Annotated in this window: 42 protein-coding genes (1 of these 42 running past the window's edge); 25 read left to right on the top strand and 17 right to left on the bottom strand. The window is 67.1% G+C overall.

Annotated elements, in window-relative coordinates; all coding sequences use genetic code 11:
* Positions 1 to 73: 73 nt before the first annotated feature.
* Genes VF167_16540 through VF167_16550 form a run of 3 tightly spaced genes read right to left on the bottom strand, consistent with a single transcriptional unit; the run spans position 74 to position 5,787 of the window.
* Positions 74 to 3,289, bottom strand: a complete 3,216-nt coding sequence (locus tag VF167_16540; protein HEX6927033.1) for an efflux RND transporter permease subunit — start codon at positions 3,287 to 3,289, stop codon at positions 74 to 76.
* Positions 3,286 to 4,425, bottom strand: coding sequence for an efflux RND transporter periplasmic adaptor subunit (locus VF167_16545; protein ID HEX6927034.1), 1,140 nt, complete (start codon positions 4,423 to 4,425; stop codon positions 3,286 to 3,288). The genes VF167_16540 and VF167_16545 overlap by 4 nt, the downstream gene beginning before the upstream one ends.
* A 24-nt stretch (positions 4,426 to 4,449) precedes the next feature.
* Entirely contained in the window at positions 4,450 to 5,787 is a 1,338-nt protein-coding gene (locus VF167_16550; GenBank protein ID HEX6927035.1) for a TolC family protein, read from the bottom strand.
* A 304-nt stretch (positions 5,788 to 6,091) separates the two neighbouring features.
* Between VF167_16550 and VF167_16555 the strand changes: the two genes are divergently transcribed.
* Positions 6,092 to 8,140: an NAD(+) synthase gene (locus tag VF167_16555; GenBank protein HEX6927036.1), complete on the top strand. Its 2,049-nt coding sequence runs from the start codon at positions 6,092 to 6,094 to the stop codon at positions 8,138 to 8,140.
* An 18-nt stretch (positions 8,141 to 8,158) separates the two neighbouring features.
* Here VF167_16555 and VF167_16560 read toward each other — a convergent pair whose 3' ends face one another.
* Positions 8,159 to 8,686 (bottom strand): hypothetical protein, encoded by a 528-nt coding sequence (locus tag VF167_16560; protein ID HEX6927037.1) that lies wholly within the window; start codon positions 8,684 to 8,686, stop codon positions 8,159 to 8,161.
* Positions 8,687 to 8,868: 182 nt separating this feature from the next.
* On the opposite strand from VF167_16560, the gene VF167_16565 reads away from it, so the two are divergent.
* The 5 genes from VF167_16565 to VF167_16585 all read left to right on the top strand — a co-directional run bounded on the left by VF167_16565 (position 8,869) and on the right by VF167_16585 (position 15,471).
* Positions 8,869 to 9,324, top strand: a complete 456-nt coding sequence (locus tag VF167_16565) for a DUF411 domain-containing protein (protein ID HEX6927038.1) — start codon at positions 8,869 to 8,871, stop codon at positions 9,322 to 9,324.
* A 287-nt stretch (positions 9,325 to 9,611) separates the two neighbouring features.
* A complete protein-coding gene (gene ppc, locus VF167_16570; protein ID HEX6927039.1) occupies positions 9,612 to 12,392 on the top strand; it encodes a phosphoenolpyruvate carboxylase in 2,781 nt (926 codons plus the stop codon).
* 269 nt (positions 12,393 to 12,661) lie between these two features.
* Entirely contained in the window at positions 12,662 to 13,807 is a 1,146-nt protein-coding gene (metK, locus tag VF167_16575; protein HEX6927040.1) for a methionine adenosyltransferase, read from the top strand.
* Positions 13,808 to 13,887: 80 nt separating this feature from the next.
* A complete protein-coding gene (locus VF167_16580; protein ID HEX6927041.1) occupies positions 13,888 to 14,247 on the top strand; it encodes a hypothetical protein in 360 nt (119 codons plus the stop codon).
* A 195-nt stretch (positions 14,248 to 14,442) separates the two neighbouring features.
* The gene (locus VF167_16585; GenBank protein HEX6927042.1) at positions 14,443 to 15,471 is read left to right on the top strand and encodes a universal stress protein; all 1,029 of its coding nucleotides are present in this window, start codon (positions 14,443 to 14,445) and stop codon (positions 15,469 to 15,471) included.
* Between the two features lie 22 nt (positions 15,472 to 15,493).
* Here the strand turns inward: VF167_16585 and VF167_16590 are convergent, their stop codons facing one another.
* Together VF167_16590 and VF167_16595 are read right to left on the bottom strand one after the other, a co-directional pair.
* Positions 15,494 to 16,426: a cation diffusion facilitator family transporter gene (locus VF167_16590; protein ID HEX6927043.1), complete on the bottom strand. Its 933-nt coding sequence runs from the start codon at positions 16,424 to 16,426 to the stop codon at positions 15,494 to 15,496.
* A gap of 235 nt (positions 16,427 to 16,661) precedes the next feature.
* Positions 16,662 to 18,710 (bottom strand): TonB-dependent receptor, encoded by a 2,049-nt coding sequence (locus tag VF167_16595; GenBank protein ID HEX6927044.1) that lies wholly within the window; start codon positions 18,708 to 18,710, stop codon positions 16,662 to 16,664.
* Positions 18,711 to 18,990: 280 nt separating this feature from the next.
* Here VF167_16595 and VF167_16600 point away from each other — a divergent pair, with 280 nt between their 5' ends.
* Positions 18,991 to 21,768 (top strand): cytochrome c, encoded by a 2,778-nt coding sequence (locus VF167_16600; protein ID HEX6927045.1) that lies wholly within the window; start codon positions 18,991 to 18,993, stop codon positions 21,766 to 21,768.
* 218 nt (positions 21,769 to 21,986) lie between these two features.
* Here the strand turns inward: VF167_16600 and VF167_16605 are convergent, their stop codons facing one another.
* From VF167_16605 to VF167_16615, 3 genes are read right to left on the bottom strand one after another with little or no spacing between them, the layout of a single operon-like run.
* Complete coding sequence (locus VF167_16605) at positions 21,987 to 22,718, bottom strand: PH domain-containing protein (GenBank protein HEX6927046.1); 732 nt, start codon at positions 22,716 to 22,718, stop codon at positions 21,987 to 21,989.
* Positions 22,711 to 23,319, bottom strand: a complete 609-nt coding sequence (locus tag VF167_16610) for a PH domain-containing protein (protein HEX6927047.1) — start codon at positions 23,317 to 23,319, stop codon at positions 22,711 to 22,713. Before VF167_16610 ends, VF167_16605 begins: the two co-directional genes overlap by 8 nt.
* A gap of 31 nt (positions 23,320 to 23,350) precedes the next feature.
* Positions 23,351 to 26,578: an amidohydrolase family protein gene (locus VF167_16615; protein HEX6927048.1), complete on the bottom strand. Its 3,228-nt coding sequence runs from the start codon at positions 26,576 to 26,578 to the stop codon at positions 23,351 to 23,353.
* 185 nt (positions 26,579 to 26,763) lie between these two features.
* Between VF167_16615 and VF167_16620 the strand changes: the two genes are divergently transcribed.
* Positions 26,764 to 27,558, top strand: a complete 795-nt coding sequence (locus VF167_16620; protein HEX6927049.1) for a DUF5020 family protein — start codon at positions 26,764 to 26,766, stop codon at positions 27,556 to 27,558.
* 10 nt (positions 27,559 to 27,568) lie between these two features.
* Here VF167_16620 and VF167_16625 read toward each other — a convergent pair whose 3' ends face one another.
* The gene (locus VF167_16625; protein ID HEX6927050.1) at positions 27,569 to 29,047 is read right to left on the bottom strand and encodes a DASS family sodium-coupled anion symporter; all 1,479 of its coding nucleotides are present in this window, start codon (positions 29,045 to 29,047) and stop codon (positions 27,569 to 27,571) included.
* Between the two features lie 135 nt (positions 29,048 to 29,182).
* Complete coding sequence (locus VF167_16630; GenBank protein HEX6927051.1) at positions 29,183 to 30,262, bottom strand: serine hydrolase; 1,080 nt, start codon at positions 30,260 to 30,262, stop codon at positions 29,183 to 29,185.
* Between the two features lie 519 nt (positions 30,263 to 30,781).
* Between VF167_16630 and VF167_16635 the strand changes: the two genes are divergently transcribed.
* The 4 genes from VF167_16635 to VF167_16650 all read left to right on the top strand — a co-directional run bounded on the left by VF167_16635 (position 30,782) and on the right by VF167_16650 (position 35,883).
* On the top strand, positions 30,782 to 33,625 hold the full coding sequence (locus VF167_16635) for an insulinase family protein (GenBank protein ID HEX6927052.1): 2,844 nt from the start codon (positions 30,782 to 30,784) through the stop codon (positions 33,623 to 33,625).
* 114 nt (positions 33,626 to 33,739) lie between these two features.
* Complete coding sequence (locus VF167_16640) at positions 33,740 to 34,063, top strand: hypothetical protein (GenBank protein HEX6927053.1); 324 nt, start codon at positions 33,740 to 33,742, stop codon at positions 34,061 to 34,063.
* A 185-nt stretch (positions 34,064 to 34,248) separates the two neighbouring features.
* Complete coding sequence (locus tag VF167_16645) at positions 34,249 to 35,325, top strand: M20/M25/M40 family metallo-hydrolase (protein HEX6927054.1); 1,077 nt, start codon at positions 34,249 to 34,251, stop codon at positions 35,323 to 35,325.
* Positions 35,326 to 35,364: 39 nt separating this feature from the next.
* Entirely contained in the window at positions 35,365 to 35,883 is a 519-nt protein-coding gene (locus VF167_16650; GenBank protein HEX6927055.1) for a TlpA disulfide reductase family protein, read from the top strand.
* Between the two features lie 140 nt (positions 35,884 to 36,023).
* On the opposite strand, the gene VF167_16655 is transcribed toward VF167_16650, so the two are convergent.
* Entirely contained in the window at positions 36,024 to 36,302 is a 279-nt protein-coding gene (locus tag VF167_16655; protein HEX6927056.1) for a hypothetical protein, read from the bottom strand.
* A 161-nt stretch (positions 36,303 to 36,463) separates the two neighbouring features.
* Between VF167_16655 and VF167_16660 the strand changes: the two genes are divergently transcribed.
* On the top strand, positions 36,464 to 37,048 hold the full coding sequence (locus tag VF167_16660; GenBank protein ID HEX6927057.1) for a hypothetical protein: 585 nt from the start codon (positions 36,464 to 36,466) through the stop codon (positions 37,046 to 37,048).
* A 190-nt stretch (positions 37,049 to 37,238) separates the two neighbouring features.
* Here VF167_16660 and VF167_16665 read toward each other — a convergent pair whose 3' ends face one another.
* Entirely contained in the window at positions 37,239 to 37,970 is a 732-nt protein-coding gene (locus VF167_16665) for a DUF5715 family protein (GenBank protein HEX6927058.1), read from the bottom strand.
* Positions 37,971 to 38,166: 196 nt separating this feature from the next.
* Between VF167_16665 and VF167_16670 the strand changes: the two genes are divergently transcribed.
* The 3 genes from VF167_16670 to VF167_16680 all read left to right on the top strand — a co-directional run bounded on the left by VF167_16670 (position 38,167) and on the right by VF167_16680 (position 41,940).
* Entirely contained in the window at positions 38,167 to 39,105 is a 939-nt protein-coding gene (locus VF167_16670) for a metalloregulator ArsR/SmtB family transcription factor (protein HEX6927059.1), read from the top strand.
* A 162-nt stretch (positions 39,106 to 39,267) separates the two neighbouring features.
* Positions 39,268 to 40,761 carry an adenosylhomocysteinase gene (gene ahcY / locus VF167_16675; protein HEX6927060.1) on the top strand — a complete coding sequence of 498 codons (1,494 nt, stop codon included), beginning with the start codon at positions 39,268 to 39,270 and terminating at the stop codon, positions 40,759 to 40,761.
* 369 nt (positions 40,762 to 41,130) lie between these two features.
* Positions 41,131 to 41,940, top strand: coding sequence for a methyltransferase domain-containing protein (locus VF167_16680; GenBank protein ID HEX6927061.1), 810 nt, complete (start codon positions 41,131 to 41,133; stop codon positions 41,938 to 41,940).
* A gap of 74 nt (positions 41,941 to 42,014) precedes the next feature.
* Here VF167_16680 and VF167_16685 read toward each other — a convergent pair whose 3' ends face one another.
* Positions 42,015 to 42,386, bottom strand: a complete 372-nt coding sequence (locus VF167_16685; GenBank protein HEX6927062.1) for a DUF1330 domain-containing protein — start codon at positions 42,384 to 42,386, stop codon at positions 42,015 to 42,017.
* A gap of 289 nt (positions 42,387 to 42,675) precedes the next feature.
* On the opposite strand from VF167_16685, the gene VF167_16690 reads away from it, so the two are divergent.
* Positions 42,676 to 43,530 carry a helix-turn-helix domain-containing protein gene (locus tag VF167_16690; GenBank protein HEX6927063.1) on the top strand — a complete coding sequence of 285 codons (855 nt, stop codon included), beginning with the start codon at positions 42,676 to 42,678 and terminating at the stop codon, positions 43,528 to 43,530.
* Positions 43,531 to 43,803: 273 nt separating this feature from the next.
* Here VF167_16690 and VF167_16695 read toward each other — a convergent pair whose 3' ends face one another.
* Positions 43,804 to 44,589: a class I SAM-dependent methyltransferase gene (locus tag VF167_16695; GenBank protein ID HEX6927064.1), complete on the bottom strand. Its 786-nt coding sequence runs from the start codon at positions 44,587 to 44,589 to the stop codon at positions 43,804 to 43,806.
* 566 nt (positions 44,590 to 45,155) lie between these two features.
* Between VF167_16695 and mbhE the strand changes: the two genes are divergently transcribed.
* The 8 genes from mbhE (at position 45,156) to VF167_16735 (ending at position 51,898) form a co-directional block, all read left to right on the top strand.
* Positions 45,156 to 47,444, top strand: coding sequence for a hydrogen gas-evolving membrane-bound hydrogenase subunit E (gene mbhE / locus VF167_16700; protein ID HEX6927065.1), 2,289 nt, complete (start codon positions 45,156 to 45,158; stop codon positions 47,442 to 47,444).
* Entirely contained in the window at positions 47,441 to 47,878 is a 438-nt protein-coding gene (locus VF167_16705; GenBank protein ID HEX6927066.1) for a Na+/H+ antiporter subunit B, read from the top strand. Before mbhE ends, VF167_16705 begins: the two co-directional genes overlap by 4 nt.
* Positions 47,879 to 47,880: 2 nt before the next feature.
* Positions 47,881 to 48,228 carry a Na+/H+ antiporter subunit C gene (locus VF167_16710; GenBank protein HEX6927067.1) on the top strand — a complete coding sequence of 116 codons (348 nt, stop codon included), beginning with the start codon at positions 47,881 to 47,883 and terminating at the stop codon, positions 48,226 to 48,228.
* Positions 48,228 to 49,700 (top strand): proton-conducting transporter membrane subunit, encoded by a 1,473-nt coding sequence (locus VF167_16715; protein HEX6927068.1) that lies wholly within the window; start codon positions 48,228 to 48,230, stop codon positions 49,698 to 49,700. Before VF167_16710 ends, VF167_16715 begins: the two co-directional genes overlap by 1 nt.
* Positions 49,701 to 49,703: 3 nt before the next feature.
* Positions 49,704 to 50,177: a Na+/H+ antiporter subunit E gene (locus VF167_16720; GenBank protein HEX6927069.1), complete on the top strand. Its 474-nt coding sequence runs from the start codon at positions 49,704 to 49,706 to the stop codon at positions 50,175 to 50,177.
* A 21-nt stretch (positions 50,178 to 50,198) separates the two neighbouring features.
* Entirely contained in the window at positions 50,199 to 50,465 is a 267-nt protein-coding gene (locus VF167_16725) for a cation:proton antiporter (protein ID HEX6927070.1), read from the top strand.
* Positions 50,462 to 50,863 carry a monovalent cation/H(+) antiporter subunit G gene (gene mnhG, locus VF167_16730; protein HEX6927071.1) on the top strand — a complete coding sequence of 134 codons (402 nt, stop codon included), beginning with the start codon at positions 50,462 to 50,464 and terminating at the stop codon, positions 50,861 to 50,863. The genes VF167_16725 and mnhG overlap by 4 nt, the downstream gene beginning before the upstream one ends.
* Before the next feature lie 153 nt (positions 50,864 to 51,016).
* Positions 51,017 to 51,898: a DUF4097 family beta strand repeat-containing protein gene (locus VF167_16735; protein HEX6927072.1), complete on the top strand. Its 882-nt coding sequence runs from the start codon at positions 51,017 to 51,019 to the stop codon at positions 51,896 to 51,898.
* A gap of 62 nt (positions 51,899 to 51,960) precedes the next feature.
* Here VF167_16735 and VF167_16740 read toward each other — a convergent pair whose 3' ends face one another.
* Positions 51,961 to 56,829: a sulfatase-like hydrolase/transferase gene (locus VF167_16740; GenBank protein HEX6927073.1), complete on the bottom strand. Its 4,869-nt coding sequence runs from the start codon at positions 56,827 to 56,829 to the stop codon at positions 51,961 to 51,963.
* Positions 56,830 to 56,968: 139 nt separating this feature from the next.
* Positions 56,969 to 57,671, bottom strand: the final stretch of a protein-coding gene (locus VF167_16745; protein ID HEX6927074.1) for a sulfatase. 758 nt of this gene lie beyond the right edge of the window; the window shows 703 of its 1,461 coding nt (coding positions 759–1,461); its start codon lies beyond the right edge, outside the window; the stop codon is at positions 56,969 to 56,971.

Here is a 57,671-nt window from a genome sequence, read left to right on the forward strand (position 1 = left end):
GTTCTCATGCCCTTGTAAAGAAGTCATGAAGAAGGGCGCCTTGCAGCGCCCTTCCCATTTCTCGGACACCTGCTCAGTCACCGCCAGCCGGTACTTCCACCTGCCGCGGGTGCGATGCGGCGGTGGCGGGTACCGGTGCGCGACCGGTGATCCATGCCTTCCAGCGGTCGCCCGCGCGCTGGAGGATCACGTAGGTGCAGGGCACCACGAAAAGCGTCAACAACATGGAAACGGAGAGCCCGCCCACGACGGCGATCGCCAGAGGCTGCATCATCTCCGAGCCCTGTCCCATTCCCAGCGCAAGAGGAAACATGCCGAAGACCGTGGTCAACGTCGTCATCAGGATCGGGCGCAGACGCACCACGCCCGCCTCGACCACCGCCTCCTCCATGCTCGCGCCAGCCTCCCGGCGGAACTGCTCGATGTACTCGACCAGCAGAATCGCGTTGTTCACGACGATACCGGCCAGCAGGATGACCCCGAGTAGCACCGGCGCGCTGAGAGGGGTCTGGGTGATCCACAGGGCACCGCCCACACCGATCAGCGAGAGGGGGATGGCGGTGATGATCACCAGCGGGTTGAGCAGGCTCTCGTACTGGACCGCCATCACCACGAAGACCAGGAAGATCGCCAGGGCGATGACGATGGTGAGCTGGCGGTTGTTCTCGCGGATCGACTCCTCCTCGCCGCCGAACAGGATCGCGTAGCCTTCCGGCAGCTCGAGATCCGCGATGCGCGCGCGAATTGCCTGGTTCACCTCTCCGACGGTGGCGATCTCGGTGATCACGTCACCCGACAACCGCATCACCCGGTTCTGGTTTTCACGCAGGATGTTGGTCGGTCCCAGCGTCGAGTAGACGTTCGCCACGTCCCGCAGATAGATGGGGGCGCCGCCCGCCTGACCCGGGTAGAGCGCCACCGAGCGAAGGTCCTCGGGGCTGGTGAAATGTTCCCGGGGGAACATCACCCGGATGTCGTACTCCTTGTTTCCCTCCGTGTACTGGCTGGCGATGGTGCCGTCGAGCGCCGTGCGCAGCGTCTGGCCCACCGTGGCTACGTTGAGGCCCAGATAGGAGGCGCGCTCACGGTCGAGCTCCACCGCCAGCTCGGGGCTCGCCTCTTCGGCAGAGGGTTCCAGGTTTTCGAGACCCGGTACGTCTCGCACCCGCAGCATGATGTCATCGGCGATACGCTGCAGCGTGAGCAGGTCGTCCCCCTGGATGGTCACCTCGATGGGCGATCCCGATGCGGAAGTACGCAAACCTCGAATACGCGGCGGCCGCACGAAGACGCGGGCGCCGGGAAAGCCGCGCTCGTTGATCTTGGTCTGCAGCGCCTGCACCCACTCGTCGGCCGTCATCTCCCGCTGGTCGGAGGGAGCGAGGATGATGTCAATCGACCCCCGTCCGGCCCGCTCGGCGGTGCTCGAGCCGAAGAGGAATCCTCCCGCCACCGCGAAGACGTGCTCGACGTGCGGCATCGTCCGGATGATCTCCTCCACTTCGAGCGCCACCTGATTCGTCTGCTCGGCCGATGCACCCGGGGGCAGGGTGATGTAGACGCCGACGTTTCCATCGTCGACCTGGGGCAGGAACTCGTTTCCCAGGTTGCGCGTCAGGCTCACCATCACCACGAGAAGCGCCACGGCGGAACCGAGGACGAGCCAACGGAACCGTAGCACGCCCGGACCGACGCGCCGGTAGAAGCGGCGGAGCCTGTCCATCATCCCGTCGACCCCTCGCATCAGCCGTGATCGGGCCAGACCGCTGCTGAAGCGGACCTTGCCGAGCTGCGCCGCCAGCATGGGAACGATGGTCAGCGCAACGGCAAGGGAGCCGAAGATCGCAAAGGTGATCGTGAGGATCAGCTCCTTGAAGATCAGCGCCGCCAGGCCGCTGATCAGCAGGAAGGGAACGACCGCGGCGACGTTGGTCAGAGTGGCCGCGACGAGGGCGCTCTGCACCTCCCCCGCCCCTTCGTGAGCGGCTTCCTCGGGGTCCTCGTGCTTTTCCTCCGCGAGCCGGAAGATGTTCTCCAGCATCACGATGGAGCTGTCGATGAGCATTCCCACGCCCAGCGCGAGCCCACCCAGCGACATGATGTTCAGCGTCAGCTTGCCGAGCCCCATCATCACGAAGGTGCCGAGGATCGCGATGGGGATGGCGGTTCCGATGATGAAAGTCTTCCGCAGCGAGCCCAGGAAGAGGAAGACCACCATCATCGCCAACAACGCTCCGCTGACCGCCGCGTCGCGCACCGAGTTCACCGAGTTGCGAATGAAGTCCGCCTGGTTCTGCGTGACCTCGTAGTGAATGTTAGACGGCATGAAGCCGGTCGCGGCGAGCTGCTCCAGCCGTTCCTGTACCTCGTCGGCAACCTTTACGGTGTTGGCGTCCGGCTGCTTGCGAATGCTCAACTTCACGGCGGGCACGCCGTCGAGACGCACCCACATCCGCTGCTCCTGGTTGGTGTCGCGGACCTCCGCGATCTCGGCGAGCGGGATTCGCCCGCCGCCGGGCACCTGCAGAAGCAGCGACCGGATTTCGGCCACGCTCTGGAATTTGCCGGCCGTCTTGCCGACCACCTCTCGCGTCGGCGAGGAAACCCGCCCCGCAGCCACATCCTGGTTCGCGTTGCGGATCGCATCGATCACCTGCGACACCGAGAGGCCGTAGGAACGCAGGCGCTCCTGGTCGAGGATCACCTGCACCTCGCGGATGAGCCCGCCCGAGACGTCGACCGACGCCACGCCCTCGATGGTGAGGAGCTGCGGCCGCAGGCGGTACTCGACCCAGTCACGGAGAGAGATCAGATCCCGGGTTGGCGACGAGAACGCGGCCTCGAAGATGGGGATCTGCGACGGGTCGGACTTGTAGATCGTGGGGGGGTCGGCCTCTTCAGGAAGCTGGCCCCGGGCCCGCTCCAGGTTCTTCGCCGCGTCCTGCAGGGCGAAGTCGATGTCGGTGCCGTAGTTGAAGTGCAGGTTGATGCCGACACGGCCTTCCTGCACCTCGGTCTCGATACGCGCCAGATTCTCGGTCGTCGCCAGCGCAGCCTCGAGGGGCTTCGCCACCGTCTCCTCGAGCACTTCCGGCTCGACTCCCCGGTTGTTGACGTTGACGCGGATCTGGGGATAGACGATGGTGGGCAGCAGGTCGAGCGGAAGTCTTGCCAGGAAGAAGAAGCCCAGGACCAGCACCACCGACGTCGCCATCAGCGTGCCGATCGGCCGCGCGATGGAAAGGCTGGAGAGACCGCGCCTCCGGGGCGCGCGCTCTGGCGTACTCACGACGCTCCTCCGCTCGTTCGGGTCTGGGTATTACTGTCCTGGGGAGCCTGGCTACCTTCCGGCCCTGAAACCACGCGCACGGCGGCGCCGTCCCGCAGGGTGTTGGCGCCGGCCACGACGATCACCTCTCCCGGCTCGACTCCGGAGAGCACCTCGACCTTTCCCTCGGAGGTGAGGCCCGTCTGGATCGAGCGGCGCATCGCCTGGCCGTTCTCCAGCGTGAAGACTGCCTGGCCACCGACTCCGCTCACCACCGCGCTCGCCGGGATCAGCGGAACGTTCGAGCGGGCTCCCAGCGCGAAGGTCACCCGTGCAAGGAAGCCGGGGCGGGCGGTAATGGCCCCCTCGGCGTCGAGCGCCACCTCCACGGGCACCAGGCGGGTGGTCGGGTCGGCGGAGGGGAAGATCCGGCGGATCGTGCCGGTGAAGGTACGGGACGGGAAGGCATCGAAGACGATAGAGGCGGTAGCTCCCGGGGCGAGCTCCACCACGTCGAGCTCCGAAACCGGAACGCGCACCACCATCGTGGATACGTCACCGATGCGGAAGAGCTGAGTCTGGGGTGCCACCACGTCGCCTGCTTCGACGCGCTTCTCCAGCACGATGCCGTCGAGGGGGGAGCGGACGATCGCATAGCCCCGACGGGTGCGAAGCTGCTCGAGCTGTGCCAGCGCGGCCGCGTACGCGGTGCGATCGCGCTCGTACTCGTTGATGGTGATGACCTGGTTCTGGTAGAGCTGCTCCGCCCGCTTGAAGGCGGCCTCAGCCACGTTGAAGGCCGCCTCGGCACTCGCCTCCTGCGCGGCGAGCTCGCGATCGTCCATCCGCGCAAGGACCTGGCCCTCGCGTACTCTCATCCCTTCCTCCACCTCGACGGTGAGGAGAGCCCCGGAGAGCTGGCTGTTGACGCCGACTGTGCGAATTGGCTCGACCACGCCGGAGACGGTCACCGAGCGTGCGATCGTGCCGAGCTCAACGAGACCGGTCTCGACCGGCGCAGCCGTGGGGCCCCCGCCTCGTCCGCCTCCGCCTGTGTTGGGCGCTGCTTCGCCGTCGCCGCACGCGGCAAGCGCGAGCGCGGCCAGCGGCACCAGGAGGCGGGTAGAGAGGGGCTGTCGAAGATTCCGACGGGTCATTTCAGGGATAAAAATCATGGGTGATTACTCGGGCAGCGAGCTCGCAGAGCGCCTTCCGTTCAGCTCGGCGAGCGTCTGGCCGAGCACCGCTTCCAGTTGTCCGATCGCGGTCGCGAGCGCCTGACGCGCTTCGACCCAGGCCACCTCAGCCTCCGCCAGTGCGAGCTGCGACGCCTGGAGATCGAGGATGGTGACGTTGCCGAGCTGGTATCGCTCCTCTTGCACTCGCAGGTCCTCGCGGGCGAGCTCGACCGCGCGACCGGCAATCTCTACCCGGCGCTCGGCGGAACCCAGCTCCCGCGCGGCGTCCTCGGCCGCGATCCGCGCGCCGATGGCGGCATCGCGCGCCCGGGCGTCGGCGACGCGTGCGTTGATCCTGGCCTGGGTGACCGCGGTCTCCCGCTGCAGACCGTTGAAGACCGGGATGGAGGCTACCAGCCGGATGCTCCAGCTCTGGTCGTTGGGCGGGAACTCGACGGCCTGCCAGTCATAACCGCCGGTCGCCCGGATGGTGGGCAGGTAGGCCGCCAGCGCCGATAGCGACGCCGCTCGCATCGCCTGGTGCGTGGACCGGGCGGCCACCGCCGAAGGCGCGGTGCGCTCGGCCAGGGTTGCGAGCGTCTCGACCGGAGGCAGCTCCGGGGCCTGTTCCGGCAGCACCCCCGCCGAGGGCTGCACCTCCTCGTCGATACCAATCACCCGGCCCAGCTCGAGGCGGGCGCGGCGCCGACTGGATTCCGCGTCGATCACCGCGAGCTCCGCGTTCCCCACCTCCAGCTCCGCCCGCAGCACGTCGGAGCGGGTCGCCGTACCCAGCTGCAGGCGTGCCTCCGCGAAGGCGAGCTGCTGTCGCGCACGCTCCAGCCGCTGCTCCGCCGCCATTACCAGCTCGTCGCCCGCCGCTGCGGCGTAGAAGGTCCGCTGGGTGTTGAGGATCGTCTGGAACCGCTGCGCGCGATTCTCCGCCGAGGCGGCGCGGCTCTGCGCTCGGGCCGCCCGCTGCTGGAGCAGCCGCCTGCCCCCGGTGAAGACGTCGTAGCCCGCCGTGATCTGCGCGGTGTAGCTCTCCGAGACGAGGCGCCCCGTGGCCTGGTCGAAGCGCTGGTTGCTGGAGTTGCCGTAGCTGGAGTTGACCGTCAGCGTAGGCAGGTAGCTTCCCCACGCCTGGCGGAGCTCGGCCCGAGAAGCCTGCTCCGCGCCGGAAGCGGCGATCGCGGCGGGGTCATTGTTCAGAGCCTGCTCGATCGCCTCTTCCAGTGTCACCACCCTGACGGGCGCCTGCGCCGAGGCCGCGGAGGCGGTCACGGCCCAGACCGCAGCCGCCGTTGCGGAGGCGACCGTCGAACGAATGCACAACATCATCTATCTTCGTCGTGGAGGGGTACGCCACCGCGGAAGCGGCTGCCAGGCATTCTTCCGGAACCTGTAAGATGGGTTCGGCAACGAGGATGGACCAGGCCGAAACAAGATTGCGCAAGTCCGTTAGATACAGATTGCACCGCTGCGTCGTTGGATGGACCCCAGCGACTCACGAGCGGCACCTGCCTGTTGCAGGTTTCGGCCTTGGCGGGGAGATTCCGTAGTCATTCCCTCGCCGACGGCGGCGCGGGTTGTGCCGCTGAGCGATCGTGACCGGAGCGCTCACGACCCCGGGAAGCCAGAGACCATGTCCCGCACCTTCAACTCGATCTACTCGCACGGGTACATCCGCGCCGCGGTCTGCATTCCCCGCGTGCGGGTCGCGGATCCGCCGTACAACGTGGAGCGGACCCTCGCGCTCGCCCGGCGTGCCTCCGAGCTGAACGCCGCCGTCGCCCTGTTCCCGGAGCTGGGGCTCTCCGCCTACAGCTGCGAAGATCTCTTTCAGCAGGACGCTCTGCTCGGCGCCAGCCTCGCGGCGCTCCACGAAGTGGTCCGCGCAAGCGCCAAGCTGACGCCGGTTCTGCTGGTGGGGGCGCCACTTCGCTTCGGGGGGATGCTCTACAACTGTGCGGTCGTGGTCTACGGCGGCGCGATCCTGGGGGTCGTGCCCAAGAGCTACCTGCCGAACTACCGCGAATTCTACGAGCGCCGCCAGTTCACCCCCGGACGGGGCGCGCCGGTCGGGACCGTGCGGCTGCTGGGGCTCGACGTGCCTTTCGGCAATGACCTGGTGTTCGCGGCCGAGAACGTACCCGGCTTCGCGCTGCACGTCGAGATCTGCGAGGACCTGTGGACACCGATCCCTCCGAGCAGCTTCGCTGCGCTCGCCGGCGCCACGGTACTCGCCAACCTCTCCGCCAGCAACATTACGATCGGGAAGGCGGAGTACCGCCGGGATCTGGTGGCGGCGCAATCAGGAAAGTGCATCGCGGCCTACCTCTATTCGGCGGCCGGACCCGGCGAATCCACCACCGATCTGGCCTGGGACGGTCATGCGCTCATCTACGAGAACGACGAGCTGCTGGCCGAATCCGAGCGCTTCGCCAGGGACGAACAGGTGATCGCGTCGGATATCGACCTCGAGCGCCTGCTCCAGGATCGCATGCGCATGACCACCTTTTCCGACGCGGCCAGCGAGCACGCTGGCCGAGTACGGGCGATCCGCACGATCCCGTTCGAGTTCCGGCTTCCGGAGGGTGAGATCCCGCTGATGCGATCGGTGCAGCGCTTCCCCTTCGTCCCTTCCGATCCCGCGAAGCTCGACCTGCGCTGCTACGAGACGTACAACATCCAGGTGCACGGCCTGATGAAGCGCCTGGAGGCCACCGGCATCGAGAAGGTGGTGATCGGCGTCTCGGGCGGGCTGGATTCGACTCACGCGCTGATCGTCGCCGCCCGTACCATGGACCGGCTGGGCCTCCCTCGCACCAACATTCTCGGCTACACCATGCCCGGCTTCGCCACCAGCCGCACCACCCTGCGCAACGCGCACGCCCTGATGCGGGGGCTGGGGATCCACGCCGAAGAGATCGACATCCGCCCCTCCGCCCGGCAGATGCTCCAGGACATCGGCCACCCTTTCGCCGAGGGTGAGTCGACCTACGACGTCACCTTCGAGAACGTGCAGGCCGGCGAGCGAACGTCACACCTCTTCCGGCTGGCAAATCACCACTCCGCGCTGGTCCTCGGCACCGGCGACCTCAGCGAGATCGCGCTGGGCTGGTCGACCTACGGGGTTGGAGACCAGATGTCGCATTACAACGTCAACGCCTCTGTCCCCAAGACGCTGATTCAGCACCTGATCCGGTGGGTGGCGAAGCGGGAGGAGTTCGGTCCGGAGACCAGCCGCGTGCTGAACTCGATCCTCGACATGGAGATCTCGCCGGAGCTGGTTCCGGGGGAGGACGGCGAAGGGCCGGCGCAGAGCACGGAGGCTCGCATCGGCCCCTACGAATTGCAGGACTTCAACCTCTACTACATCAGCCGGTTCGGGTTCCGGCCGAGCAAGGTCGCCTTCCTCGCACATCACGCGTGGGGGGACCGCGACCGGGGGGAGTGGCCGGAGCTGCTCGCGGTCGAGAAGCGCAACGAGTATGACCTGTCGACCATCAAGCACTGGCTCGAGGTCTTCCTCTACCGCTTCTTCAAGATCAGCCAGTTCAAGCGCTCGGCAATGCCGAATGGACCGAAGGTGGGTTCGGGAGGATCGCTCTCACCGCGGGGCGATTGGCGTGCTCCCTCGGATGCGGAATCGGAGGTCTGGCTGGCCGAGCTCCGAGAGAACGTCCCGTGATGCCGGTGCCGTGGTCGGTCAGCGGCGCTCCAGGAAGAAGTCGACGTCGAGGGAAGAGCGCTCGCGCAGTCCGGCGACCGTGCGGGCGAGCTTGAGGATTGCTCGCCCGACCTCGGCATCCAGGCGCTCCACCAGGTCGGGCTCGAGCAGTCTGCGAAGAGTCGCCACCTGACCGGGCACGTCCACGTCCACCATCTGCTCGAAGCTGTCGTGGACCAGCGCCACTACGCTGAGCGCCAGGTAGGCGTCGTCCAGCAGGCCGGTAACGCCGTAGGCAACTTCGGGGGCGTGGTCGGCGGGATCACGGAAATAGTCGGCGGCGTGCTCGAGGAGCGGCTGAACCAGGAGCCCGACGCCCCGCCGCATGGCCACTTCGTTCACCCGCTCCATCAACTGGGGGATGCCTTCGACAATGCCCATCACCCGCTCGACCTCCTGCCGCAAGGGCTCCCCCTCCAGTCCGGTGACGCGGGCAAGATAGCTCTCGAGGCTCTCCGCGTGGGCCTGCCGTGCTTTGCCGATCGTCTCCTGCGGATGGGCTCTCATCCTGGTCTCCTGCGACAGGCGGGTGAGGGACGAGGAGGGCGCTGGCCTCCGGTCAATGAGTGCACGTGGCCGAACCCGCAGTCAACGTTGGCGTAAACACTTTCGGGGCCCGCGTCGAGGGTGCATCTTGAGGAGGGTGCCGAGAAGGCCGACGGAAGGACCTGCTAACCGATCGATCCCGAATGCTTACACGTAGAGCCTGGCTGGCTACGGCGGCCGGCGCGGCAGCCGCGCTACTCAGCGGGCGCCCAGCGTATGCGCTCGCTTCACGCCAGGAAATCCTGGTATATAAGAGCCCCACCTGCGGCTGCTGCTCCAACTGGGTGGATCACATGGCCGAGGCCGGCTTCCAGCCGACCGTGCGCGACGTTGCGGACGTGAGTCCGCTCAAGCGCGATGTCGGAGTTCCGGCCGGCCTCGACTCCTGCCACACGGCGCTGGTGGGAGGCTACTTCGTGGAGGGCCACGTGCCCGCCGACCTGGTGCAGAAGCTGCTCAAAGAGAAGCCCAAGGCCGCCGGGCTCGCCGTTCCCGGCATGCCAATGGGCTCACCCGGCATGGAGGGACCGACCCGTCAGCCGTACGACGTCCTCCTGGTGATGCGCGACGGGACGACCCGCGTGTATGCCAGTCGCTGACCGCTGAACGCCGCCGCCCCGGCCCGCGGCGGGGCGAGCGACCACGGTTCGAAGCTACGAGCACCTTCCTCCCGCCTACCCGCGTCCCATTCCTCCGGGCCGGGCCGCTGCGTCGTGGGTGCGCCGCTGGCGAGGCGGCGCCCGTCCGTCCCCGCTGCAGCGAGGCCCGGCTATCGAGTGCCGCCTGGCCGACTATGGACATCGCGGTGGCGATGCGCTAGTCATCAGCCTCTTCCGTGCTGTCCGAACGCGGGCCGCGCGCCACTCTGTATAAAGATCACAGCGAAATGAGCCGCTGGCAGGGATTACAGGTGAAGTCGGAAGGAACGGGCATCTCGCAACCGTTGTCGCAGCAGGTAAACCTGCTGGGCGAGATGCTCGGTCAGGCGATCCGCGAGCAGGCGGGGGAAGGCATCTTCAACCTCGTCGAGGATCTCCGACAACTCTGTAAACGGGCGGCCAACGAGAATGATCCCGCGGCCCGCGATCGGGCGGAAGAGATCATCCGCGGGCTCGGACAGAACGAGCTCGTGTGGTTGCTGCGCGCCTATAGCGCCTTCTTCCACCTGGTGAACCAGGCGGAGCAGCAGGAGATCATCCGCATCAATCGCGAGCGGGCACGCGGGGCGGGCGGGCACGTCGGGCGACCGGACTCGATCGACGAGGCGATCGGGAAGATGAAGGGCGCCGGCGTGCCCATCGAAAAGGCACTGGAGCTGATCGGGCGACTGGACATCCAGCCCACGCTCACCGCTCATCCCACCGAAGCGCGCCGCCGCAGCATCCTCGACAAGCAACGGCGGATCGCCACGCTGCTCACCCAGCTGCGGCTCGACCCGACGCCGGACGAGGAAGAAGACGCCCTCGACGAGCTCTACGCGCACATCTCCTTGCTGTTGGCCACGGCGGAGGTGCGGGTGGAGCGCCCCACCGTGCGGGAGGAGGTGGAGCAGGGCCTCTATTTCCTGCGCGGCAGCATCTGGGAGGCCGTCCCCGCGATTCATCGGGACGTGGAGCGCGCGCTTCGCAAGCACTACGGCGAGGTGCACGAGCTGCCGGTCTTTCTGCGCTACCGGTCGTGGATCGGGAGCGACCGCGACGGCAATCCGAACGTCACGCCCGAGGTGACTCGCTGGACGCTGGCCGTGCAGCGACAGACGGCACTGCGAAAGCACCTCGAGGAGCTGCGGCGCCTGCAGCAGGAACTGAGCATCTCGCAGCGCCGCGCGGCGATCCCGGAGTCGCTCTACCGTTCCCTCGAAGCGGATGAGCAGGAGGTGCCCCTCGACGAGGCTCGCCGTCGCCAGTACCAGGACGAGCCCTACCGGCTGAAGCTGGTCTACATGATGACCCGGCTTGGCTGGCTGCTCGAGGACCTGGAAGCGGGCGACCCCTACCGCTCCGGCTACACGAGCGAACGCTACGTCGCCGATCTGGACCTGATCGACAGCGCGCTACGCGAGAGCGGCTTCGCCGAGGCGGCGGATCACAGCAACCTGTGGCGCGCGCGAGTGCTCGCCCGCTCCTTTGGCTTCCACCTGGCGACCCTCGACGTGCGCCAGCACAGCCGGATCCACGAGCAGGCCCTCACCGAGATCTTGCGGCTCGCCGGGGTCACGGAGAACTACGCCGCCCTGTCCGAGGAGGAAAAGCTGGCGGTGCTCACGGCCGAGCTTCGTAATCCGCGCCCGCTACTGGCGCGCGGGGCGGAGCTCCCGAAGGGTGCCCGCGAGGTGTTGGAAACCTTCGCGCTGATGCGCCAGGCGATCCAGGCCGAACCAGCTTCGATCCGGTGCTACATCGTGAGCATGACGCACGCGATCAGCGACCTGTTGGAGCCGATGCTGCTGGCGAAGGAGGCCGGCCTCGGGACACCTGAGGGCGGCTTCCCGGCGCTCGATTTCGTGCCGCTGTTCGAGACCATCGACGACCTGGAGACGTCGCACAACCTGATGCGGCAGCTGTTCGAGCATCCTGCTTATCGGCCGCAGCTCGAAGCTCGTGGCCGCTTCCAGGAGATCATGCTCGGCTACTCGGACAGCAACAAGGACGGCGGGTACTGGATGGCCAACTGGGCGCTGCACAAGGCGCAGCGCAGCCTGGGGGCGGTCTGTCGCGAGTACGACGTCGATTTCCGCCTCTTCCACGGGCGGGGCGGCACCGTCGGCCGCGGCGGTGGGCGCGCCAACCAGGCGATCCTCGCCATGCCGCGGGTGGCGCACAACGGCCGCATCCGGCTCACGGAGCAGGGAGAGGTCATCTCCTTCCGCTATGCGCTCCCCGAGATCGCGCGCCGGCACCTGGAGCAGCTCGTGAGCGCCATGCTCGCCGCGTTCGCTCCGGAAGAGCCAGTGGCGGCGCCGGCGGATCGTCGAGAAGAGCTGATGGAGAAGGTGGCGCGGCGATCGATGCAGGCCTACCGCGAGCTGATTGACGATCCCGGCCTCTGGCGGTGGTACATCCACGTCACCCCGATCGAGCAGATCAGCCGCCTCCCCATCGCATCCCGACCGGTCTCCCGGAAGTCCGCCTCGGAGGTAGATTTCGAGGGCCTGCGCGCGATTCCCTGGGTCTTTGCCTGGACGCAGGCACGGTACCTGGTGCCGGGCTGGTTCGGCGTGGGCAAGGCTCTGCAGCAGACGATCGAGGAGGATCCCGGAGCGGAGGAAGCGCTGCGCAAGCTGTCGCGGGAGTGGCCGTTCTTCGATGCGGTGCTGGAGAGCGCCCAACGGGAGATGGCGCGCGCGCGCTTGCCGATCTCGGAGCGCTACGCCCGGCTGGACGACCGGCATAACGGGCCGGATTACCATCGCTGGATCGCCGACGATTTCGAGCGTGCGCGGGAAATGATCCTGCGCATCACCGGCAACGGTGAGCTGCTGGAGAACAGCCCGGTGATCCGCAAGTCGATCGCCCTTCGCAACCCCTATACTGACGTTCTCAACCTCCTGCAGATCGAGCTCATTCGCCGTTCCCGCGAGGGGAGCGACATGGACGACGAGGAGCTCCGCCAGGACATCTTCCTGAGCATCAACGGCATCGCCGCGGCGATGCAGAGCACCGGCTAGGGCCTTCGTTCGCGCGGATTTGCGCCTGACGACCTCGCCTCGTTGCCGTTGACTTCACCCCTGCCGCGGCGCATATTCAGTTCGCGCCCCGGGGGCGCCGCGGCGATTTCTCGCGATTGCTCCGCGTAATAAATGTGCTAAACCGCCCGGGAGTCCCGTGCGGCGCACGCACGGGACTCCTCGCATTTTGGAGCGAAGGACGCCCCCCAGGCTGCGTCGCCGTCCCGGAGAGGCGGCACGTCGATAAATACCCTTCACTTCACGCAGCCATGAGCACCCTCGAAGGAAAGCTCCGCGCCCCGGTCGCGACGGGCACATACACGTTCACTTCCGAATCCGTGTCGGAGGGCCACCCGGACAAGGTCTGCGACTACATCGCGGATAGTGTCCTGGACGCACATCTCAACGCCGATCGGGCCAGCCGCGTTGCCTGCGAAGTCCTCTGCAAGGAGGACAACGTGATACTGGCGGGCGAGATCACCTCTGACGCCCAGGTCGATTACGACGCGCTGGTGCGCGAGGTGATCGCGGAAATCGGATATGTGGACGGGGATCAGCCGTTCCGGCCCGAGGCAGTCAAGGTGCAGTCCTTCATCACCAGTCAGTCGCAGGAGATCGCTCAGGGGGTGACGGCAAGCACTTCCCTCTCGGGCGAGCAGGGGGCGGGAGACCAGGGGATCATGTTCGGTTACGCGACCGACGAGACCCCGGAGTTGATGCCCCTGCCGATCCTCCTTGCCCACCGCCTTGCGCGCGTGCTCGCCGACCACCGGAAGCGGCGGACGGTAGACTGGCTGCGGCCCGACTCCAAAACGCAGGTGTCGGTGCTCTACGAGGGCAACGTGCCGGTCCGCGTGACCGACGTGCTCATCTCCACCCAGCACACTCCCGCCGTCACCCGTGACGCGATCCACTCCTTCCTGGCTTCCACGGTGATCCCGGAGGCCCTGGGCGGCTGGTACCATGACGATCTGCGTGTGCTGACCAACCCGACCGGTTCGTTCGTGCAGGGAGGGCCCTCGGCCGATGCCGGTGTGACCGGGCGCAAGATCATCGTGGACACCTACGGGGGGATGGGCCGACACGGTGGGGGAGCCTTCAGCGGCAAGGATCCCTCGAAGGTGGATCGCTCCGGGGCCTACTTCTGCCGCTACGTGGCCCGCCAGGTGGTGAAGTCCGGCATCGCTCACAGGGCCGAGGTGCAGGTGGCTTACGCGATCGGCATGGCCAAGCCGGTCTCGGTGAAGGTGGACACCTTCGGCACCGGCGACGAGGCGGAGGCTGCGGAGTTCGTGCGTCGCTTCGACTTCCGCCCGGCGGCAATCGTCGAGCAGCTCGACCTGTTGCGCCCGATCTACCGGCAGACCACCAACTACGGCCATTTCGGGAAGCCGGGGCTGCCCTGGGAGGCCTAGGGGAGCCGGTTGAAACCGGCCGGCGGACCGGGCCGTAGAGTGCCGGGTTCGGTCCGTCGACCCTGCACCTGGAGCGTCTCATGAGCACCTCTCCGATGCCGACGAAGGGCGTCCTGATCCGGGACCTGCTCATTCTTCAGCTCAAGCTGCTCATCGACGCGGTCAAGGACGTGCTCCTGATCAAGCTGGCCTTCCTTGCGGTCGTCTTCGACATCCTGTTCGGGCGGCCTGGCCGATCTCTGCTCTTTTACAGCGTGCTCAGGCTCGGAGAGCGATTCGACCTCTGGTTGAACCTCTATGGTGCCGCGCGCTCGGCCGAGGGTACGGACGACGGCCTCTTCGGCGCGAGCCTGGCGGGCTCCGACAGCCTGCTCGGCAAGCTGGAGCAGTTCGTCCGTCGCGAGGTCGAGGGTCACCGCTCGGCGAGCGGCGCGCGCTGACCCTCGCGGGTCGACGATCGGCGGGATCCGGACCCCGATTGCCTGCCGGGCGGTCGGGGCTTTTCTGTCGTGAATGGCTTAACGCGAACGTGGTCCGCCGGGCGAGTCGTTGACCCCGACGACGCCTGCTGCCTAGATTCCGGGGGTCGGCCTGCTTGCCATTGTGCGGCCGATGCGTCCGCAGCCGAGGCCTCGGTGACCGCTGGCAGGCGCGGGCGCAACGTCAGCGAGGAGGTGATCGTGTACCGATGCATCCTCGTACCGCTCGACGGCACGGCCTTCGGCGAAGCCGCCCTTCCCCTCGCCGTCTCCATTGCCAGCCGCACCGGGGCGCTGCTGCAGCTCGCCCACGTCCACCTTCCCCCCATCGTTCCTTCCGGCGCTGAAACCGCCGCGCTGCCGCCGGTCTGGCTGGAGATGTCATCGGAAGAGAAGAGGCGCTACCTGGACGAGGTCGCCGAGCGCCTCGCCCGCGGCTCCGGCGTGCGCGTGGAGACGCGCGTTGTGGAGGGAAGTGTCGCCACGTCCCTCGAGCGGCACGCCCTGAGCTGCGCCGTCGGCCTGGTGGTAATGAGCACCCACTGGCACGTGGGTCTGGGGCGCCTGTGGCACAACGGCGTCGCGGACCAGCTGGCGCGCGATCTACCTCTTCCCGTGCTGCTCGTCCGCGTGCCGGAGGAGGCCAGGGCGGCCCCAGCGGCTGTCGACCGACCGATCCGGAACATTCTCGTCCCTCTCGACGGTTCGGCCGAGGCGGAGCTCATCCTGGAGCACGCGGTGTCGCTCGGCCGCCCCTTCGACGCTCGGCTTACGCTGCTGCAGGTGGTGAACCCCGCGGGCAAGGGGAGCGGACCGACGATGGTCGACGACCCCGCGTCGCCTCCGGTCGCGTTGCAAAGTCGAACGGCCGCCCGACAGTACCTCAACGGGCTAGCGGAGCGATTGCGGCGTCACGGCGTCGACGTGGTTACCGAGGTCCTCGTGGGTGAGGCGGTAGCGCGCACCGTGCTGGAGCACGTGCACGCCGCCCGTGACGACGACCTCCGGCGCGTGGACGTGATCGCGCTGCGGGCGCCATCGCGCGGTCCGGTTTCGCGGCTACTCTTCCAGGGTACGGCCGACCAGCTGATTCGGGAGAGCGGTGTGCCCGTGCTGCTCTTCGAGGCCGGCGGGGTGCCGGAGGATCCCGTGGCCGCCCGGGTGGGATTGGTTGGCAGCGGGTGAAGGGTGAGGCGAGGTGCGCGTCTCAGGCGTGCACCTCGCCGTGGATGGAGCAATCGCCGAAATCCGCCGGTTCCACCTGGACGGTGATGTGGTGGATTCCGAACCGGTCGGAGAGCATCGCCCGGATCCGCTCTAGGAGCGGCCCACCGGAGCTTCCATCGGCGGCGACCACGTGCGCGGACAGCGCCACCATCCCGCTTGTGATCGTCCAGACGTGCAGGTCGTGCGCGGAGCTGACACCCGGAACGTCGTGGAGCGCCTGCCGAACCTCGTCCACGTCGATGTCCCCGGGAGCTCCCTCCATCAGCACCGCGACTGTCTCCTTCAGCAGCGCCCAGGAGGAATAGAGAACGAGCAGCCCGATCAACACCGAGGCGACCGGATCGGCCCACCTCCAATCGAAGGCGAGGATCAGGCCGCCGGCCGCCAGCGTGCCTACGCTCCCCAGCGTGTCGGTCAACACGTGCAGCCACGCCCCCCGCACGTTCAGGTTTTCCGATCTCCCCCTGCTCAGGATCCACAAGCCGATCAGGTTGACTCCCAGGCCTCCTCCCGCCACCACCATCATCCATCCACCTTCGATCTCCGGAGGCGCCCCGATACGACGGATGGCCTCGGCGAAGATGTAGATGGATATCGCCACCAGGGTCGCGCCATTGAGGAGCGCGGCGAGGATCTCGGTGCGATAGAACCCGTAGGTGAGGGTCGATGTCGGCGGACGTCTGGCAATCCACAAGGCGAAGAGCGACAGGGCGAGCGCTCCGGCGTCGGAGAGCATGTGCCCGGCGTCAGCCAGCAGCGCGAGGGAGTTGGTGAGCAGTCCACCCACCACCTCCGCCACCATGTAGGTGACCACGAGCGCCAGCACGAACCCGAGGCGTCGCGTGTTGGCCTCCGCTGCGACGTCGTGCGCGTGCGCGTGAGCGTGTCCGTGCCCGTGCGAGTGACCAGCCAAGGGATTGCGGGTTAAGGTTGATGCGAAGGCTCTGATCCGGCGCTCCGGACGGACAGAGCGTGCTCCTGGGTCGCGATCAGGATGGGAGGCTCGCCGCGGAACACCTCGAGCGCCCTCCTCTCGTCCGGCGATTCGTGTACCAGAGGGAAGCTGCCGCGACCGCTGCCCACCCGGACGAGCGAGGTCGTGCGCACGAGGCGCCCACAGCGGACCGATCCTATCTCCCCGGCACGATTCAGAAGCGGACACGCAGCGTGGCGCTGAGCGCGCGCCCCGGCGCCGGCTCGTAGTAGCGGCTACCGAACGCGTTCACCACCACCGAGGCATTGTAGGCGGCGTCGAGCAGGTTCTGCACGCCGAGCGCCGGCTCGAGCTGCATTCGGCCCAGTGCGAGGCTCCGCAGGCCAACACGGGCGTCGACGACGGTGTAGGCATCCGAATAGGCGGAGTTGCGGTCGTCCACCGGGGTACGGGATACATGGCGGGTATCCACGGCCAGGTACCCGGACCGGGAGGATACCTCCACGCTCGCCTCCAGACGGTGCGGGGCGATTCCCGGAACGCGCTCCCCGTCGAAGGCTTCGCCAGCAACCTCGTACTCCTCGAAGCGCGCATCCGTATAGGTGTAGGCTCCGCGGAGCCAGAGCCAGGGCTGCACCAGAGCGCCGAGACCCACCTCCAGTCCCCGGTGCCGCGCCGATCCGGCGTTGCGGAAGAACTGCCGATCGGGTGCACCTTCCACCTCGAAGGGGATCAACGCGTTGGTGACCTCGGCGGTGTAGGCGGCGAGCTCGTACGTGACCGCACCGCCCGAGCCCCTGAGGCCGGCTTCGTACGATAGCGTCTCCTGGGGACGAAGATCGGGGTTGAAGCCCCCAGCACCATCGGGGCGATTTGTCAGCTCGGTGGTGGTGGGGGTCTCGAACGCTGTTGCCACATTGGCGAAGGCCGTCAGCGCCGGGGCGAGCTCGACGGAGATGCCGAGCGAGGGGCTCGCCTGCGACATCCGGATGCTCCCGGACTCGTCCGGGTTGTCATCCCCCACGAGGTAATCGTCGGTGGAGAACCGATACCAATCGTAGCGCGCACCACCCAGCAAGGTCACTGGACGAAAGGGACGGAACGTCGCCTGGGCAAAGAGCGCGATGTCGTCCACCGACTCGTCCTGGTCGAGGGTGAGGGCGCCTTTCTCGCCCGAGTCGTTGGCGAAGTTGAGCCGATCGTCACGCTGCATCGCCCCTTCGATGCCCGCCGCCAGGGTGCCCAGGTCATTGCCCGCGCGAACGATGCCCCGGAAGCCGGCTACCCGGCGTCCGAGATCGATGATCGAGGCCGGAATGGGGTTCAGCACCTCCCGAGCGATGCCGTAAGCGGCCAGCTCCACTTCGGTGGTGCCCAGCGGCGCGCGCAGCACCGCGCCGAGCTGTGCCTGTCGACCTTCCTCGCCGGTACGCTGGGCGACGTTGTTGGCGAAGGCCTGGGTGCGATCCTCTTCCAATAGAGCTTGTGAGAGCGAGCCGGGGTTCTCCGCGTCGTAGTCTACCGCGCTGGCGGTCAGGTCCAGGTCGCCGAATGGCAGAGCAACTCGGCTCGCCGCATGGACGCGCAGCAGTCTGGCATCACTGTACTCGCGCTCGCCACCGTAGCCCTGATGCGAGAGACGCAGGATGTACCGCGAGCCATCGCTGCCCCCGCCGATGGCGGCGCTGGCTCGCACCAGCTCGTGCGACCCTGCGGTGAGCGACGCCTGGCGGAGTTGCTCACCGGGGTCGGGTAGATAGGTCTCGAGCTGCAGCACGCCGCCGGAGCTCCCGCCGTACAGCGACGACGCGGGGCCGCGCATGACCTCCGCCCGGGAGAGAAAGGAGAGGTCGACGTGACTCAGACTCGTCTGCCCGTCGGGAAAGGTGGCCGGAATCCCGTCGACGACGACGCGCACGCCGCGCACGCCGAACTGCGCGCGAGCCCCGAACCCACGCACGGAAATTCGCTCCCCCAGTGCGTAGTTGTAGCGGTTGTCGATCTGAATGCCGGGCACGGCCCGGAACACTTCATCGAGGGCAAGCCCTGGCTTCCCCGCCGAGGACAGCTGCCCGCCCGCGACCACCGAGACGGAGTACGGGGCGAACCGGAGGGGAATGCTGGTGCGCAGAACCGAGACGGTGACTCCTTCCAGCGTCACCGGAGCGGTACTGTCGGGTAAGGGCGGTTCCTGTGCCCGGGCCACCGGTGCCGCGGCGCAAGCCAGGAGCAGGGCCGCGAAACCGAACAACTGCCGCTGCATGGTCTCTCACGGGGATAGGGTTCGGGCGGGCGAAGAGGTTCGAGACCGTTGCTCGTCGCCAGGGAGGCGACATTCGAGCATGCCTGCCTCCCGGCGTGTCTGCCCGAAGACGTCGAATCGCGAAAATGTCTGCTTTCAGGGCGTGGCCGGCAACCGTCGTCGGCCGCGGCGCCGCCGACTGCGAGGTATGGCGACCCCGAAACGGGGTGGCTCATGCTGGCGTCCTGCGCGGTCGCGTCCTACCGTTATGCATTCCTTCCTACTCCCACCTCGAACGATCGTGAAGCAGATACGCCATCTTTCGCCGCTCGGCGAGGTGTCGCTGGCGGTGCTCGCAGCGATTCTCGTCGGCACGCTCACCGCTTGTCGTTCCGGCCCGGACAGCATCGAGATTGCCCCCCCGGGCAACCTCGGGCCCATCGCCGATTTCGTGGAGCCGGGTTTCCCGTTCATCACCTCGACGGTGGACGCGCGCGAGGTCGATCCCACTCTGCCGGACGACAACGTCGCGACCCGCGGGCTCGTGCTGCTGTTGGGGGACAGCACCTACGTGACCTTCGATCCCGACCTGCTGCGGATGGCGATCGGATGGCGGGGGGAGTTCATTTCCCTGACCGCGATGGCGCAGGTCTCCTATCAGGACTCTCTCAACAAGAATAACCAGATCCCCAAGGTTCTCGGCACGGCGGTTTTTGCGACCGGAATCTATCCGGGCTGGAGTCCTGGCGAGCCGCGGTTCGAGGATCCGCGTCCGGCGGGGCCGTACCCGCCGGATCCGGGGCGCGGACCGCTGCCGGCGGATTGGGCGCGCTGGGAGGGAGTGTACGTGGTCGGCGATCGCGCCGTGCTGGCTTATACGGTGGCCGGCACCAGCATCCACGAGCAGCCGGGGATCGTTGAGGCCGGAGGAGAGGTCGGCATCGTTCGCACCTTTCGCGTTGGCGGTCGGGAGCAGCCCCTCTCGCTGGTCGCGGCCGAGGTGAGGGCGCTGGAGCGGGCGCAGGTGGAGGAAGGCCTCGCCATTCTGCACACCAAGGGGACGGATTCGGTGACGGCGGTCGGGATCACGGGCGCTCCGGCGGATGCGCGCTGGGAGGTCGTAGAGGACCGGTATGCAGTGGTTCGGCTTCCTGCCGGTTCTGACGAGGCGCTCTTCCGCGTCGTCCTCTGGAGGGGGCCGCAGGGCGCGGTTGAGAGGTTCCGGGAGATGCTTGCGGGCCCGACCGAGATGGTCGATTTCGAAGATGGTGGGCCGCGACACTGGAATCTCGCCGTCGCCACCTCGGGTATGCTCGCCCCGGATTCCGCCGCCTATGTGGTGGATGAGATCGCCCTGCCGATCGACAACCCGTGGCGGCGGAATGTGCGCCCCGCGGATCTGGCCTTCTTCTCTGACGGCCGCGCCGCAATGACCACCTTCGAGGGAGACCTGTGGCTGGCGGACGGGCTCGAGGGTGAGCTGGAGAACATCGTGTGGCGGCGGTTCGCCTCCGGGTTGTACGAGCCGATGAGCGTGGAGATCGTCGACGACGAGATCTACGTCTACAGTCGCAGCGGCCTCATCCGCCTGCACGACCTGAACGGCGACGGCGAGGCGGATTTCTACGAGAACTTCTCCGATCTCTCCATTCAGACCCTCGAGTCGCGCGAGTTTCCGCTCAGCATGGCGTCGAAGCCGGGCGGCGGGTTCTATCTCTCACGTGGCGGGGCGCTGGACAACGGGCCGCGCACTTCGCCAGCGATCATGCCGGGCTTCCGGGCCGGCTCCGCGCACTCCGGATCCGTGATGGAGCTCTCCGCCGACGGCCGGAGCATCCGCGCCTTCGCGACCGGACTCCGCGAGCCGTTCATCGGGGTCAATCCGCGGACCGGCATGGTCACCGCCTCCGACCAGCAGGGGAATTTCGTGCCCACGACTCCCGTCTACGAGCTCGAGCCGGGGGGCTACTACGGTGTGCCGGCCACGGCGCACCGCGAAGATCTTCCGGAGGTCCCGGGCCCGATTACCTGGATCCCGCACGAAGTGGATCAGTCCGGCGCGGGGCAGGCGTGGATTCCTGCTGGTTCGATGGGCTTCGAGGAGGATGCGTTGATCCACCTCTCCTACGGCCGCCCTGGTGCGTTCCGCATCTACCTGGATCGGAACGCGGGCGTGACCCAGGGAGGCGCAGTTGAGCTCAGTAGCGACTTCTCGGGTCCGCTGCTGAAGGCGGAGTTCAACCCCCACGATGGAGCCCTCTACGTGGCGGGCTTCCAGATCTGGGGAACCCGCTCGCGGGGGATCCGGGTGCTGGCGCGAATCCGCCACACCGGTGAGCCAAGCCTGATCCCGGAGGCCGTGCGGGTTGGTGAGCAGGGGGTGATGCTGCGCTTCGAGGTTCCGCTGGACTCGCAGAGCGTGGCGGATCTCGCGTCCTACGCGGTCAGCCGCTGGAATTACCAGCGAACCTCCCAGTACGGCTCCGGCCATTTCAAGCTCGACGGGAGCGCCGGAGAGGAGAAGCTGCCGGTCGCGGCGGCACACCTCGCGCCGGACGGGCGCACCCTGCTGCTCGTGCTCCCCGACATGCGCGAGGTGATGCAGCTACAGGTGGCGTACCGCCTACGAACCAGCGCCGGGAGGGAGATGGCGGATACGCTCTATCTGACCGTGAACCGGGTGGCGCCGCTGGACCTGGTGTCGATGGGCTTGGGAGGGATCGATTGGCAGGCGAGCCTGGCCGCCGTCGGGTCGACCACGGTTGAAGAAGAGGGCGAGGCCTCCGCCGCGCGGGGTGAGGACATCTTCCAACGGGTGGGCTGCGTCGCCTGCCATTCCGTGGATGGCTCGACCGCGGGCAAGCTGGGCCCGACCCTTCTCGGCGTCTTCGGGTCAACTCGCCCGCTCGAGGGCGGCGGCAGCGTCCGCGCCGACGAGGCTTACCTTCGGCGCTCCATCGAGCAGCCCTCCGCCCAGATCGTCGCCGGCTATGAAGCCGAGATGCCGGCGTACCTCGGCGTGCTCAGCGACGCGGAGGTCGAGTCGCTGGTGGCGTATCTGCAGACGCTAGCGAGGTAGCGGGGGACAGGCGACAAGGGGACGAGGGGACAAGGAGACAAGGAGACGGGGTGACGGGGTGAACGGACGGGCAAGACAAGGAGACAAGGGGTGCGCGGGTGAAGGGGGGCGCCTATTACGCACTTCAAGTCCCACGTCGCCCGAGGCTTCGTCCCTCCGTGTCTCCTTGTCTCCGTGTCTCCTCGTCTTTTGCGTGCGCCTCCTCCCCCGTCACCTTGTCACCCCGTCACCCGCGGCCACCTCCGCACCTCCGCCAGCACCTCACGCGCGGCGGCCAGCACCGGCTCCAGGGTCGGAGCGGGGGGAAGGGCCGCGGGCTCGTCGGGGTCGCCGAGGCCGGCGTCTCGGTGCAGGCGCACCCGGTCCTGGATCGCTCCCTTGATCTCGTCGGCGTTATTGACGCCGCGGAAATACGCCTCGTGGGTAGATTCGCCGGACTTTTCGCCGGCGGATGAGCCGCCTGCCCCGCCGCCGGCGGTACGCACGTGCACGTCGGCGATGCCGAGCAGGCGCTGAATCGGATTCTGGCGAATCGAGATCTGCTGGATGTTCGCGAAGGTCATCGTCTTCTCCTTCACGGTCATGATCCCTTCGCGGATGCGCAGGCTGCGGTCGGAGAGGACGTACCAGCGCAGGTCGAAATCCAGGCGGAGGACGGCGAGGCTGAAGAGGAGCTGCACCACGAAGGTGAGCCACGCCACGGCTTCCACCGCGCGGAGCCCGAAGCTGAGCAACGGATGGGTGACGATGGGCATGAGGAACGACAGCCCGATGAGACCGGCGATCAGGCCTCCGAGCGCTCCGAGCTGCCCCAGCGCCCACAGGACCAGGCGATACCGGAAGTAGGCCGGGGCGGCACGGAAGACCCGCACGCTTGCGCCTTCGGGGATCGCCGGCTCAGGCGGCACCCGCAGCACCTTCAGCAGCCACCGTCGCAGACCCTCAGGCATCTTCGGACTCCTGGCTCGACCCCGAGGGGAGCGAGCGACGGATCTGGCGCAGCTCCGCGGCGATCTCCGACAGGGTGTTCGCCAGAAGCTGCACGGAATCCATCGCCGCCTGCTCGCCCGACGCACTCGCGTGAAGCCGATCCCGTGCTCCGCGCATGCGGCCGTAGAGGAAGTCCCGCACCCCCTCGAAGTCCTTCAGTCCTTCGATCGTCATCTCCGCAGAGGAGCTGCCGCTCGCGGTCTGCACCTGGATCTTCGCCAGGCCCAGCCATCGCTCCACCACGTTGCTGGAGAGATGGATGTCCTGGATCCGCGCGTAGTTGAGCGACACCTCACGGCGGAAGAGAACGCCCCAGCGCATGGAGATTCCGTCCTCCTCCACGGTGTAACGCAGGCTGTGGTACTTGAAGTACGCCGGCACCAGGGCGAAGAGGAAGAAGGGCCCGAGGGCCAACGAGCTGATGGCATAGTAGACCATCAGCGCCGGATCCGCGCGGCGAACCTCGGGCAGCCGCGGAAAGACGGCGCTTGCGCCGGCCGCTTCCCGCCGGTCCGGAGCGCTGGCCGAGCTGACTGCGGGGAGGACGTCGGATCGTGTCACCCGGGCTCCTTTCGGTTTGGGCGGTGGCGGCTCAGTGCCCCTCCCCGTGAGTGATGGTGGCTGCCCCTCCGGAGAACTGCTGCCAGAGCGGTTCGGGTGCGGGGGCCGGATGATTGCCCAGCTGCGCCAGCGTCCGGGAGTCGTAGAGGCGTCCGTTCGCCATTACGAGCTCGATCGATTTGCTGTTTCGGATGTTGGCGAGCGGGTTTTCCCGCAGCACGACGAGATCCGCCAGCTTTCCCTCCTCGATCGAGCCGATGTCGCCATCCAGACCCAGGTACTCGGCGCCGGCGATGGTCGCGGTCCGTAGCGCCTCCAGCGGGGTCATGCCGCCCTGCTCCAGCATCCAGAGCTCCCAGTGTGCACCCAGGCCCTGCAGCTGCCCGTGCGCACCCAACTGAACGTGGCCGCCGGCATCCAGCACGGCCTTGGCGGCACGAGCGCTGAGGATGTAGGAGTAGTCCTCGGGGGCCGCCATCTGGCGTCGCCGGGAGCGAGCGTCCAGGATCGCACGCGGGACGAAGTGGCGCAGCGGCTCCTCCTTCCAGACGTCCGACTCCTGAAACCAGTAGTATTCCCCGCTCAAGCCCCCGTAATTCACGATGAGAGTCGGGGTGTATCCTGACTTCGACTCCGCCAGCAGGGTGAGTACGTCCCTATAGAGCGGGGCCACCGGAATATTGTGCTCGATTCCGGTGTGGCCGTCGAGGAGGTGGGTGACGTTGAAGTAGAACGTGCTCCCTCCCTCCGGCACCACCATCATCTCCAGCTCCCGTGCCGCTTCCACGATCTGCTGCCGCACGTCCCGCCTCGGCTGGTTGTAGCTCTTGACGGTGAAGGCGCCCACCGCCTTGAGCCTGCGCAGGTGCGAAAGGGCGTCCTCGTACGATTCGATGACCACCTTGTAGTCGGTGTCGGCGCCGTAGAGGATGCGCCCGGTAGAGAAGAGCCGCGGGCCCGTCATCATTCCCGCGCGGATGAGCTCCGCACTGGTGAACACCGCCTCCGTGTCGTTCGAGGGGTCGTGCATGGTGGTCACCCCGTAGGCCAGGTTCACCAGGAAGCCCCAGAGGGTCGTCGGCTGGATACCGTCGCTGCCGGTGCCGATGTGGGCGTGCACGTCGACCATCCCCGGCATCACAAAACGACCGGACACGTCCACTCGCGACGCGTCGGCGGGTATCGTCACCTCGGCCGATGGCCCGACGGCGACGATCCGGTTCTCCTCCACCAGCACCGTGCCGTTCTCGATGACTCCCCGCGGACCCATGGTGATGATGGTGCCTCCGACGAGCGCGATGCGTCCGGAGGGGCGATCGGCGGTGGCGACGAACCCGATCGGGATGCCGCTGGCGGTGGGCTCTTCCTGCACCCGCCGGCCGTCGAGGGTCGCGAACTCGAAGGTCTCGGCGAGATCCCGGTGGAACAGCTCGGGCCCCAGCGCCCAGTAGACTCGCCGTGAATCCGGGGTCCAGTGCAGGTAGTGTCCCGCGTCGCGCGAGATGCGGCGCACGGGATATTCGGTGCTCGTCGGGGAGAACTCGATCGCGCGGCCGGTGTGTGGCAGCGGAGCGAGGTACGCGTTGTACCTCTCCACGACAGCGACGTAGCGATCGTCAGGCGAGGGGACGATCTCGGTTGCCGCTTCCGCGGACAGGTGCACGTGTCGATCGCCGCCGTGCAGATCCACACTCTCCAGAGTCGTTCGCCCCTCGTCCTCGCCGATCAGGTAGATCCGGGCGCCCGTCCGATTGAAACGCGGGCGGGATCCTTCTTCGGTAACGCGGCGCGCCTCTCCGCCAGTAGCCGGTACGATGTAGATGCCGCGCTCGTGGGTGAAGAGCTCGCCCCGGAGTCCATCCCCGCCCACCTTCCGGTAGACTATGTGCGATCCGTCCGGCGAGAACGACGGCTCGACGTAGTGGCCGGGCTCTCTGGTAACGGTGCGCGGGTTGGTGCCGGAAGGGGAGACGATGCGCACCGATCCCTGCTCGCGGTCGTTCCAGGTGGTGTACACGACGAATTGGCCGTCGGGCGACCATGAGGGGTAGAGCTCCCAGCTCTCCTGGTCGCCGGTCAGTCTTCGCGGGGTTCCATCGGGGAGCTCCTTGATCCACAACTTGCCGAGCGCGCTGTAGACCACCTGCCGCTGGTCCGGAGAGACCGACACCCAGCGAAGCATGCGAACCGAGAAGGTCTCCTCGCCGATCTTCTGTGGGAAGCGAACCGCGTCGGTGATTCGCTGGCGAATCGTCGCGCGGAAGGGAATCTGCCGCGGCTTTCCGCTGGCGACGTCGACCCGCCACAGCTTCCCCTGCGCCCAGATCACAATGCTCGAGCCATCGGGCGTCCAGTCGTAGCCGGGATAGGTGCCGAAGAGCGCCCACGCCTCCTGCTGGTCGTGACTGAGGCTGTCCCAGAGCACCCGTTCGCGGCCGCTCCGCATGTCGTGAAGCATCAAGGCCGTACGCGTGCCGAGGCGGCGGACGAACGCCATCTGGCTCCCGTCCGGCGAAAGCCGCGGTGCCATCGAGCCCCCCGATCCGTCGATCCAGGTCTCCTTCTCACCTGTCTGCAGGTCGATCCGCTGGATCACATAGATCTCGCCGTGCGGATCCCGGTTGTACTCGAAGCGGCCCCCGGGGCTGACGTCCTCGCTGTAGTAGACGTACCGGCCATCCGGCGACACCACCGGCTCGGTGGCGTTCTGCTCCCAGTTCCGCCTCTCCGAGATCTGTGATCCCCCACCCCCGGCGATGTGGTAGAGCCACATCTCCCCGGCACCGAGCGAGCGGGTGTTGCGGAAGTGCTTGCGTCCCACGAGGTAGAGCCCGTCCGGCGTCCAGGCAGGGTTGCTCACCTGTCGCTCCTTCTCGTGGCTGACCTCTCGAGGCTCGCTCCCGTCGGCGTTCATCACCCACAGGTTCTCCAGGCCCCCGCGGTCGCTGGTGAAGGCGATGCGGGTGCCGTCCGGACTGAAGCGCGGCTGCGTCTCGAAAGCCGGCCCCCCGCGGATCAGCCGTGCCGTGCCGCCCTCGATCGGCAGGAGGTAGATGTCGCCGACGAGATCGAAGACGATCTGGCGTCCGTCGGGACTTACGTCCACCGACATCCAGGTGCCCTCGTCGGTGGTGAACTCCACCACCTTCCCGGGCCCGTGGGAGTCGGTGACGTCCCAGTCGGATTCTTGCTGAAATGCCGCGAGCGTCGAGGGAACGAAGAAGGTCAGGAGTGCGGAAATGCCTGCAATCAGACGCATCTGTCTTTCTGCTGGGGTGGGATCGCCGACGTAACCTGAGAGCGGAACCCGGTAGGCCGCTCCCGGGAGCCGTTTCCAGCGCCGGCCGCGGACGATCCAAAGCCCGACGGCAGCGCCTGGGTGCACTGGTGGAACGGTGAGCACCGGCCTATAAATAGCCGCTTCACGAAACGGGAGAAAACACGTTGATTCGACAGATCGCTATCGCGGTGGCGGCGAGCGCCCTCGCGCTGGGCCTTCGCCCGGCGGCGTTGGCGGCTCAGGAGGAAGCCCCGGAAGAAGAGGAATACCCTCGGATCTCCGTGACCGAGGGGCATCTGCTCGCCTACTTCACCGAGGCCGAAAACTCACCCGTTCTGGTCGGCACGCTCCAGCATTTCAGCGTGTGGCGGTACGGGAGCAACTTCTTCTTTGCGGACGTTTCCGGGGGGTCAGAGTTGGCGGTGCGCGATACCGACCTCGGTGTATACCTCGAGTACGCGCCGGTGCTCAGCCTGCAGCGCGTCGGGCTCCTGCCCGCCCCGGGCGGTCCCTTACGGGACATCGGGGCGACGGTCCAGGTGAACGGGGGATGGACGGCGGGCGGTACGCCCATCGACCGGGTCTTCCTGGAGGGCGTAGAGCTGGCGTGGTCGGTGCCCGGCTTCGCCGTGTTGAACACGCAGCTCCTTGCCCGGCAGGAGCGAGGTTATCACCCATCGTGGCAGGCGACCTGGGTCTACGACGTGCCTTTTCGATTGGGTCCAGCCGTGGGGCAGGTGGCCGGATTCATGGACGTCTGGCGCCGCACCGGGCGGGGTGAGCCAAGCACCGTCCTGGTAGCGCAGCCGCAAATTCTGGTGACGCTCGGCTCGCCGGAGCCGGGGCAGAGCTTCTTCCAGGTCGGAGTCGAGCTGGAGCCCTCGCACGACTTCCCTGTGCGGGAAGCGAGGCGCGGCTGGAACCTCGGCATCAGCCCGCTCGTACGCTGGGTTTTCTGAGGCCGCCATCTCAGGCCCCGAACACTGCGGCCACGATGGTCCAGGTGAGGATCACGATGGCCGCAGTGAACAGAAGATTGAGTACCAAGCCGGCGCGGGCCATCTCCGGAATACTCACGTGGCCTGTGCCGTAAACGATGGCGTTCGGCGGTGTAGCGACGGGGAGCATGAAGGCACAGCTCGCCGCCAGCGCTGCCGGCACCGCGAGCAGGATCGGATCGGTGTCGAAAGCCGCCGCCACCGAGGCTGCCACCGGCAGGAAGGCGGCCGCGGTGGCGGTGTTGCTGGTGAGCTCGGTGAGGAAGATCACCACCAGGGTCACCGCGGTCGCGACGCCGACCGGTGGGATTCCCTGGAGAGCATCGAGCGACTCGCCGAGCCAGCTCGCCAGGCCAGTGCGATTGATGGCCCCGGCCAAGGAGAGCCCTCCCCCGAAGAGAATGAGGACGTCCCAGGGAAGCCGCGCCGCGGTAGACCAGTCCAGGAGCGCACCTCCCTCCTCGCTCCCGCTCGGGAGCACGAAGAGGAGAAGGGCGCCGACAATGGCGATTCCGGCGTCCGAGATCCCCGGCACCACCCTCGCCAGGAGCGGCTGAAATACCCAGGCGAGCGCGATCAGGGGCAGCACGACGCAGAGGATGCGTTCCGACCTGGAGAGCGGGCCGAGCGCCCGCCGCTGGTTGGCGATGAGCTCTGCGCCGCCGTGGACATCCTCCTCGCCCACCGGATAGATCCAGCGGGTCAGCACCAGCCAGGTCAGCGGCAGCGTCACCACCACCAGGGGAACGCCCACCAGCATCCACTCACCGAAGCCGATCTGGCGCCCGTAACTCTCCGCCATGAAGCCGGCGAGCAGCGCGTTGGGCGGCGTGCCGATGAGTGTCCCCACGCCGCCGATGCTGCACCCGTAGGCGATCCCCAGCATCATCGTGATCCGGAAGTTGCGCTGGGCCCGCTCGGTCGCGGGATCCCACTGTGCTTGCGCCTCGCCCGACTCGCCCGGCTCGCGTAGCAGCGCGATTACCGAGAGGGCCATCGGCAGCATCATCACGGCCGTGGCCGTGTTGCTCACCCACATGCTGATGGCTGCGCTGGCGATCATGAAGCCCGCCACTACACGCGCGGGACGGGTGCCCAGCGCCTGGACGATGGCCAGCGCCACCCGGCGGTGAAGCCCGGCGCGCTCCAGCCCCGCGGCAATCATGAAGCCGCCCATGAACAGGAAGATCACGGGATTCGCGTAGGGCGCCGCAGCCTCCTCGATCGAGCCGACTCGCAGGAACGGAAACGCCGCCAGCGGGAGTAGCGCCGTGGCGGCGATGGGAATGGCCTCGGTGATCCACCAGATCGCCATCCAGAGCGCCAGGGCGGCGGTCTTCCAGGCGGTGGCATCCATCCCCTTGGGGGCAGGCAATGCCAGGAGAAAAAGGAACAGCAGAGGACCGCTCAGCAATCCGGCCAGCTTTGGTGGCGGAGTGGCTACGTTCATGCGGACCGACGACGTAAGAAACGGCGGTTCGACCACGGGGCGAAGAGCAGCACAGGATAGCCTGTATGGCGGGGGGCGGCCAGAACTGGAGAGTCATTTCTGGCTGCCAAGGCGATCGTGCGGTGTCTGGAGTGCTCAATGAAGCGGTCGGTGTACCGCAACCCGCGCTCCTCGCTCCGCCGCCGGAATCAGATCGTCATCGAGGATCGAGTGAAGGACGCGCAGGTGTCCCCCGTCGCGCGAGACGTCCGCCGCCGAGGTCATGACTACGATCAACTCCAGGTCGGGAACCAGAAACAGGTACTGCCCGCCGTAGCCCCAGGCAAAGTACACGGAGTGTCCGCGTGCCTCCTTGATCCACCAGCCATAGCCGTAGCGGTGCGAATTGAAGCGGGATTGCGTGCGCGGGATCCATGACTCCCGGATCCACTCCTGCGAGATGATCCGCTGCCCACCATACTCGCCGCCGCGCAGGAACAGCTCGCCGAAGCGGAGGAGCTGCCGCGGCGTCATGCGCATCTCATTGCCACCGAAGTAGATCCCTTGAGGATCCGTGGTCCAGGGCAGGAGCTCGATACCCAGCGGCTCCGCCAGCTTCTCGCGGGCGTATTCGTAGGTGCTCATCCCCGTCGCCTCGGTGATGATGGCGGAGAGCAGATGGCTGGTGCCGGTGCTGTACTGCATGCGTCCGCCCGGCTGGTCGACCATCGGGCGGGTAATGGCGTAACGAACCCAGTTCGGGCTGGTGACCCATGCCCCGTAGTTGCGTCCGGAGGTGGATTCGAGTCCCGCCTGCATGGAGAGAAGGTCTCGGAGGGTGATGCCCGCTCGCTCGGATTCCTGTTCGGGGGTGAGGTATTCGGCGAAGAATGGGACGATGGGCTGCTCGAGCCCCTCCAGGTGCCCCTCTTCGATGGCGATGCCGATCAGCGTGGCGATGATGGTCTTGGAGGCGGACTTGATGTTCGCGGGCGTGTCCGGCCCCCGCCCGCGGAAGTACAGTTCGGTCTCGATCTCTCCCTGCCGCCACACGAGCAGGCTGTACAGGCGTGGGAGTGCGGAGGCACGGATGACAGCCCGTTCGAGGAGGGCGCTGTTCAGGCCAACGGTCCGAATCGGCGCTTCCTCGGCCACCTCGGGTGGGGAGCCTTCAGGCGCCCGCCGCGCGTCGGAGCAGGCGACAGCGGCTGTCGCGACCAGGAGGGTCAGCGGCACTGATGACCAGCGTCGGATCATGAATCGGCGCGCGGGCAAGAGGTGGAGAGACTCCCTGCAGCGCGGCTGCCGCCCCCCTGCAGGGGTTGCGCCTGGTGAGCAACGATGGTTATCTTCCCGCGTCCGAACGCGGAGCGATTTCGGACGGAGGGCATGAACTGGTGTCCACGCCCGATGTTCCACCCTAGCAAAGGAGGTGATCCTTGTCCTACGACTCGACTGTACGCCACCCGGCACGGGCAAGCGATCGCCGCATCGGTGCGTAACCGATCGTAACTGGCGAAAAGGTCCGCAGCGGCCGGTGCCATCGACGGCATCGCGCCGGGTAGCGGCAGAAGCGACACCGTCGGCGCTCGGCGCCGACGGTGTCGTCGCTTTTTGCATCCTGGCTTTCGGCAGCCGGAACGGGAATCAAAGGGGAAGAAGAGGTGTAGCATCTTCATGCGCCCTGCAGGCCCCGCGGGAGCCTCGACCCGTCTTCGGGAGCTGCATCGGCCCTCTGTCCGCAGAATCCTCTCCATGCGTCCGATCATCGGTCTCCTGCTCAGCCTGCTCACGGGGTGCACGCCCTTCCTGTTGCGTCCCTCCGCGCTGGAGCCGCTGCCGGCCGACACGTCGGTCCGCATCGGCGAGCTGGAGAACGGCCTGCGCTACTACATCCGTGAGAACCACGAACCGCGTGCGCGCGCTGAGCTGCGGCTGGTGGTGAACGCCGGGAGCGTCCTCGAAGCTGAGGACCAGCGAGGGGTCGCTCATTTCGTCGAGCACATGGCGTTCAACGGGACTACCAACTTCGAGAAGCAGGCGTTGGTGGACTACCTCGAGCACATCGGCATGCGTTTCGGCCCCGATGTGAACGCCTACACCAGCTTCGACGAAACCGTCTATCTGCTCACGGTTCCGACCGACTCCGCCGGGGTGCTCGACACCGGTCTGCAGATCCTGGAGGACTGGGCTACCGGTATTTCCTTCGACTCTCTGGAGGTGGAGAAGGAGCGGGGGGTGGTGATCGAGGAATGGCGGCTGGGCCGGGGAGCAGGCTCGCGCATGCAGGAGAAGCAGCTGCCAGTGCTGCTGCGCGGAAGTCGCTATGCGGACCGCCTACCCATCGGCACACGCGAATCGCTCCAGCGGTTCGACATCGAGGCCGCTCGCCGCTTCTATCGAGACTGGTATCGCCCGGACCTCATGGCCGTGGTGGCCGTGGGCGACTTCGATCCCGATTCGATGGAAGCGAAGATTCGCGAGCAGTTCTCCGACATCCCCCCGCGTGGCGGGCCAGAACGGCGAAACTTCGGGGTTCCCGAGCACGACGAGACGCTGATTTCCGTGGCCACCGACGAGGAGGCGACGGCGGCTACGGTGAGCCTGAACACCAAGCGGGAGCCGTCCCGGTGGACGACGGTGGCGGACTACCGGCGCTGGATCGTGGAGACGCTCGCCAGCAGCATGATCAACAACCGGCTGACCGAGTACACCCAGCGCCCCAACTCTCCCTTCCTGGATGTGTCGTCGTTCCAGGGTCGGTTCCTGCGCCCGGTGTCTGCCTATGTGCTGACCGCGCGAGTCCCTCCCAACGGAGTAGAGCGCGGGATGCGGGAGTTGCTGCGGGAGATCGTGCGCGTTCGCCAGCACGGCTTCACCGAGTCGGAGCTGGAGCGCGAGAAGACGCAGCTCCTGCGACGCGCGCAGCAGCGATACACCGAGCGGCATCGCATCACCTCCGCCAGCTTCGCCGCGGACTACACGGCTCATTTCCTGTACGGCGGCACCCTCGTCGCCGCAGAGGACGAATACGAGCTCTACCGCAGGCTGGTCCCCGGGATCACGTTGCCGATGGTCAACGCGGTCGCGAAGGAGTGGATGCGGATGGCGAACCGGGTGATTCTGGTCAGCATGCCGGAAAGCGACACCATCCGGGTGCCCGCGGAATGGCGTCTCGAGTCCATCGTGCGCACGATGGAGCGGCTGCGCACGACTCCCTATGACGACACCCAGGTGGATGCGCCGCTGCTCGGCTACCAGCCGGAGCCGGGACCGGTGGTCTCGGAGCGGAAGTACGAGGAGCTCGGGATCGTCGAGTGGGAGCTCGAGAACGGCGTGCGGGTGCTCGCCAAAGCGACAGACTTCCGCGAGGACGAGGTGCTGATGGTGGGGCGCAGCCCGGGTGGATCGTCACTGGTGTCGGACGAGGACTACCTGGCGGCGCTCACTGCACCGGCAGTGGTCCAGGCCGGCGGCCTCGGTGAGCTGAGCCAGACCGAGCTACGCAAGCTGCTCGCCGGCAAGGTAGCCGGCGTCGGCGTGGACCTTTCCGAGCAGCACGAGGGGGTATCCGGGGCGGCTTCGCTCCAGGACCTGGAGACGCTTCTCCAGCTCGTGCACCTGAAGTTCGTCGCCCCGCGCCTCGACAGCCTCGCCATCGAGGCGTACCGGCAGCAGGCACGCTCCACGATTGCCCTGCGCTCGCGCGACCCCGATCAGGTCTTCGTCGACTCGCTGAGGGCGATCCTCTCGCAGTACCATCCCCGGGCTCTTCCGCTCACCGTCGAGGACTTCGAGCGCCTGGACGTAGAGCGATCCTTCGAGATCTACCGGGATCGGTTCGGCGACGCGAGTGACTTCACCTTCTATTTCGTCGGCAGCTTCGAGGTGGACAGTCTCCGTCCGCTGGTGGAGCGCTATCTCGGTAGCTTGCCGTCGCGGGGACGGACGGAAAAGGGCAGGGATACGGGGGTCGAACCTCCGTCGGGGGTGGTCACACGGACGATTCGCCGGGGGCACGAGTCACGCGCTCGCACCCAGATCGTCTTCACGGGTCCGATCGAGTTCGAGCGCGATCGGCTGTACGAGCTCGATCTGCTCGCCGGGGTGCTGCGCATACGACTCCGGGAGACGCTCCGAGAGGAGCTGAGTGGCACGTACGGTGTGAGCGTCGGCGCCGGCGCGGTGGCCGAGCCTCGCCCGCGCTACCAGGTGGGAATCGCCTTCGGGAGCGAGCCGGAGCGCATGACCGAGCTGACTCAGGCCGTTTTCCAGGTGATCGACAGCCTGCAGACGTACGGTCCTACCCGCAATGACTTCCTGAAGGCGAAGGAGATGGCCCTGCGGGCCCGGCAGACGGACCTGCGAACCAACCGCTTCTGGATCGAGCGGATGCTCAGTTACGATCAGCACGACTGGCCGCTCGAAGGGATCCTCGATCTGCCGGAGTGGCTCGATCGTGCCAGCGAGGAGACCATCCGGCGTGCCGCGCGGATGTTCCTCGATGGGGGACGATACGTGCAGGTCACCTTGCTGCCCGAGGGATCCGCACCGGCCGACACTGTCGAAGGCGTTGCCGGGACGGAACTTCGCAGGTAGGGCCGGGTATCAGTGGTTCTGCCTGCACCAAGGTGCGTTTCAAGCGACGACGCGCCTTCCGGGATGGACACCCGGGGGGCGCGTTCCTTCATTCACCCCCACCCAGGAGGAGTTTTGTCCAGGCATCGGAAAAGCGATTTCGAGATTGCCCGTGACGAGCTGATGAGCCACATCCATCGGTGCGGCGTGCTCAAGGCACTGCCGGAACACCAGGTGGAGTGGATGGACGATACGATCGAGTACCTCGGCGAGTGCTACCCGTCGCTGACCGACGCCCAGCTGGCCGAGCTGAAGCAGATCGGCCTCCGCTTCTGCGCGCCGGTCATCCCGCACGGCGATGGGTATTCGGCTCTGACCGTGACGGAATCCGAGTACGGCAACGGCGTTCAGCAGGGAGAGAGCGACGCGAGCGATAGCCTGCAGATGGCGAGCGTGTGAGCCGTTGCGGCGCCATCGGATATGCGGATCGGGCGGGCCATGTGGTCCGCCCGAGGTGTTTTGAGCTTTCGTTCGGCCTGGTCCGGCGATGGTGAAGGCCTTCGGTTGAGCACATTGCCGGGCGCCGCGGCGGTGAGCCATATTGCTTCGGTTTCGTTCCCGCCCCTTCCACCACCGCCCCGTGGATGACTCACCTCTCCAGCTCGATCCGCTGGCGTGCGCTCGCCGTCGTTGCGCTGACGTCGATTGGTTGTGCCGCGGGTGACCGCGCGTCGGCGCAGGGGCAGGGGGGTGGCAACCAGGGCGTCGATCTGCGCGCCACTCTCGAGGCGCTCGCGGACGATTCACTGATGGGACGGCGGACCGGGACCGAAGGAGCGGATCGCGCCGCTCTCTTCATCGCCGCGGAGCTGCAGCGACACGGGGTGCAGCCCGCCTTCTCAGCCACCCCGGGTGGCGATAGTGCCTACTTCCAGCGCGTGCCCCTTGTCCGCGGCGACCGGATGCAACTGCTCGAAGGGTGGGCGGAGTACGATTCCGTTCCCGCTGAACAGCGTGTTCATGCGGCGAATGTGATCGGGATCGTTCCCGGGAGCGACCCGCGGCTGCGTGACGAGGCGATCGTGGTCGGGGCTCACTACGACCACGTGGGAATCGGGCGTCCGGTCGATGGCGACTCGATCTACAACGGCGCCGATGACGATGCGTCCGGAGTAGTGGCCGTACTCGCGGCGGCGCGCGCGCTGGCTGCCGGGCCTCCACCTGCGCGAACGGTCGTCTTTCTGCTGACCACGGGGGAGGAGCAGGGTCTCCTGGGAACCCGCTGGTACATCCGGAGCCCGGTGGTTTCGCTCGATCGGACCGTGGCCGATCTACAAGTTGAGATGATCGGCCGGCCAGATAGCGCCGCGGGTGGGCCGGGACGTGCGTGGCTCACGGGGTACGAGCGCTCGAGCCTGGGCGCGGAGCTCGCGCGGAACGGCCTTGCGGTGATCCCGGACCCGCGGCCCGATCAGCAATTTTTCCTGCGCAGCGACAACGTCGCGTTCGCCTGCCAGGGTATCCCCGCACACACCCTCTCCTCCTTCGGTCTACACGCCGACTACCACGGACCGGACGACGAGGTGGAGCGGATCGATTTCGCTCATTTCGCCGAGGTGGTGGAGGCGACCATCGCGGCCGTGCGGTTGCTCGCCTCGGGAGACGCTCCGGCATGGAATGAGGGTGGGGATCCAAGCAGGAATCCAACGGTATGTGGTTGACAGGAATCGAGGGATCGCCTGGCACGGGGGAGAAGAGCAATGAAGGCAAGAACGTTGGGGGTGGCGCTGCTGGTCACCGTAACGGCGGCCTGCGACACGACAAAGATCCCTCGTGCTCCCGAGGTGGGGGCGCGCGCGCCGGAGTACGCGGCCGCGGCATTGAACGGGGATTCCGCTACGCTGGCGGATTATGAGGGAGAGGTCGTGCTGCTGAACGTCTGGGCGACCTGGTGCATCCCGTGTCGTGAGGAGGTTCCGGCGCTTCAGCGCCTGCACGAGCGCTTCTCGGAGGAGGGACTACGGGTGGTGGGCGTCAGCGTGGACGCCCAAGGGGAGGCGAGGACCGTTCGCGAGTTCGCCAACGAATTCAGCGTCACCTACGACATCTGGCTGGATCCGGACGAGCGGGTGATCGACGACTTCCGGGTGATCGGGGTACCGAACACGTTCCTCATCGACCGTGAGGGGATCATCCGCTGGAAGCACATCGGTCCGGTACGCGATGACGACCCCGCGCTGCTGCAGCCCCTGAGGGAGGCTCTGCAGGCCGAGAGCTGATGGCCGAGCAACCGAGTAAGCGGAGCGAGTGACGACGGTCGGTCGGTGTCGCCGGGACACCGATCGGAAGGCAGGAAAGACGAGGAAAAGAGAAAGCGACCGGAGGCAATCGCCTCGACGGTCGCTTTCCGCCAGGAGGGTCAGCCGGAGGGAAGGCGCCGCCGGAGGTCCTTCACCCCCGCGGCGACCCCCGCCCCTACACCGACCCCGAAGAGCAACGCGGTCATCGCTCCCACGAACGGGAGAAGCGCCACGATGGGCAGCGACACCAACCAGGCCCCCGCTCCCGCCACCACCGGCGCCGCGGCGTTATGCACTGCATCAACATACGCCAGCCGGCGCCGCACGAACGAACGGGTCTGGAAGTAACCCAGGGCGGCGATGGCGACCGTTGCGACAAGTCCAATCAGCTCGAACACGGTACGCTCCTGTGCTACGGGGGAAAACAACCTCGTTCCACCCTACGTCCTTTCGGGGTGCCCGGTTTCAGCACCCTCCCGTTGACGGGCTTCTCAGTGGGAAGTCCGCGCGCTAGATTACAAACGGTCCCGCAAGTATCTCTCCCGCCCTCGGGTTCGACGTGGTCGCAGAGGCCGTCGTCACGCTGCGTGCACATCAACCTGCCCCGGCGCTGCTGGAGCTGGAATACCGTCCTCTAGCCGGTCGTCTGACCCGGACGCTGCTCGCGCTGCTCTGCTGCTGGGGTGCGCTGCCGTTCGTGATCTGGATTCCTCCGCACTACCCCTGGGTCGTTCTGGCGATGGTCGCCGGGATCTACCTGGCGCACCGCAGCTGGACGGGCCGGTACCGTGTGGCATACTTTGCGGGTCTGTGTCCCCGGTGTGGCCACGCGATCTCGCTGGGGCTCGACCGGTGCATCAGCCTGCCGCACACGCTCACCTGCTACAGCTGCCATTTCGAGCCCCGGCTGGAAGTTCGCTTCATCGAGGCGAAGGCTCCTCCGCAGGAGCGCCCGGAGCACCGCGACCCGCGCTGCGTCGGGGTCTGGGAGACGCGGTGGCTCGCGGACGAGGCGCTGTTGGTCTGCAGCCGTTGCCACGCGAGCTGTCCGTCGACGGAAGAGACTCGAGAGGCGGCGCGGATAGAGAACGACTGCGCCGCCCTGCTGGAGCAGCTCACCCGGGAGGGACGCTCGATCCTCTAGAGAGCCTGTCCCTGCCCGAGCTCGAGCACCGCCCGCGCGCGGGCCCCTTGCCCACCCCTCGCCCCCTCAGTCGCGGATCAACCTTGAACCAACCGGCTTCGCCCGCGGTGCATCTTTGCGGGTGAACGAAGGTGCAGTAGCTCAGAACCCCGGTCCCCGGTTCACCCGCCGGTGCCGGGGTCTGGCGTTTTCAGGGGATCGTGAGCGTCTGGCCGGGCAGGATTCGCGAGGAGTTGAGGTCGTTCGCCGCCATGAGCGCATCCACCGTGGTGTCGTGGCGGCGCGCGATGCCCCAGAGCGAATCCCCACGACGGACTCGATATTCCGTCCCGCTCGCCAGGCGAGGTCCACCGCGAGCCGCCACGTAGCGGGCGTAAGGCGCCGGATAGACGGCTACGTGAAAGTGCGGGGGATGGTGCTCTTCGGTGGCCTCGATGACCCCCCGCTCCTCGAGGGTGAGGAGCGTTCGCCGAAGCCAGGAAAGGCAGCTGCGCTTTCGCGGCTTGCGCAGGTCGATCGCCATCCCGGTGGGGTGAACCGATTTACGAACGCTGTTGAAGAGTCGCATCGACTTCGGACGAGCGGCACTGGTCACCACCAGCCGCTCGCCGCAGGCCGAGCGAAATTGAGCCGCGAGGCGCTCGACAAAGACCCGCGTCTCGGGGCGTGCATAGGGATAGCTCACCCCGCTGGTGGTGTAGTTGGCGTTCCCGCTCAAGCGAACGAAGCGACCTTCCTTGCCGGCGCGACGAATCCCGTCTCCGGTCTTGTAGAAGTAGATGCCGTTCTCCACCGCATGAACGTACATGCGGTCGATGCTGTCGGTGGAGCCACGCAGCGACTGAGCAAGGAGAGATGCGGGGAAAACGGCATGAGCAAGGAGTCCTGCAAGGGCGGTGAGAGATACGAGGAGGCGGTTCATTCCACGGTGTGACTGGCTGCTTACTCGATCGGCGAGGGACTGAAGCGATCTGACCTGGCAACGCGCCAGACCTCTGGCCGCGGCCAGGCACAGGCAGTTGCTATACTTTGGCGTCGGCAATGATGTTCCACGCCCACCTCTCCTCTCACTATTGACAACGCGCCGGATATCTGCAACCTTGCATCCGGATATACGGATGAATCGACCCGAGCCTCTCTTCGATCGCATCTCGGCGCTTGCCGACCCCATCCGGTGCCGAATTCTGCTGGCGCTGGAGCGTCGCGAGCTGACAGTGGGGGAACTCGGGACGGTGTTTCAGCTGCCGCAGTCCACCATGAGCCGCCACCTGAAGGCGCTGGTGGACGACGGTTGGCTGGTATGGCGGGCCGAGGGGACCAGTCGTCGCTACACCCTTCCGCTTGAGCGGATGGATGACGCCGGTCGGCGGCTGTGGGAACTGGTCCGCGAGGAGGTGGCGCGGCTTCCCGCCACCGAGCAGGACGCCCGCCGGGTACGCAGCGTGCTGGCACAGCGCCGGGAGCGCGGACGGGAATTCTTCTCCACCTCGGCGGGAGAGTGGGACCGGCTACGAACCGAGCTGTTCGGGCGGCGAGTCGAGCTGCAGGCGCTGCTCGGATTGCTCGACCCGGACTGGGTCGTCGGGGATCTCGGGTGCGGCACAGGGCAGGTCAGCGAAACCCTTGCGCCATTCGTCGCGCGGATCATCGCGGTGGACGAGTCGCCCGAAATGCTGGACGCGGCTCGCGTCCGACTCGCGGGTCGGGGGAACGTGGAGCTCCGGCGAGGGGAACTGGAAGCGCTGCCCATCAAGGAGGGCGCGCTCGACGCGGCAGTCCTCTTCCTGGTGCTGCCCTATCTCGCCGAGCCGGCGGCGGCGCTTACCGAAGTCGCGCGCGTTCTCCGACCCGGCGGTCGAGTTCTCATCGCCGACATGACCCCGCACGACCGGGAGTCGTACCGGCAGCAGATGGGGCACCTCTGGCTCGGCTTCTCCGAGGAGCAGCTCGGTGAATGGCTCAGGGAGGCCGGCTTCCACGAGATCCGTTGCGTGCCGCTGCCCGCCGATCCGGAAGCCAAGGGGCCGGGGCTGTTCGCGGCCCGAGCGACGATTTGATGATGCTGCCCGATTTCGAGTCTTTGCGTCATTGGAAAGCCGGTCGGTGGAGACGCCGCAGCGTATCGGGAAAGATCGATTCTGCAGAGGTCTGCATTCATGATCTGTGATCAAGAGCCTGGGCTTCCTGCACTTCTTTATCTCACTCACTCGAGGTAATCCATGTCTACCATCATCGAAGCCCGGAACGACCCTTTCGCCGCTGCTCGGGAAGCGGGTCGTGTGCCGTTCAAGGTGAAGGATCTGGGGCTCGCTGACTTCGGTCGCAAGGAGATTCGCCTGGCGGAGCAGGAGATGCCGGGTTTGATGGCGCTGCGGGAGCAGTACGCCGGGCAGAGGCCCCTGGAGGGTGCTCGGATCTCGGGGTCGTTGCACATGACGGTGCAGACCGCCGTGCTCATCGAGACCCTGACCGCCCTCGGTGCGGAGGTGCGCTGGGCGTCCTGCAACATCTTCTCGACCCAGGATCACGCCGCCGCCGCCGTCGTGGTGGGGCGCGACGGAACGCCCGAAGATCCGCGGGGGGTGCCGGTCTTCGCCTGGAAGGGGGAGACGCTCGAGGAATATTGGTGGTGCACCGAGCAGACTCTGCGTTGGCCCGACGGGGGTGGCCCGAGCCTGCTGCTCGATGACGGTGGGGATGCGACTCTCCTCGTGCACAAGGGCGTCGAGTTCGAGCGCGACGGGGTGGTTCCGCACTTCGACCCGGAGAACGATCCGGAGGAGTGGGGCGTCATCCTGGAGGTGCTGCGGCGCACGATCGCGGAGGAGCCGGGACTCTGGACGCGGCTGGCGGAGGGGATCCGCGGGGTCTCGGAGGAGACCACCACCGGCGTCCACCGGCTGTACCAGATGCAGCAGGCAGGGACGCTCCTCTTCCCGGCAATCAACGTCAACGATTCGGTGACCAAGAGCAAGTTCGACAACCTGTATGGCTGCCGGCACTCGGTCATCGACGGGCTGAACCGCGCCACGGACGTGATGCTCGCCGGCAAGGTGGCGGTGGTGTGCGGCTATGGCGACGTGGGGAAGGGGTGCGCGCAGGCGCTCAGGGGGCAGGGAGCGCGGGTGGTGATCACCGAGATCGATCCGATCTGCGCGCTGCAGGCAGCCATGGAGGGATATCAGGTCCTCACCCTCGAGGACGTCGTGGAGACCGCGGACATCTTCATCACGGCGACGGGCAACTACAACATCATCACCGTCGACCACATGGCGCGGATGAAGGACAAAGCTATCGTCGGCAACATCGGCCACTTCGACAACGAGATCGACATGGCCGGCCTCAAGAAGGTGCCCGGGATCCGGCGGATCAACATCAAGCCGCAGTACGACGAGTGGGTCTTCCCGGACGGCCACAGCGTGCTGGTGCTCGCCGAGGGGCGGCTGATGAACCTCGGCTGCGCGACGGGCCACCCAAGCTTCGTGATGTCCGCGAGCTTCACCAACCAGGTGATGGCGCAGCTGGAGCTGCACCGGAATGCCGAGTCGTACGACAAGGCGGTGCACGTGCTGCCGAAGAAGCTCGACGAGCAGGTGGCCAGGCTGCACCTAGACAAGCTCGGAGTGAAGCTTACTAAGCTGACGCGCGAGCAAGCGGACTACATCGGGGTCCCGGTGGAGGGCCCGTACAAGCCGGATCACTACCGGTACTAGGCAGTTTCGCGAGCCCTATTCGCGATAGTGGATGACCTCTGCGGCGGGTGCGATGCCCGTCCCAAAGCGGGACTCGAAAAGCCGGCGGTCAGTGCGACCGCTGGCTTTTCGTTGTGACCCTTCCATTCTCCGGTTGCGGGTCCCGCTGTCACAGGCGCCGCCCCTCAGGGGTCATCTTTGTGGATGAGCGGGGGCGGGGAGGTGCCCGGAGCATCTCCGTCCGGGTACCAGATTGCACCGAGGCCATTGCATCGAGGCCATTGGCCTGGCGGCGGCACCGGCGAGAGGGGATTGCGCGCCTCGCCCAGGCGTCCGCCGGTCGGAGCGCGGAGAAGAGGCGCGTGCGCTGCACTTCATCGAAGGTTTCTGATGCAAACTGATCCGCTCAGCACGCCCGAGGCGTGGAACCTGGTGGCGGAGGGATACGTCACCGAGCTGCAGCCGATGTTCGAACGCTATGCCCTCGACGCGCTGGCGCTAGCGAATCCCCCGGCGGGGGCGCGGGTGCTGGACGTGGCGACGGGGCCGGGGACGCTCGCCCTCGCCGCAATTGAGGCGGGATGCCGGGTGACCGCCGTTGATTTCTCGGAGGGGATGCTGGAACAGCTTCGGCAGGCCTGCGCGCTGCGCGGCATCTCCGACATCGAGATCCGCCATGGCGACGGGCAGGCCCTGGAGTTCGCGGACGGAACGTTCGACTACGCCTTTTCGATGTTCGGGCTGATGTTCTTCCCCGATCGGGCCGCCGGCTTCCGGGAGCTTCGGCGCGTGCTCAGACCCGGTGGGCGGGCGGTGATCGCCAGCTGGGCGCCGAGGACCGAGGTCCCCCTTCTCGACGCCTTCGAGGCGGCCCTTCGTCAGCAGGCGCCCACGCCGTCGAGTCCCGCCACTGCCCTGCCGCTGAGCGATCCGGAGGTGGTTCGCGGGGAGATGTCGAGCGCCGGATTTGCCCAGGTCGAGGTCCACCGGGTTGCGCACGAGGCGGAAGTCCCCTCGGTGGCGGCATTCTGGGAGTCCAACCAGAGCAGCTCCGCCCGCGTGGCCTTGCTGCGGCAGGCGGTTGAGCCGACGGAGTGGGAGCGGATCTCAGCCCGGGCTTGCGCCCGGGTCGAGGCGGAGCTGGGTCCTGGACCGCACATCCTCCGGATGCCCGCATTCCTTACCATAGGTACGCGCTGAGGGGCTGGCTTCACCGACGTCCTGAGCCTCCGGGCCGGATGCTCAGAAAAGCGGTCTGTTCGTGGCCCGATCCTTCACCCCGGTCGCGCCCTGGCGGAGGCGCGCGGCAGGATGTCGGTCGCGCGATGATCGGAGCTCACGGTATCGACCAGGACCACATCGCCCTCGGTATTCCGGGTCCGTAGCGGGAGGATCTCCTGGTAGGCAGGGGAGCGGTACCAGGCGAGGGCTTTCTGGCGGTCGGGAAAGCTGACGATGACGAGATCGCCGGTCCAGCTCCCCTCCAGCACCTCGGGGGCGGCGCCATGCACCAGAAAGCGGCCTCCATACGGCTCGAGCGTCGCGTCGATGCGCTCCAGATATTCGACGATCTCGGCCCCCATCTTCACGTTGCGGAGATGGGCGACGGCGAGCACAGGGGTATCGGATTTCAGGTTCGTCTGCATTTCCGTGGACCAGGGCATCAGGTCTGAGTTTCGGCGTGGCATCACGGCGACGAGGCGCCGGAAAGCTCCCGCTCGCGCGCGTGTTCCAGAGCTCCGCCCGGGGATCAGGCCTTCAACTTTGCCACCCGCGATGAACGCGCATCCAGCGTCGGCGCGCTCCGCTGGGTGGTCCCAAGGCCGTGGCATCCGCTCATCCGCGCGTCGCGAGCCTCCGAAAGCCGGCTCTATGAACGTCGATGAAGGGTAATCTGGCGATCTGGAGCCGTCGATTACTCGGGAGGTAATCGGGATGTCGGTTGTGGAAGGAGTTCCCGTACAGCGCCGGACGGCGGGTCGGTTCGGCGAGCTACTGCGCGAGTGGCGGAGGCGACGGCGATACTCGCAGCTCGCCCTCGCCTTGGAAGCCGGTACCTCCGCTCGCCACCTCAGCTTCCTCGAGACCGGCCGGGCCAGGCCCAGCCGTGCCATGGTGCATCGCCTGGCTGAGACCCTCGAGATCCCGGCACGGCAGCGCGATGCGCTCCTGCTCGCCGCCGGCTTCGCGCCCCTCGGCTGGAACGAGGATCGCGCCGCGGCGCTCAAATCGGCAAAGGAAGCCATCGGCCTCGTGCTGCGGGGCCTGGAACCTTTCCCCGCCCTGGCGGTCGATCAGCGCTGGACGCTCCTCGCGGCTAACCGCACGATCGAAGTGCTGTTACGGGGCGCTGCCCCCGCGCTGCTGGAGCCGCCGGTGAACGTGCTTCGCGTCAGCCTCCACCCCGAAGGACTCGCACCCCACATCGTGAATCTGGAGGAGTGGAGAGCGCACGTGTTCAGGCGACTCCAGCGCGAGGCGGAGTGGTCCGGGGATCCGGTTATCGCCGATCTGATCGAAGAGCTCCGCGCCTATCGGGATCCGCCCTCCGTCTCGCCGTCGCGACCGCCGGAGGAGCGGCGTGCAGAGCAATGGACCGAGCTGCCGCAAGTCGCCGTGCCGTTGAGGCTCGCCACCGACCGCGGAATTCTCTCCCTCATCAGCACGACGACTGTCTTCAGTACGGCAGTGGACGCAGCGCTCGCCGAACTGACCATCGAGAGCTTCCTCCCGGGCGACGAGGCGACACGGTCTGCGTTGACGAAGATTTTTGAGAGCGAAGCAGGCTGATCGCTTGGCTGCGCGTCGACCTCAGGCCGTCCTCGCAGTCAAGACGTTCCAAGGGTTAACCATGGAGGGCACGGAGGTTGGCCCAGGACCAGAGAGGACTACCGCGCTACAGACAGCCTCACTCGCCGATTGTAAGAAATTGAATTTCGAAACTCCTCCGTGCCCTCCGTGTAACCCTCTGCGACCTCCGTGGTTAGAATCGCTGAAGCAAGAGCTACTTTCCGCAATCAAACCATACGCTCTCGCTGGGTGATGTAGGCCTCCCCCCCCGCTTCAGCGCTTCACCGCCCGCATTGCCAGGAAGAGGGGGATCTCCTGGTCCGCCAGCCGGTGGGCCCTAGCGCGGGAGGCGCCCGCGGCGCGCCGATGTGTCGGCACCTCGCGAAGCCGGTCGATCCAGAGCCCGTGATCCGCCAGCGCGTCGACGTATTGTTGGAGCGGTCGGTGATAGCTGCGGGTCGCACCGCGCCTGCCACCGAGATACTGCTTCATCGGCACCGTCAGCGGCGTCAGGTAGCGATCGATTCGCCGAAAGCGGAGGCGCCGCTGCTCATCCCAGCCCCAACCGCTCTGCCGCGGAATGCGGAAGCAGGGGTGTGTCATCAACAGCACCGCTCGCCCCCCGGTTCGCAGAGCACCCGCCGCGTTTCGCACCACGGCTTCCAGGGGTTCGATATCCTGGATGCTCAGCAGGAAGGTGACGGCGTCGAACTCCCCGGCTTCGATCGAGCCGAGCAGATCGGGCTGGGTGGCGTCTGCGATCAGAAAGCGACCTTGCTCCGAGTGGTGTCGTCGCGCGAAGGCGATCAGCCGGCGACTCGAATCTATGCCGATGTAGCGGGCGCCCAGCCTGGAGACGTACGGAGCCAGAGCTCCAGTTCCGCAGCCGACGTCCAGCAGGCGTTCGCCGCTCTGCAGCTCGAGCAGCTGTAGCACGGTGGGGATCGCCGTGCGCCTGTGGTGCTCGCTTCCTTGCGCGCCTACCCACCCCGCATACCAAGTGGCCACCGGATCCCAGCTCCGGCTGGCGGCCCTCTTCGCGTTATTTCGCTGTGCCATGTTTCCGTGATTGTCATCGCAATGGTGCAGTTCGGGAAAACGGAAGGGCCGCGGTACGCCTGCGCGCGCCGCGGCCCATGAACGAAGGCCGTGGCCGCTCGCGAGAGCGTGCCACGGCCGGGGATATGTCAGCGATGAATCAGGTCATCTACCCGGAAAGCGGGCACAGCCTCGCCGCAGGCAACTCCGCAGCCGGGCGTTGCGCAGGCGCATCGAGGCGATTCCCATCCAGGTATTGCAGACCCTCATGTGCTCCTCGGGAAGTATAAGTCCATCTGGGAAGCTAATCGCGACCCCGGATGCGCGTCAACGTCCTGCAGCGCCCCTGACAATATGATCGGAAAGCATCCCGGCGGGCAGAAAGGGGTGATGACAGGGGGGCCGATGGCGGCGGTCGCGATCGTGGCCGAACGGCCGGAACGGTGGTCACGAGGCCGTCGCGAGAGGCGCGACCCGCGGCGATTCTGAAGGGTTTGCCGCTGCGGAGGCGGCCAGTGTAAGTTCCCGCACGCCGTCGACCGCGCCGCCGACGGCAGCCGGCCGAGACACCGAGGAGTATACGCCGCATGGGTTACGACGCGCTGTACGTGCTGGTCCCCCTGACCCCTTTCCTGCTGCTCCCGGGCGCAGTGTGGTTGGGCGGGCGACCGGCCGCATACGCGCGGCTGCTCGCGCTCGCGCCTGCGGTTCTCACCGGCTACTTCGTCTACCTGTTGTGGCGCGTCGCGGCCGACGGCGCCTTCACAGCAACCCTCCCCTGGGCCCCGGATCTCGGCCTTTCCCTGTCGCTCCGCTTCGACGGGTTGGGTCTGCTCTTCGCCATCATCGTCGCGGGGATCGGGGCGCTGATCGTCCTGTACTCTTCCAGCTACCTCGAAGGGCATCCTCTGGCGGGTCGGTTCCAGCTCACGCTCTTCGCCTTCATGGGCTCGATGCTGGGCGTGGTGCTGAGCGACAACCTGCTCGTGCTCTTCGTCTTCTGGGAACTTACGGGCTTCACGTCATACTTCCTGATCGGCTTCGATCATGAGCGGCACGAGGCCCGCAAGGCCGCGCTGCAGGCGCTGCTGGTGACCGGCTCCGGCGGGCTCGCGCTGCTCGGTGCCGGTGTGTGGATCTGGCAGACGACCGGTACCCCGCTGATCTCTGTCATGGGCGGCGCCAGCCTGGCCTCGCATCCGGCTTATGCGATCATCGCTGCGCTGATCCTGCTGGCGGCCTTCACCAAGTCGGCGCAGGTGCCGTTTCATTTCTGGCTGCCGAACGCGATGGAGGCGCCCACCCCTGTGAGCGCTTACCTGCATTCGGCCACCATGGTCAAGGCGGGGGTGTACCTGGTCGCGCGTATGACCCCGATCCTCGGTGGGACGGCGTTCTGGAGCGGTGTGGTGGCAACTGCCGGCGCGGTCACCATGGTGGGCGCCGGATACCGGTCGCTGCTCGAAACCGACCTGAAGCGGATCCTGGCGTACACCACGATCGCTGCGCTCGGGGTGATGATGCTGCTGCTGAGCGCCGGCACCGGCCCCGCGGTGGCTGCCGGCCTGGTGTACCTGGTTGCCCACGCTCTCTACAAGGGAGCCCTCTTCCTCACCAGCGGGGCCGTAGACCACGAGACGGGCACGCGGGATGTGGGCGTGCTCCGCGGGCTGCGGAGGGCGATGCCGCTGACCGGCACGGCCGCGATCGTCGCGGCCGTCAGCATGGCCGGTGTGCCCCCGCTCCTCGGGTTCGTGGCGAAAGAGGAGCTCTACGCGGCGGTGGCCGAGTTTCCTGTTGCCGGGTCACTCCTGCTCGCGGCAGCGGTGGCGGCCAGTGCCATGCTCGGCGCGGCCGGCCTGACGGCCGGCTTCTCTCCTTTCGCCGGTGACACCCCGGCTCCCGACAAAGTCCACGAGGCCCCGCGTGGTCTATGGGTCCCGCCGCTCACCCTTGCGTTGGCCGGTGTCTTGACGGGCTTCGTGCCGGCGCTGCTCTCCGCCCCGCTGTCGCTGGCGGTTGGTGCGGTCACGGGCGAGCCGGAAGAGGTGGAGCTCGCGCTCTGGCACGGGGTCACGACGGCGCTGATGCTGAGCGGCCTCACCCTGGCGCTGACGCTGATCCTCTACCGTTACCGAGTGGCGGTTCGGCAGCGCGCCTGGCTGCGGAGTCTGCGTACCGAGCGGCTCTACGACGGCACCCTGAGCTTGGCCGATGCGCTGAGTCGCCGTGTCGGACCGCTGATGCAGAGTGGTCCGCTGCGCGGTTACGTACGCGTGATCGTGGTGACGGCGGTGGGGCTCCTATTCGCCGCCTTCATCCTGGGGGGCGACCTGCCAGAGGTGGGGCAACTGTCGCCGATCCATCCGCCCACGGCTGGCGCGGCGCTGCTGATCATGGTGGCGGCTGTCTCGGCGGCGCTGGCACGCACCGCGATGGCAGCCGTGCTCTCGCTGGGAGCCGTAGGCTACGGGGTTGCGGCGATGTACGTGCTGCTCGGTGCGCCGGATCTGGCGACCACGCAGTTCGCCGTCGAGACGCTCACCGTCGTCATCTTCGTCCTCGTCTTCTACCAACTCCCGGGCTTTGCGGACGGGCTGAGCTGGCTGGGCAGGGGTCGCGATGCCCTGATCGCAGGCGCGGCCGGGATTACGATCGCGCTGCTGGTGCTCTTCACGGCGGCCTCCGGCGCCTCCTCGCGCCTGGCGGACTACTTCATGGACGCCGCGCCGAGCCTGGCCCACGGGCGCAACGTCGTAAACGTGATCCTGGTGGATTTCAGGTCTTTCGACACCATGGGCGAGATCACCGTGCTGGTGACCGTCGCCATCGGCGTGCGGGCGCTGCTGCACATCGGCCGGGAGCGGCGCCCATGAAGTCGCTAAGAACGTCGCTGATGCTGTTGGCCGCGGTCCGCGGCCTGATCCCGCTCCTCCTCCTTTACGCCGTGTTCCTGCTCTGGCGAGGCCACAACGCGCCGGGCGGGGGCTTCGTGGGCGGCCTGGTGGCGGCCGCGGCCTTCGTGCTGTACTCGCTCACCGCCGGCCTGGAGGCGGGGCGTCGGGCGCTGCGGGTGGATCCATCGTCTCTCCTCAGCTCGGGACTTGGCATCGCACTGATCAGCGGCATCCCGGGGCTGCTGCTCGGCGGCCCCTTCATGAGCGCAGTCTGGGTGGAGCTTCAAGTGGGCGCGCTGCGCGTGCCGTTCGGCACGCCGCTCCTGTTCGATATCGGGGTCTTCCTGGCGGTAACGGGGGTGGTGCTCACGATTGTCTTCACGCTGGCCGAGACCGCTTTCACCGAGAGCTGACGATGGAGATCCTTCTCGCCCTCGTTTCCGGGACCCTGTATGCCTCTGGCATCTACCTGATGCTGAAGCGTCGGCTGGCGCAGCTCATTGTCGGCCTCAGCATGATGGCCAATGGGTCCAACCTGCTGATCTTCACGGCCGCGGGGCTCAGCGGCACCCGAGCCCCGATCGTAGACGAGGTTGCGGTCGCGTCCGGCGAAGCTTTCGCGGACCCCGTGCCGCAATCGCTCGTTCTCACCGCCATCGTCATCGGCTTCGGCGTGCTGGCCTTCTCCCTCGTCCTGGCGCATCGCGTTCATCGGTCGACGGATACCGATGACATCGATGCCATCTCGACGGGACAGCCCTGATGCTGCTGGCGCTCCCCATCCTCATCCCCTTCGCGACGGCCATTGCCCTGAAGGCGCTGCCGTATCGGCCGGCGCTGCTGCACTGGGTGGCCTTCGGGGGTGCTGTGGGGGTGCTGGCCTCGGCGATCACGCTGCTGATCCGGGTGCAGACGGAGGGAATCCAGGTTCTGCAGATCTCGAACTGGCCGTCTCCGTTCGGCATCACCCTGGTGGCCGATCCTCTCAGCGCGATTCTGGTGGTGATGGTGGGGATCGTGGGATCGGCGGTGACCGGCCACTCCTTTTCCGGGGTAGATCCGCGGCGCGAAGCGCTCGGGTACCACGCTCTCATCCACGTGCTCCTGATGGGGGTATCCGGTGCGTTTCTCACCGGAGACGTCTTCAACCTGTACGTGTGGTTCGAGGTGACGCTGATCGCGTCCTTCGTGTTGATGGCGCTGCACCGCACCCGGGAGCAGCTCCACGCCGCGTACGTGTACGTCACCCTGAACCTGATTGCTTCCGCGCTGCTGCTCACGGCCATAGGGCTGCTCTACGGACAGGCGGGAACCCTCAACCTGGCGGACATTTCGCGGGTCTGGCCGGAGCGGAGCCTGCCGTTGCTAGACAACGGCCTCTCCATGCTCTTCCTGACGGCATTCGGGATCAAAGCCGGCCTCTTTCCGCTCTTCTTCTGGTTGCCGGCCTCCTACCACGCCCCGCCCGCGCCGATCGGTGCGCTCTTCGCCGGACTGCTCACCAAAGTGGGTGTGTACGCGATGATCCGGCTCTTCTCGCTGCTGTTTCGCGAGCCGGGAGCTGTGGTCTTCCCGGTGCTGCTCTTTCTCTCCATCGTCACCATGCTGGTGGGGATGGTCGGGGCGCTGGCCCAGCGGGACCTGCGCCGCGTCCTCTCCTTCAACCTGGTAGGGCACATCGGCTTCACCACCGTCGGCCTGGCGCTCTGGACCCCGCCGGCTCTGGGCGCCTCGATCTTCTACCTGCTGCACCACATGCTCGTCATCACCACTCTCTTCCTGGTGAGCGGGCTCTTTCTCCGGCAGCGCCGCACCACCGATTTCGCGTCACTCGGCGGTCTATACCGATCGCACCCGCGGGTCGCGCTGCTCGTCTTGATCCCGGTATTCTCGCTGGCCGGGGTTCCTCCGCTCTCGGGCTTCCTGGGTAAGCTGGCAATCGTGGCGGCTGCGCTGGATTCCGGCTCCGTGGTGCTGGCGGCGGTGGCGCTGCTGGTGAGCCTGCTCACCCTGCTTTCCATGGCTCGGGTCTGGCAGCACGTGTCCTGGAAGCCTGCTCCCGGGCCGGATCTCGCGCCGCTCAGCAAGCGGGCGCTGGCCCCCATCGTCGTACTCGTGCTGCTGACGATCGGGATGACGGTCGGGGCCGGACCGGTGTTTCACGCATCCACCACCGCGGCCGAGCACCTGCTCGACCCGCAGAGCTACATCAACGCGGTGCTGGGAGACCCTTGAGCCATGCTGCTCGGAAACCTCGCGCTGGCCATCGCCTGGGCGGCACTGCAGGCGGATTTCTCGCTGGCCAACCTGCTGGTGGGCCATACCATCGGTTACCTGATCCTGCTGGGGCTGACCCGTGGCGGGGTCTTCCCGGAGTCGCGCTACATCGGCAAGGTGAGCCTGGCGGTGAGCCTCGGCCTCTATTTCCTCTGGGAGTTGATCCACGCCAACTTTCGCCTTGCCGCCGACGTGGTGACTCCCCGGTTCGGGATGAGCCCGGGAATCATCGCGGTGCCTCTGGACGCCAAGCGTGACCAGGAGATCCTTCTCTTGGCGGCGCTGATCAACCTGACTCCGGGAAGTGTGGCGCTGGACGTGGCGGATGATCGCAGTGTGATGTACGTGCACGTGATGTATATGACCGATCCCGACACGGCGCGGGCCGAGATCAAGCGCGGCTTCGAGCGCCGGGTCCTGGAGCTCCTGCGCTGAGCCTGAGCCGGAGGGAAGTACATGCTGGAGACCGTTTTCACGCTGACACTGGTCATGCTGTCGCTCGCCTGCCTCCTGACCCTGTGGCGGGTGGTTCGCGGCCCCACCCTCCCCGACCGGGTGGTGGCGCTCGATCTTCTCGGCGTCACGATCGTCGGGATCGCGGTGGCCAGCTCCGCCATGGCGGGCTCGCGCTACTTCCTTGATGTAGCCATCGTCATCGCGCTGATCAGCTTTGTCGGAACCGTGGCGTACGCTCGCTACGTGGAGATCGCTGAGCGCGCATGATCATCGAGCTCCTCGCCGCGACGCTCCTGATGATCGGAGCGACGTTGACGTTGCTCGCAGCGGTCGGCGTGCTGCGCATGCCGGACGTATTCACGCGCATGCAGTCCTCCACCAAGGCCGCCACGCTCGGTCTGGATTGCCTGCTGGCCGGGCTTGTCGTCCTCAATCCGACCACCGAGTTCGTGATCCGCGCGGGGAGCATTGCCGCCTTCGTCATGCTCACCACTCCTGTGGCGGCGCACGTCATCGCCCGGGCGGCGGCGCGCACCGGTTCCCCGCTGTGGCTGGGGACCAAGGTGGACGAGCGCCCGGTGGAGCCGCTCGAGTCGAGCGAGACGGAGCCCCCTGTCGCGATCGTGGCCGCGTCCACTCCAGCCGAAAAATCGACGAGGGACTGACGGGAGCACACGGAGCGGGGAGAGGCCCGTCCAGGTCCTTGGGCCGCACGCTGGATCGGATGGCTCCGGTTCCAGGCTCCCGGGAGGTTCCCTTCTCACTGAAACCTGAAGCCCCCATTCAACGATTTCGCACTGGCCGGCGTCAGAGTTGAGATGATGATGTCGACCTCTGACCCGGAGACCGCCATGTTCAATCGCAGGCGATTCCTGCCCGCAGCTTCACACCTCCCGTTCATCGCCCCTTTCATCGCCCTTTGCGCGCTGCCGCTCGTGCCACTGATGGCGACGGCGCAGCAGGAGACGGAAGACTGGATTGCCCGTTGCGAGCGGCAGCAGAGAGATGCTGAGCGGAGTGTCCACTGCGAGGTGCGCGAGGCAACCATCCCCGTCCCGGCGAGGCTCGATGTGGAAGCCTCTCCCAACGGCGGGGTGTCGGTTCGCGCGGCTGAGCGAAACGATGTACACGTCACCGCGCGAGTGCAGACCTGGGCAACGACGGAAGCGGCGGCGCGGGAGCTGGCGCAGAGAATCCGGATCGAGACGAGCGAAGGGCGGATTCGCGCCGAAGGTCCCCGGAACACAGAGGAGCAGCGACAGGGGTGGTCAGTGAGCTTCGTTGTTTCCGCGCCTGGTCGCATCGACCTGGCGGCGCGCACCGTCAACGGGGGCGTGGACGTCTCGGGGATCACGGGAGACGTGAATCTTCAGACCGTCAACGGGGGGATCCACCTCGAAGGAGTGGACGGCGAGGTGGAGGCGCACACGACGAACGGGGGTATCGAAGCGCGCCTCGCGAATGGCTGGCGGGGCGAGAGCGTGAGCCTGCACACCACTAACGGGGTGATCAGCCTGGCCGTTCCGGAGGGGTTCGCCGCTGCCCTCAGCGCCAGCACTGTCCATGGTGCGATCGAGACCGACTTCCCGGTGACCGTGCAGGGGCGCATCGGGCGCAGCCTGACGGCTCAGATCGGGGGTGGTGGACCGCCCGTTCGGCTCGCCACCACCAACGGCGCCATCTCCATCCGGCGCCGGTAGGAACCACACGAGGGCGGCCTCCCGCCGTCCTCGCGACCCGGTCTATCCGGCGCCGCCACCGACTACCGGGGAGGGACCTTCAGCAGAGAAACGGAGTGCGGCGGGAGGGTGAGCGTGAGCGAACCGCCGCCAGTCTCGACCTTCGTCTCGCGCATTCCGATCGCCTGCGGCGAGCCGAACAGGATCCAGCGGCCGGTGTCCGCTGGCTCGAAATCCTCCAGGCGGATCTCGATGTCGATCGCGTCCTCCATGTCGCGGTTGATGAGGCTGACGCTGAGCGAGCCGTCCTCGGGGTCTTCGAGGGCAACGGCGTCCACGAGCGGGAGGTTGAAGATGGGGATGACGTCGCGCCCCACCCGCCGGGGTTGCTGCACCACCGGGGTCTCCAGTGTCGCCTCGAGCGGGATCGTCCCGGCCTCGGCGGCATAGGTGCGGAAGAGGTCATAGCGCGGGTGCATGCGACCGAAGGGGAGCGCTCGCGGGTTGAAGGGGGAGTACTCGGTGGCGTTCGCGCCCGTGAGGTACTCCCCCTGCCGCATGAAGGTGTGCAGATAGCCGGCGTAGATGAGCAGGCTCGCCAGCCGGTCGACCTCTTCGGATTCGCTGCGGATGGAGCCGTTGTACTCCCCGACGATCACCTGGACGTCCTCCAGGCCGCGGCGGACCAGGTCGTTGCGAAAGTCGGCGAGCCATCGCTCGTAGCTGAGCGGGATGGCCGAGAGGAGAAAGGCCCGTTCCGCGGGGGAGAGGCCAGGCTCCTCGGGAACCCCCACGTAAGTGTGTACGTCGATGATGTCCAGCTCGTCGCCGTAGAGCTCGAGCAGGGGGCGATTCCAGGGATCGGGTGGGCTCTCGCTGTGGCCGCCGTGCCCGTTGGCGACGATGTGAATGGAGGGATCGACCGCCCGCATGGCGCGCGCGAACTCGGCGTATCGGTGGGCGTGCTTCTCCGGACTGGTGTAACCGATCTGCCAGTGTCCCCACAGCTCGTTGCCGATGTTCCAGAAGCGCACGCCGTACGGTTCCGGGTGTCCGTTGCGCGCCCGCAGGCGCCCCATTTCGGTGGTCGTGTCTCCGTTCACGTACTCCACCCAACGGGCGGCCACTTCTGCCGTGCCGTCACCCGCATTGACCGTGATCAGCGGCTGGATGCCCAGGAGCTCCGCGAGGCGCAGATACTCGTCGGTGCCCACGAAGTTGGAGTTCAGTCCGGGCCACGACGGGTTGGGCATGGAGGGTCGCTCCTCCCACGGACCGATCCCCTCCATCCAGTGATAGCCCGAGGCGAGGTTTCCTCCGGGCCAGCGGATCCAGCCTGTGTTCAGCTCGCGGAGCTGACGTACCGCCTGCGGGTCGAAGCCGTTGCCCACCGAGTCGGCAGGGAAAACGGTGACGAGATCCACGTCGAGTCGGCCGGGACCGTCGAAGAGGATCGCAAGCATGAAGGTGGTGAGGGGACCGGACAGTCTCGGAGCGGTAAGATCGGCCGTGAACTCGCCCCATTCCGCGCTGATGTCGTCAATAGCGGCAGAGGAAACCTCGGCGCCCTCGTGGAGCAGGGCGACCCTCGCGCCCCGCACCTCTCCCTGGCCGCGCAGGAAAGCGCGCAGGTGGTAGCGGCTTTCGCGCCAGGCGGGCAGCGAAATGACCTGTGCGAGGCCGGCTACGCCTTCGGCTTCGGTCTCGATGCGCTGGCACTGCGTGTCGTTGAATGCGCCGGGGCATGTGGTGGTGAAGCGCACCGGTCCCTCGCCGATGCCAATCCACGGCGCCGCCACCTCCTCGACGCCGGCGGTAGCACGCGGCAGCCATTCCCCGCCCAGCGCGGCATCGGCCGCTTGCGGCTCCAGCTCGCGATAGCCGATGTGGGCAGCGACAGTCTCCTCCGCCGTGGGGTGGCCGAACTCGAAGCTGGGGTTCCGCACGGCCTGGGAGAACAGCCAGCCATAGATGGGGCGGTCGTAGACGACCGGCTCGGAGAAGGTTCCATACAGCAGCGGTGTGAGGCGCCAGTCTGCCTGGCGCCCTGCGCGAACGGTCAGGCGCGCCTGGTCGGATTCGGAAGGGACGAACTCTACGGGACCGTGCCGGCCGTCAGCGACGAATCCTGCGCGGTGCTCGTAATCGCCGGCCTCGGTGGGCCGATGGCCACGCTCCAGCGCGGTGGCGATGTCGGCTGCATCGGCCACGAGCCGGCGGGCCTCTTCCAGGCGTCCGGCGTCCAGGCGCCGTGGCAGCTCCGCCAGCCGCAGCGCCTCGCGCGCTCGCTCGATGTGGCCGGCCATCCAGGCCGGATGCGACGCGGCGGCGAGGGCGTCGAGCCGTTCCGCTATATGCCTCGCGGGAGCGACCACCTCTTTCTCGACCCGCCTGGCCACCAGGGCCACCCGGCGGTCGCCGAGAACGCGGGTGCCGGTGCGGACCCGCAGGAGGTACGATCCGTTCGGGAGATCAGAGGTTTCCAATCGGGCGACCCAAGCGTCGCCGATCGGTTCCCCAGCGATCCGCGCCACCACCCTATCCTCCCCGTTGACCAGCTCGAAAACCGCCTCACCTGAGGAGACGCCCTCGATCCGCGGCACCGCTGCCTCGAGCACTTCAGGCTGCCGCACCACGCCAGCCGCCAGATACGGCGCAACGTTCACCAGACCCCCATCCGCCGGTCGCCGCTCGCGAATGAAGCGCAAGCGGCCGGGGCTCTCCAGGCCGCCCCACTCCACCATCCGTCCACCGGGGCGATCGATCCGGACGCGGAACGGGATGCCGTAGTTGGTGGCGGGAGCGGTTCGCCGCAGCATGCTCCAGGGAAGCAGCAGCTCGAAGGCGAGCCCACCGGCCGGCGCGGGCCGCCAGCGGGTCTCCAGCGAGTCGGCCATGATCCCCAGCAGGGAGACCTCGTGGCAGAGCGCGTGGCCATTCTCGCCCATGCGAGCGTTCGACCCCAGCCGATGGTTGAAGAGGTAGGCGTGGAGGCGATAGGTCATGCCGGAGACGGGTTCGACGAGGGGAACGCAGCGGATCTCGTAGTCTCCCTCCCCACCCTCCAGCTCGAGATGCAGGACGAAAGGCGCATCCGGGGTGATCCCCGTCGACATGCGGTCGCTGGCGTCGGCGTGCGGCAGAGCAAAGGAGAGATGAACGCCGCGATCGGTCCAGCCGGCCTGCATCCACGCCTCGGCTCTCGCCGTGCTGCTGTCCCAATCCACCCTGAGTAGAGGCGTCCACGATGCCGAAGGCGCGAAGTTCACCTCGCCGTCGACCGTCGCTTCGGTGGGCTCCTGGTATGCCGGGAGGATCGGGCCGACGTCGCGGGTAGCCACCAGCGACCACGGGCGGGCACCGACCCGGTCCGCCCAGCCCTCCCACGCCTGTGCCATCTCGCGCACCCGATCCGGGTAGCGAGCGGACAGGTCGTTCAGCTCTGTGCCGTCCGCCTCCATGTCGTAGAGCTCCCAGGGACCAGGGAAGCGAGAGACCAGCTTCCATCGTCCCTGGCGGACCGCACGGTTGCCCTCATGCTCCCAGAAGATCGTCCGCTCGGGCAGGCTCTCGCCCCTGAACGCCGACAGGAGGCTGGTGCCCTCCAGAGGCACGGTGGCCTGCCCGGCGAAGCTATCGGGGAACTCGACGCCGGCCACATCGAGGATGGTGGGCAGGAGATCGATCACATGGGCCGGATCACGGCGCAGCGCGCCGTTTGCGGTGATCGACGCGGGCCAGTGCACGATCAAGGGGGCGGCAATTCCACCCTCGTGCACCCATTTCTTGGTGAGCCGGAAGGGAGCGCTGCTCACGTGCGCCCCGCGGATGCCGTAGCCCTCGTACGACTCCGGCCCGCCAAGCGCCCCTCCCGCGAGGCTGCGGTTCGGGTCCTCCGCGGCGCCCCCGTTGTCGGAAAGGAAGAGCACCAGCGTGTTCTCGAGTATTCCGCGCTCGGCGAGCGCCTGCATTACCCGCCCGATCCCCATGTCCATCCGCTCCACCTGAGCGGCGTAGATGGCCATCTCGTGGTCCCAGCGCTCGCGCGCCTCCGCTGGCGCCTCTTCCCACGCCGGCACCTGTTCCGGACGCGGGGCGAGCGGCCACGAGTCGTCAATGATGCCCATCTGCGTGAGCCGCTGGTACCGCTCCTCGCGGATCCGATCCCACCCCTGCGCGAGATACTTCCCGCGGTACCTGGCAACATCCTCCTCGGGTGCGTGGAGCGGCCAGTGGGGTGCGTTGTAGGCCAGGTAGAGGAAGAAGGGCTTCGTGGCGTCGTGTTCGCGGATGTAGCGGACGGCTTGATCGGAGAAGGCGTCGGTGGTGAAGAACCCCTCCCGCGGCGGCTCGTAGAGCTGGTCATCCAGCGCCATCTGAACGGTCCCGACCTTTCCGCCGTTCTGAACCCCCCAGCCGTAGTAATTCGCCGCGCCCCCGACGATGGCGAAGGAACGATCGAAGCCGCGGTTCACCGGCCACTCCGAGCGCTGATAGCCGACGTGCCACTTCCCGGTCATGTAGGTCGAGTAGCCCGCCGAGCGCAGGATCTCCGCGATGGTCGGAGTACGGTCGGACAGACGATTCGTATAGGCGGGACTGTTGAAGGTCTCCCGGATGTAGCGAGCGTAGCCGTCGGGCATGTGGCCCATGCCGGCCTGGTGCGGATAAAGCCCGGTGAGCAGCGCCGCTCGGGTCGGTGAGCAGCGCGCCGTGTTGTAGAAGTGGGTGAAGCGCAGCCCTTCGGAGGCGAGCCGATTCAGGTTTGGCGTCGCGATCTCGCCTCCGTAAGCGCCGATGTCGGAAAAGCCGAGGTCGTCAGCCAGGATCACAACGATGTTGGGAGGCTGTGCGACCGCCTGAGCCTCGAGGGGAGATCGGCTCGCTACGAGAGTCGCAGCGCAAGCGACTCCCGTGAAGACGGCGCGCAAACGAGGATCGATTCGCGGCATAGAGGCTCCCGGGCTGGGCGATGCTTTCTCGGCTCTGGTACCGCTTTCCTTCGGCTTCTGGTGCAGTGTCGCCAGCCTAGTCGCTGGACCCCCGCAGGAGCCCTCAATCTCTTCGATCCGGCGTCACGTTCTTCAGAAGCTAAAAGACGTACGGCGACACACCCACTCGGCGGTTGGGATCGTTCAGGTCTTCAGGTCCGGTCTCCCTGTCCCCCTGCTCTTGACGCCACTCCGCCATGAGCCGGCGCATCTCCTCGAGCGTGTCGGCGTATTGCGGGTCCGCCGCCCGGTTCACCTGTTCATCCGGGTCCACCGCGAGGTCGTACAGCTCCTCGGCGGGGTGATTGTGGTAGCGCCAGAGAACCGCGGCGGCGTGCTCGTCCCGGAACGACTTCTCCCGCCACGAAGACCAGTAGCCCTCCTCACCCACTCGATCCATGTGGGTCGTGTAGAGGCTATCCGGGTTGAGGTTGAGGATGTACTTGAAGCGGTCGGTGCGAAGCATCCGCGCCGGCGATCGGTTCATCTTTCCATCTCCGGTATGAGACGCGAACACCCTGTCCCGGTGTCGAGTGACCTGGCCGAGCAGCACGGGTAGGAAGCTCCGCCCATCGATATCCTCCGGGGGCGCGCCGCCGGCCGCCTCCACGAAGGTCGGCAACAGGTCTACCAGCGAGACCAGCGCATCGGTCGTGGTGCCGCCCTGCACCTTGCCCGGCCAGCGGACCAGCAGCGGCGTCTGGATGCCCGCGTCGTACAGGCTCCATTTGCCGAAAGGCCACTGCGGCCCCTGGTCAGCCGTGAAGACCATCAACGTGTTCTGGGCCAGCCCGTGCTGGTCG

The sequence above is a fragment of the Longimicrobiaceae bacterium genome (genome assembly GCA_036375715.1).
GTDB lineage: Bacteria > Gemmatimonadota > Gemmatimonadetes > Longimicrobiales > Longimicrobiaceae > DASVBS01.

What these genes read in the sequence shown, in the direction of transcription:
- VF167_16545 (HEX6927034.1), bottom strand. Translation starts at nt 4,425, where the DNA reads ATGACCCGTCGGAATCTTCGACAGCCCCTCTCTACCCGCCTCCTGGTG.
- VF167_16550 (HEX6927035.1), bottom strand. Translation starts at nt 5,787, where the DNA reads ATGATGTTGTGCATTCGTTCGACGGTCGCCTCCGCAACGGCGGCTGCG.
- VF167_16555 (HEX6927036.1), top strand. Translation starts at nt 6,092, where the DNA reads ATGTCCCGCACCTTCAACTCGATCTACTCGCACGGGTACATCCGCGCC.
- VF167_16560 (HEX6927037.1), bottom strand. Translation starts at nt 8,686, where the DNA reads ATGAGAGCCCATCCGCAGGAGACGATCGGCAAAGCACGGCAGGCCCAC.
- VF167_16565 (HEX6927038.1), top strand. Translation starts at nt 8,869, where the DNA reads ATGCTTACACGTAGAGCCTGGCTGGCTACGGCGGCCGGCGCGGCAGCC.
- ppc (HEX6927039.1), top strand. Translation starts at nt 9,612, where the DNA reads ATGAGCCGCTGGCAGGGATTACAGGTGAAGTCGGAAGGAACGGGCATC.
- metK (HEX6927040.1), top strand. Translation starts at nt 12,662, where the DNA reads ATGAGCACCCTCGAAGGAAAGCTCCGCGCCCCGGTCGCGACGGGCACA.
- VF167_16580 (HEX6927041.1), top strand. Translation starts at nt 13,888, where the DNA reads ATGAGCACCTCTCCGATGCCGACGAAGGGCGTCCTGATCCGGGACCTG.
- VF167_16595 (HEX6927044.1), bottom strand. Translation starts at nt 18,710, where the DNA reads ATGCAGCGGCAGTTGTTCGGTTTCGCGGCCCTGCTCCTGGCTTGCGCC.
- VF167_16605 (HEX6927046.1), bottom strand. Translation starts at nt 22,718, where the DNA reads ATGCCTGAGGGTCTGCGACGGTGGCTGCTGAAGGTGCTGCGGGTGCCG.
- VF167_16615 (HEX6927048.1), bottom strand. Translation starts at nt 26,578, where the DNA reads ATGCGTCTGATTGCAGGCATTTCCGCACTCCTGACCTTCTTCGTTCCC.
- VF167_16625 (HEX6927050.1), bottom strand. Translation starts at nt 29,047, where the DNA reads ATGAACGTAGCCACTCCGCCACCAAAGCTGGCCGGATTGCTGAGCGGT.
- VF167_16635 (HEX6927052.1), top strand. Translation starts at nt 30,782, where the DNA reads ATGCGTCCGATCATCGGTCTCCTGCTCAGCCTGCTCACGGGGTGCACG.
- VF167_16645 (HEX6927054.1), top strand. Translation starts at nt 34,249, where the DNA reads ATGACTCACCTCTCCAGCTCGATCCGCTGGCGTGCGCTCGCCGTCGTT.
- VF167_16650 (HEX6927055.1), top strand. Translation starts at nt 35,365, where the DNA reads ATGAAGGCAAGAACGTTGGGGGTGGCGCTGCTGGTCACCGTAACGGCG.
- VF167_16665 (HEX6927058.1), bottom strand. Translation starts at nt 37,970, where the DNA reads ATGAACCGCCTCCTCGTATCTCTCACCGCCCTTGCAGGACTCCTTGCT.
- VF167_16670 (HEX6927059.1), top strand. Translation starts at nt 38,167, where the DNA reads ATGAATCGACCCGAGCCTCTCTTCGATCGCATCTCGGCGCTTGCCGAC.
- ahcY (HEX6927060.1), top strand. Translation starts at nt 39,268, where the DNA reads ATGTCTACCATCATCGAAGCCCGGAACGACCCTTTCGCCGCTGCTCGG.
- VF167_16680 (HEX6927061.1), top strand. Translation starts at nt 41,131, where the DNA reads ATGCAAACTGATCCGCTCAGCACGCCCGAGGCGTGGAACCTGGTGGCG.
- VF167_16685 (HEX6927062.1), bottom strand. Translation starts at nt 42,386, where the DNA reads ATGCAGACGAACCTGAAATCCGATACCCCTGTGCTCGCCGTCGCCCAT.
- VF167_16690 (HEX6927063.1), top strand. Translation starts at nt 42,676, where the DNA reads ATGTCGGTTGTGGAAGGAGTTCCCGTACAGCGCCGGACGGCGGGTCGG.
- VF167_16695 (HEX6927064.1), bottom strand. Translation starts at nt 44,589, where the DNA reads ATGGCACAGCGAAATAACGCGAAGAGGGCCGCCAGCCGGAGCTGGGAT.
- mbhE (HEX6927065.1), top strand. Translation starts at nt 45,156, where the DNA reads ATGGGTTACGACGCGCTGTACGTGCTGGTCCCCCTGACCCCTTTCCTG.
- VF167_16705 (HEX6927066.1), top strand. Translation starts at nt 47,441, where the DNA reads ATGAAGTCGCTAAGAACGTCGCTGATGCTGTTGGCCGCGGTCCGCGGC.
- VF167_16710 (HEX6927067.1), top strand. Translation starts at nt 47,881, where the DNA reads ATGGAGATCCTTCTCGCCCTCGTTTCCGGGACCCTGTATGCCTCTGGC.
- VF167_16715 (HEX6927068.1), top strand. Translation starts at nt 48,228, where the DNA reads ATGCTGCTGGCGCTCCCCATCCTCATCCCCTTCGCGACGGCCATTGCC.
- VF167_16720 (HEX6927069.1), top strand. Translation starts at nt 49,704, where the DNA reads ATGCTGCTCGGAAACCTCGCGCTGGCCATCGCCTGGGCGGCACTGCAG.
- VF167_16725 (HEX6927070.1), top strand. Translation starts at nt 50,199, where the DNA reads ATGCTGGAGACCGTTTTCACGCTGACACTGGTCATGCTGTCGCTCGCC.
- mnhG (HEX6927071.1), top strand. Translation starts at nt 50,462, where the DNA reads ATGATCATCGAGCTCCTCGCCGCGACGCTCCTGATGATCGGAGCGACG.
- VF167_16735 (HEX6927072.1), top strand. Translation starts at nt 51,017, where the DNA reads ATGATGATGTCGACCTCTGACCCGGAGACCGCCATGTTCAATCGCAGG.
- VF167_16740 (HEX6927073.1), bottom strand. Translation starts at nt 56,829, where the DNA reads ATGCCGCGAATCGATCCTCGTTTGCGCGCCGTCTTCACGGGAGTCGCT.